The organism is Nocardioides sp. BE266, assembly GCF_031457855.1.
Taxonomy (GTDB): domain Bacteria; phylum Actinomycetota; class Actinomycetes; order Propionibacteriales; family Nocardioidaceae; genus Nocardioides.
In genome coordinates this window covers 1-45,586 of the sequence record NZ_JAURTI010000013.1, presented here as the reverse complement: position 1 = coordinate 45,586, position 45,586 = coordinate 1, and the positions used below count along the sequence as shown (strand labels likewise).

Genomic DNA, 45,586 nt, shown 5'->3' with positions numbered 1-45,586 from the left:
GCCGGACTGGCTCCACTTCTACAATCACCACCGGATCCACTCCGCAATCGGCGGCACGCCCATCAGCAGGAACAACAACCTGCCTGGACATCACACCTAGGGGTTCATCAGGCGGTCGATGCACGCGTTGAGGGCGGGCAGGTCGAGCTGGGAGATCCCGCTGGCGAGGCACTGGGCCTGCGCCTCGAGGTAGGTCAGCGGCTGCGTGATGGTCGTGGGGACCGGCACCGGCGGGAGCGTCGCGCTCGTCGTCGGGATGATGGTGGGCAGCGTCGTCGGGTTCTTGGTCGGCGTCGGGGTCGGCGACTGCGTGGGGGTCGGCGTCTGGGTCGGCGTCGGGGTCTGCGTGGTGGTGGGCGTCTGCGTGGGGTTCTGCGACGGCGTGGGCTTGGAGGTGGGCGTGTGGTCGGTCTTGCCGCCCTTCCCTCCCTTGCCGCCCTTGTCCGGGTTGCTGCTGCCCGTGGCCGTCTCGTCGGGGAGGATCAGGCCGGAGGTGCCGGTGGACGTCGGGACGGCGCTGAAGTCGCCGTCCATGTAGGCCTGCATGATCTCCAGCACCAGGTCGACGTAGTCGTTGGAGTGGTTGTAGCGGTATACCGCGGCGCGCTGGCCCTTCTCCGCGGACAGGTCGTCGTCGCCCGAGCAGAGGTAGACCGCGGTCGCGAGGGCCGCGTCGTCGATGTCCTGCGGGTTGCGGGTGCCGTCGCTGTCGCCGTCGACACCCACGACCGACCAGGTCGAGGGGATGAACTGCATCGGGCCCACCGCGCGGTCGTGGCGGGTGTCGTTGTCGTACTGCCCGCCGTCGGTGTCGGCGATGTCCTGGGTGTTGTTCTTGCCGTTGAGGGCGACGCCGTAGATGCCGGGGTGGGCCACGCCCTGGTCGTCGAGGGCGTTGCCGCCGAAGCGGCCGTGGTCGGACTCGACGCGGCCGATCGCGGCGATCAGCTCCCACGGGAGGTTGCAGCCCTTGTCGGCCTGGTTGATCACGGCCTCGGCGCGCTGGTAGGCGGCGAGGGCCGCCTGGGGGATGCTGCTGGCCGAGCCGGGGGTGAGGGCGGCGGCGCGGCTGACCGCGTCGCCCACGCTCGCGGGTGCCTCGATGGCGGCGGTGGGGAGCACGGTGCCGTCGGGGAGCGTGCCGGACCCGTCGGGGTCGGCGCTGGCGGACGAGCCCACGCCTGCCAGGCTCGCGGTCCACGCAGCTGAGAGGACGGCGAGCGGAATGATCGCGGTCGCCCGGTGAAGCCGGCCGGAACTCGACATGTCGTGCATCTCCCCTAGGTCATCTGCAGCCATGATGCCCCTCCGGGCACAGGCGAAACAGTCAACGAGTGAACACAGTCACAAGTTACGGTCGGGTCACTTAGTGGTTCGGAGCACATCCGCGGACCGGATTTCACGCCGGTTGGGGATGCCTTGCACGACTACGTGACAATGACCCGGTGACCCCCGCGACGACCACCTCCACCACCGCGGCCAGTGAGGCGCTCTTCGAGCGTGCGCGCGCCGTCACCCCGGGAGGCGTGAACTCGCCCGTCCGCGCGTTCAACGCGGTCGGCGGCACCCCCCGCTTCATCACCTCCGCGTCCGGCGCCTGGCTCACCGACGCCGACGGCAACGACTACGTCGACCTGATCTGCTCCTGGGGCCCGATGCTGCTCGGCCACGCGCACCCCGACGTGCAGGCGGCCGTCGCCGGTGCCGTCGCGCGCGGTACGTCGTACGGCACCCCGACCGAGCCCGAGGTCGAGCTCGCCGAGGAAATCGTCGCCCGCACGCCCGTGGAGCGGGTCCGCTTCGTCTCCTCGGGCACCGAGGCCACGATGTCGGCGATCCGGCTGGCACGCGGGGCGACTGGCCGCGACCTCGTCGTCAAGTTCGCCGGCTGCTACCACGGCCACGTCGACGCGCTGCTCGCCGAGGCAGGCTCCGGTGTCGCCACGCTCGCCGTGCCGGGCACCAGCGGCGTCCCGGCCAGCTCAGCGGGGGAGACGCTCGTCCTGCCCTACAACGACCGCGCGGCGGTCCTCGAGGCCTTCGAGGCCCACGGCCCGCGGATCGCGTGCCTGATCACCGAGGCCACGCCCGGCAACATGGGCATCGTCCCGCCGGCGCCCGGCTTCAACGCCTTCCTCGCCGAGACCTGCCGTGCGAACGGTGCGCTCTTCATCAGCGACGAGGTGATGACCGGCTTCCGCGCGACCGCGCAGGGCGGGTGGGGCCTCGACGGCGCCATCGAGGGCTGGACGCCCGACCTGATGACCTTCGGCAAGGTGATGGGCGGCGGCTTCCCCGCGGCGGCCTTCGGCGGCCGGTCCGAGCTGATGGCCCACCTCGCGCCCGAGGGCCGCGTCTACCAGGCCGGCACGCTGTCCGGGAACCCCGTCGCCACCACCGCCGGCCTCACCACGCTGCGGCTCGCGACGCCCGAGGTCTACGCCCACCTCGACGCCACGGCCCAGACGATCCGCACCGCCGCCTCCGAGGCGCTCACCGCGGCCGGCGTGCCGCACACGGTCCAGACCGCCGGCACGATGTTCTCGGTCTTCTTCCGCGACAGCCCGGTGCACGACTTCGCCGAAGCCAGCACGCAGGACACGTCGGCCTACGCGGCGTTCTTCCACTCGATGCTCGCGCAGGGCGTCTACCTGCCCCCGTCGGCGTACGAGGCGTGGTTCGTCTCCGCGGCGCACGACGAGCGGGCGGTGTCGACCGTCCTCGACGCGCTCCCCGCGGCCGCGCTCGCGGCCGCCACGGCAGGAGGTCACTGACATGGGTGTGCAGACGACGGTCCACCTGCTGCGCCACGGCGAGGTGCACAACCCCGAGGGCGTGCTCTACGGCCGCCGCGACGGCTTCCACCTCTCCGACCTCGGCAACCGGATGGCGCAGCGAATCGCGGAGAAGATCGGCGACCGCGACATCACCCACATGCGTACGTCGCCGCTGGAGCGCGCACAGGAGACCGGGGCGCCCCTCGCGTCGGTCCGCGGCCTCACGCCGGTCGTCGACCCGCGGGTGATCGAGTCGTCCAACGCCTTCGAGGGCCTCAGCTTCGGCGACGGCGCGATGACGATCATCAAGCGCCCGCACCTCTGGCGACACCTGTACAACCCGCTGAAGCCGTCGTGGGGCGAGCCCTACGACGAGATCGCCGGCCGGATGGTCGCCGCGATCCACGACGCACGTGACGCCGCGCGCGGCCACGAGGCCGTGATCGTGTCCCACCAGCTGCCGATCTGGACCACGCGGCTGTTCCTCGAGAAGCGCAGCTACCTCCACCACCCCAAGAACCGCCAGTGCACCCTCTGCTCGCTGACCAGCGTCGTCTTCGACGACGACCGGATGACGCAGGTGCGCTACTCCGAGCCCGCCGGCGACCTGATCCCGGTCGGCGACCGCTCCGCCCCGTTCTCGGCCGGTGGCGCTGCGCAGGAGGACCGGCCCTGAAGCTCCTCCGCTCCAACGTCTGGCCCGTCGTCGCCTGCGTGCTCGTGCTGACGGGCTGCACGAGCCTGTCCGGCACCGGCGACAAGGGCTACATCACCGGCACCGGTGTGCCGGTCGAGGTCGTCGCCAAGGACCGCGGGAACCCGGTCGAGCTCTCCGGCACCGACCTCGACGGCAAGCCCGTCGACCTGAAGGACCTGCGCGGCAAGCCGGTCGTGGTCAACGTCTGGTGGTCGCAGTGCCCGCCGTGCCGGGTCGAGCAGCCCGACCTCAACGACGCCTACGACGAGCTCGGCGACCAGGTCGCGTTCGTCGGCATCAACATCCGCGACTCCTCCGTCGACGCCGCGCGGTCCTACGTCCGCGGCTTCGAGGTGCCCTACACCTCGATCTACTCCGCCGACGGGTCCGCGCTGCTCCCGTTCGCCGGCACGCTCAACCCGCGCTCGATCCCGAGCACGGTGGTGCTCGACGACAAGGGCCGGATCGCGGCTTCCGTCAACGGGCGGGTGCCGACCACCCAGACGCTGGTCTCCCTGGCCGAGAAGGTCATCGATGAGTGAGTGGTTCCAGGAGACGGCCCTGTCGGGATCGCTGATCCTCGCGCTGCCGGTGGCCCTGCTCGCCGGGCTGATCTCCTTCTTCAGCCCCTGCGTCATCCCGCTGCTGCCGGGCTACCTGTCGTACGCCACCGGGCTCTCGGGTGCCGACCTGGCCGACGCGAGGCGCAGCCGGATGGTGACCGGTGCGGTGCTCTTCGTGCTCGGCTTCTCGGTGGTGTTCGTGCTGCTCGGCAGCCTCACCGGCGCGGCCGGCGCGTGGCTGTTCACGCACACCCGCCAGCTCAACGTGGTGCTCGGCGTGCTGACGATCCTGCTCGGCGTCGCCTTCCTCGGGTGGTTCGGCTTCCTCCAGCGCGACTGGCGCATCCACAAGGTGCCGGCCGTCGGGCTGGCGGCCGCGCCGCTGCTCGGCTTCCTCTTCGGCGTCGGCTGGACGCCCTGCGTCGGCCCGACCCTGGCCGCGATCAACGTGCTGTCGGTCAACGAGGCGACGGCCGCTCGCGGCGCCGTGCTGTCCGGCGTCTTCGCGCTCGGGCTCGGGCTGCCGTTCATCGCGGCGGCGCTGGCCTACCGCCGGATGCTGCGGGCCTTCGCGGTCATCCGCCGCCACCAGGTGCTCATCGTGCGCCTCGGCGGCGTGATGATGATCGTCGTCGGCATCCTGCTCGTCACCGGCTGGTGGGACCGCATCGTCCAGTGGCTCCAGCTGCAGGTCGTCCAGGGATTCACGGTGCCGCTGTGACCCAGCTCGACCGCCGTCCCGCCGACGACCGGCAGGCCACGCCGCTGCCCAACGACCTCAACGCGCGCGAGCTCGCGCGCTGGAGCTGGCGCCAGCTCACGTCCATGCGCACCGCGCTCGTGCTGCTGCTCCTGCTCGCGCTCGCCGCGATCCCGGGCTCGGTGATCCCGCAGGAGGACATCGACTCGCTCGCGGTCACCCAGTGGCGGGAGAACCACCCCAACCTGGCCCCGATCTGGGACCGGCTCGACCTGTTCTCGGTCTACGGCTCGGTGTGGTTCTCCGCGATCTACATCCTGCTGATGATCTCGCTCGTCGGCTGCATCCTGCCGCGCCTGTTCGTCTACGCCCGCGCCCTGCGCGCCAAGCCCCCGAAGGCGCCCCGCAACCTCTCGCGCCTGCCCGAGCACGCGTCGTACGAGACCGACGAGGACCCCGACGACGTGCTGGCCCGCGCCGCACGGACGTTGCGCAAGCGGCGCTACCGGGTGGTGCGCCTCGACGGTGGGGACTCGGTCGACGCCGAGCGCGGCCACCTCCGTGAGGCCGGCAACCTGGTCTTCCACCTCGCCGTCATCGTCGTGCTGGTCGGCGTCGCCGTCGGCAGCCTGTTCGGCTACAAGGGCGGCGTCATCATGTTCGTCGGCAAGGACTACGGCTTCTCGAACAACCTCACCCAGTACGACGACTTCGCGCCCGGCAGCCTCTTCGACCCGACGGTGATGGAGCCGTTCAGCTTCAGCATCGACAGCTTCGACGTCAACTGGATCACCGATCGCGAGAACCCGCGCTTCGGCATGGCCCGCAAGTTCGTCTCGCACCTCGACTACACGACCGAGCCCGGCGCGAAGACCCAGGAGTACGACCTCAAGGTCAACCACCCGCTGTCGGTCGGCGGCACCGAGGTGTTCCTGATCGGGCACGGCTACGCCCCGGTCATCACCATCCGCGACGGCGACGGCAACATCGCGCAGTCCGGTCCGCAGGTGTTCCTCCCGACCAATGCGCAGACCTTCGAGTCCTTCGGCGTGGTCAAGGCGGCCGACGCCAAGCCCACGCAGATCGGGCTGGAGGGCACCTTCTACCCGACGTTCTCGCTGGGCAAGGACGCCGACGGCAACCTGTCGATGCCGGCCTCCGCGTTCGGCAACGCGATCGACCCGCTCGTGTCGCTGTTCGCCTACACCGGCGACGTCGGCCTCGACGACGGCACCAGCTCGTCGGTCTACGTCCTGGACAAGACCAAGGCGAAGCAGGTGATGAAGGCCGACGGCCAGCCCTTCCGGATGGACCTGCGTCCCGGCGAGACCGTGAAGCTGCCCGACGGGCTCGGCACGGTGACCTTCGACGGCCTCCAGCGGTGGAACAAGATCCAGATCAGCCGCACCCCGGGCAAGCTCGTCGCGCTGACCGGCGTCGTCGTCGCGCTGCTCGGCCTGCTCGGCTCGCTCTTCGTGCGCCCGCGCCGGCTGTGGGTGCGCGCCCGCCGCCGCGACGACGGGACCACACTGGTCGAGGTCGCCCGCCTCGACCGCTCCTCCGGGGGCGACCCGGAGACCGGCCGCGACGAGCTCGATGCGATCGTGGCAGCACTGCGACAGGACCGAGAGGCAGCACCATGACCGACCTCCAGTGGGAGACCCTCAGCAACCAGGGCGTGGCCGCGGCGGGCGTGGTCTACTTCCTCGCCCTGCTGGCGTACGCCGTCCAGTGGGCGGCGCTGCGCGACGTCCCGGTCCGGCAGGCGGTCGCCGCAGGCGGCGGCGCCCCGGTCCTCGAGGTCGAGGACGAGCAGAAGGCCGACCGGGTCGCGATGACCGGGCGGCTCGGCGTGCTGCTCACCGCCATCGGTGCCCTCGCCCACTTCGTCGCGCTGGTCGGCCGGGGCATGGCTGCGGACCCGAACCGGGTGCCGTGGGGCAACATGTACGAGTTCACCCTGACCGGCACCTTCGTGGTGGTCGCCCTGTTCCTCGCCACCACCAACCGCTGGCGGCTCTCCTGGCTCGGCCCGATCGTGGTGGGCTTCGTCCTCTGCGTGCTGCTGGCCGACGTGCTGTGGCTCTACGAGCCGGTCGCGCCGCTCACCGAGGCGCTGGAGTCCTACTGGCTGGTGATCCACGTCGTCGCGGCGTGCATCGCGACGGGCGCCTTCACCCTCGGCGGTATCACCTCGATCCTCTACCTGCTCAAGGCCCGCTCGTCGAAGGAGACCGGCTACCTCGCCCGGCTGCCCGAGCTCGCCTCGCTCGACCGGATCGCCTACCGGATGCACGCCTTCGGCTTCCCGGTGTGGACCTTCGGGGTGCTGATCTCCGGGCCGATCTGGGCGCACCAGGCGTGGTCGTCGTACTGGAACTGGGACCCCAAGGAGGTGTGGGCGTTCATCACCTGGGTGGTCTACGCCGCCTACCTCCACGCCCGCGCGACCGCGGGCTGGCGCGGTCGCAACGCCGCGATCCTGGCGCTGGTCGGCGTCGCGACGCTGTGGTTCAACTTCATCGGGATCAACTTCTTCAGCACCACCAGCCAGCACTCCTACGCCGAGGGTGCCGGGCAGGAGCGCTCAGTCGTCCTCCGGGTCGCGGCGGCGCCGGTCGAGGCCGCGCAGGAAGTCCGGGTCGTCGTCGGGCCCGATCACGCGTGGGCGTGACGACCCGCCGTCGTCACCGTCGCCGATCCGCCTGAGGGCCACCCTCACCAGCACCCACACGACGAACGCGATGACGGCCACCACGAGCAGGACCTTCAGCATTCCTCCAATGTAGACCCGCCCACCTAGGCTGGTGTCGTGAAGGAGTTCGTGGTCTACACCCTCATGCGGATCGTGCTGTTCCTCGCCTCGTTGGCGCTGGTGATCGGCGTGATGGCGCTGGTCCTCGACGGCCAGGTCCACCTGTTCTGGGCGGTCGTCCTGGCGTTCCTGATCTCGGGCGTGGCGTCCTACTTCATCCTCGAGCGGCAGCGCGAGGCCTTCGCCCAGCGGGTGGAGACGCGCGCGGCCAGGGCCTCGGCCGCCTTCGAGGCGCGCAAGGCCCGCGAGGACGAGGACTGAGCCGACCCGCCATGGCGATCCCGGCCGTCTCCCGGTCGCAGGCGCTCGCGTGGCGGCTGCGCCGGCAGCACCTGGTCGCGGGTGCGGCCGACGCCGTGGAGGTCGTCCGCACGCTCGCTGCGGTCTCCGTGTTCGGCAGCGACCCCGACCTGTCCGTACGCCGCCGGCTCGCCGACCCGGGTGGGCCGGGGGAGGTGCAGCGGGCCCTGACCGACGGGCGGCTGCTGCGCACCTTCTCGTTCCGCGGCTCCGTGCAGGTGATGGCGCCCGAGACCGCCGGCTGCTACCTCGCCGTCCGCGCGGCCGGACGGCAGTGGGCGTTGAAGAGCTGGGTCGAGCACTACCGGCTCGCGGCCGACGACTGGCCCGACCTCCGCGAGGTCGTGCGGGACGTGGTCGCCGACGGTCCCGTGCCGCCGCAGGCCGTCGCCGCCGCCCTCGACGGGCACCCGCGCTTCGGCCACCTCGCCGCGGAGTTCTCCGAGCCCAACATCACCCTCATCAAGCCGCTGTGCTGGCAGGGCGACGTCGTCCTCGGCCCCGACCTCGGCGACCGGCTGATGCTGCAGAGCCCCGAGGCCACGCTGGGCTGGGCGGGTATCCCGCCGCTCGACGAGGCCGGTCCGCGCACCGTCCTCGACTACGTCGCCGGCTACGGTCCGACGACGCCCGAGCACCTGACGTACTGGCTCGGCGGCGGCCTCAGCGCCGGCCGCTCGCGCCTCACGCGGTGGTGGGCCGAGGTGCAGGACCGGCTGGCCGAGGTCGACGTCGAGGGCGAGCGGCGGTGGGTCCTCGCCGAGCACGTCGCCGAGCTCGTCGACGTACGGCCTGAGGGGCACGTGGCGCTGCTGCCCGGCAAGGACGACTGGGTGATGGGGCCGGGCACCAAGGACGTGTGGGTCGTGCCCGCCGGGCACCGCACCGCGATGACGCGCGGGGCGAACCCGGTGGTCGTCGACGGGGTCGTGCACGGCACGTGGACGGTCGACGAGGAGGCCGTGACCGTGACGTGCCCGCTCTCCGGCGACGCGGCCGACGCGGAGGTCGCCCGGCTGTCCACCCTGCTCGGCAGGACTCTGGCGCTCAGAACCCCGTGAGGTTGTACGCCGGCTCGCTGAGCTCGGCCATCGCGGCGAGGCGCGCCACGGCCTCGTCGGTGCCCTCGAGACGGCCCGCGTGGTGGAGGCGGGCGACCTCGACCGCACTGAGGTAGAGCGAGGCGAGCGTCTCCGCGCTCAGTCGTACGTCGGCGGGCGCGTCCGTGGGGGACACCTCGGCCGCGCCGTCGCGGGTGGTGACCTCGAACCGGCCGGCCGCGTGGCCCTGTGCGTCGTCGACCTCGAGGACGACGGTGCCGTCGGCGGCCCAGGGCCGGGCGACCAGGCAGCGCGGGACGTCGAGCAGCCGCAGCCAGAGGAACTCCTCGATCTCGGTCGTCTTCACGCGGTTCATGTCGGTGAGCGCCCAGACCAGGGGGTCGTCGGGGTGGAACAGGTTGAAGGTGACCTTCTTGATGCGGTCGGTGTGGGCGAGGAACGACCAGAACGCGAGCTGCGCCTCGGGCGTGAGGGCGACCATCTCGTCGATCTTGATCGAGTAGTCCTCGCCGTGCTTGAAGAGCACGAACCCGTCGACCTGGCCGCTCGCGTCGAGGTGGACCGCGGCCCGGATCTTCTTGTTGGCCCCGCCGCTGTTGAAGTCGAACGCACCGGTGTGCATGTCCTCGTAGGGCGAGGGCCACTCGACCGAACCCCGCTGCCGGGCGTGGAAGGTGTCGAAGACCGGCTTGACGTACTGCCACGCCTCGGCCGGCTCGACCAGCTCGACCCGGCCGGTGTCGGTGAACGAGCGGAGCGCGAAGCCGGGGGTCGTGTCGACCTCGACGCCGGTGCGCAAGGTGGCCGGGCCGAAGCCCCAGCGGCCGTAGATCGTGGCCTCCGAGGCGGTCAGCGCGGCCATCGGGACGCCTGCGGCCACGGCGTCCGTCAGGTCGTCCTCGATGAGCCGGCGGAGCAGCCCCTTCCGGCGGTGGGTGGCGCTCGTGGTGACGTCGGTGATCATCCGCAGCGGCAACAGCTCGCGGCCGGCGTTGAGGGTCTTGTCGAAGCTGGCATAGGTCGCCACCGGCATCGGGCCGGCGCCGAACTCGCCCTCCGGCAACCACGCCCCGCGGACGATGACGTGGTCGGCGCGGTAGTGACGTACCCAGCGGTCGATCAGCTCGTCCTCGGGCCGGTCCTCGCGGAAGCCGCGCAGCACCGAGCCGATCCAGCCGCGACGGCGCGCGACCGCGTCCTCCAAGTCGTCGCTGAAGTCGAGGATCGCGAAGTCGTAGTCCACCCGCTCCACGCTAGTGAGGTGGGCGGTGCGGGGCCACGGATTATCGACCGGGCAGGAAGGACCGGCGCGTGCCGTCGGGCTTGGGGTGCGCCCAGCGGTGGAGCGCGAACAGGCTGGGGCCGAAGATCACCAGGAAGAAGATCCCGCCGATGTGGTCGCCGACGTCGTCACCGCCCAGGAGGAGGGCGACGCCGATCAGGAGGAACGGCGCCGTGAAGAGGGCCACGACCCAGAAGACCACCTTGCGGGCGGTGCTCATGCCGGAGACCACGGCGGTCGGCAACGCGGGCAGCACGAGACCGGTCAGCACCTGGTCGAGGTCGCCGTAGGTGCGGGCCGCCAGCGCGCGCGTGGACCGGTCGGCGTGCTCGTCGGGCGTGAGGCGGCCGTCGGCGAAGGCCTCGTTGAGGAGGGTGACGACCGCGTCCCGCTCGGCGTCCGTCGCCAAGGTGTTGGCGCGCGGGTCGACGTACTGCTGGGACATGCCCCAAGGGTCGCACGCAGCCGGCATCTTCGCGTCCGGAACGCGCGAGTCAGGCCGGTCGGGTCGCTCAGGCCAGCAGCAGCGGCACCGCGACCAGGACCGACCAGACCAGCTCGGACGCGCCGGAGCCGGCGAGGACCGGGATCAGGGCGGGGCCGGTCGCCCCGGTGAGGACCGCCCGCGTGGGCGCGGCGGCGCGCGCCAGGAAGCCGAGCCCGACCAGCGCCCACCACGTCGTGGCGGCCGCGACCGCGACCACGGCCGCGGCCGCGACGAGGACGAGGAAGGCGTAGAGGTAGCGGGTGCGCTCGTCGCCCAGCCGGACCGCGAGCGTGCGCTTGCCGGCGATCGTGTCGGTGGGGATGTCGCGCAGGTTGTTGGCGACCAGGATCGCGCAGGCGAGGGCGCCGACGCCGATGCCGGCGTAGAGGGCGGCCCACTCCCAGGTCTGCGTCTGGACGTAGGTCGTGCCGATGACGGCGACCAGGCCGAAGAACACGAAGACCATCACCTCGCCGAGGCCGAGGTAGCCGTAGGGCTTCTCGCCGCCGGTGTAGAACCAGGCGGCGACCACGCAGACGGCGCCCACCCCGACCAGCCACCAGGCCGTGGTGGCGGCGAGGACCAGACCGGCCACCGCGGCGACGCCGAAGGCGGCGAAGGCGGCGGTCTTCACCGCCCGCGGCGTGGCCGCGCCGGAGCCGACCAGGCGCATCGGCCCGACCCGGTCGGCGTCGGTGCCGCGGATGCCGTCGGAGTAGTCGTTGGCGTAGTTGACGCCGACCTGCAGCGCCAGGCTGACCACGAGCGCGAGGGCGGCCTTCCACCACACGAGCCCGTCGACGTACGACGCCACGGCGGTGCCGGCGAGGACGGGGGCGACGGCGGCAGGGAGGGTGCGCGGTCGGGCGCCGGCGATCCAGTCAGCGGATGAGGTCACCCGATGGATTCTGGCAGCCCGTCCAGGGGCGACATGCCGCCGGGCTCGGCCGGCTGCTCGACGACCGGCGGACCGACCGGGGCGGTGTCGACGTCGTGCGCTGCCGCGTCGGCCAGCACGTCGGCCGGCACGTGCTCCTCGAGGAAGCGGCGCGCCATCGCCGTGGACGGGTGCAGGCCCGCTGCGGCGACGACGATCAGGCCGGCGATGACCAGCCAGCCGACCGAGCCCCAGTTCATCGCGAGGAAGGTGAAGGCGGCCGGCGCCCAGACCCGGCCGAGGGTGCCGGCGAGCTCGGCAGCACCCTGGTACTCGCCCCGGCGGCGCGGGTCCATCAGCTCGGCCTCGAAGGTCCAGCTCGCGGCCGAGAGGTAGAGCTCGGCGCCGGTCAGGGTCACGTGGCCGAGGAAGAAGAGCAGGATCGTCCAGATGCCGACCGTGTGGTGGGTCGAGAGCGTGATCACGCAGGAGATGACGAAGAAGACCGTCGAGAGACGGATCGCGCGCAGCGCGGTGGTGACGTCCTTGACGCCGCGGGCCGCGGCCATCGGCAGCACGATGCACATCACCGTGTTGGTGCCGAAGAGCAGCGACAGGATCACCCACGGGGCGTCGGTCTTGTCGACCAGCCACAGCGGGATGACGATGTTGAGGATCACCTGGTTGGTCCAGAGCACGCCGTGGAAGAAGCTCGAGACCAGCCAGCCGAGGTTCTTCATCGGGCCGGGGCCGGGGATCTGGACCTTCCGCTCCTCCGCCGTGCGCATGTCGTGCGACGCGTCGGGCAGGCGGGTGACGTTGAAGGCGTTGAACAGGAACACCACGCAGGTGAACAGCGGCATGATCATCAACAGCGTCAGCGACTCCGGCCCGAGCGCGATGATGCCGAGCAGCGAGCCGAGCGTGAAGCCGACGTTGAGCGCGGAGTACATGTAGGCGCGCGACTTCACCCGCTCGTGGGGTGGCAGCACGTCGATCGTGTACGCCCCGTGCGCGACGCCGCCGAGCGCGCCGACCACCTCCATGACCACCGCCATCGTGACGTAGCCCTGGAAGCTGTCGATGAACGGCCAGACGGCGAACATCGCGCCCTGGCCCGCCGAGCTGATCGCCCAGCAGCGCTTCGCGCCGAGACGGTCGACGACGCGACCCATCGGGTAGGCCGCGATGAACTGGGCGACGCCCGCGATCGTGAGGCCGAGGCCGACCTGGACGACGGAGAGGCCGACGACCTGGGTGAAGAACACCGCCGACCCGGCCATGAACGTGCCCTCGCCGAGTGCGAAGAGGAGCGACTGCGTCGCCAGCCGTCCCGCCAGCGGTGAGGGAGGAGTGGCCTGCTGCTTGAAGGTCGACACGATGCTCATCGGGAGACATTCTGAGCCGTCGGTACGACATCCGTCCCGCGATTTTCGAGGATCTCTTTACTTTGTGACCTCGCCCTCAGTGTCGGGTTTGAAGGTGGCGGCGCACGACATCGATTCGGGCCCTCGAGGTGTCGTACGCCGCCACCTTCGCGGCGGCCGCGCTAGGGCCGTTCGTCCTCGTCCGAGTCCCCACGCGCCATCCGGCGGGTGTCCCGCTCGATGCCGCGGGCCCGCCGCTTCTCGAACAGGAGGATGGCGACGACGACCCCGGCGACGACCACCAGGGTGGCGACGAGGCGGAAGACGTCCATCGCCCCACGATGCCACGGGTGCGCACGCTCAGGAGCGGTTGAGCTCCACGGCCTCGCGGACGAGCGCGACGAAGGCGGTGCGGTCGAGCGACTCGCCCTCGACGACGTCGACGGCCCGGCGGGTCCCGGCGTCGAGGCTGGCGTTGAAGATCCCGGTGGGGTCGTCGAGCGAGGCGCCCTTCGCGAAGGTCGCCTTCACCTTGTCCTTGTAGGTCTCGACGGTGCAGATCAGGCCGTCGGCGGAGAAGGTCGGGACGCCGTCGGGGTTGGAGGCCTTGCGCCACTTGGCCTCCTCGACGACCTCGGGGACGGCCTCCTCGACCATCGACCGGATGTCGTCGACGACCTGCGCGCGCCAGTCGTTGCTCATGGCGAGGCCCCTACGCGCCGGGGACGACGCGCATGTCGCGGTCGGCGCCACCGTCGAGCGCGCGGAGCGCCTCCTGGTAGGCCTCGCTGTCGTGCGCAGCGACGGCCGCCTCGACGGACGGGAACTCGATGACGACGGTGCGGGTCGCCTCGCCCTTCTCGAAGGTCGCCTCGGGCAGGCCGCGCACCAGGAAGCGGCCGCCCGCCCCGGTCAGCGCCGGCGCGGCGAGGACGGCGTACGCCGCGACCTTCTCGGGGTCGTGCACGGCCTTGTAGGTGGTGATCCAGTACGCAGTCATGCCGGCGAGCCTACGGCGCGGGTGGAGCCTCAGGCCGCCGAGCCGTGGCGCGCGAGATAGCGCTCGGCGGCGCGGGCCGAGGGGCCCATGGTCAGCGTCGCGACCACGCAGATCGACGCGATGGTCACCCAGCCGAGGGCGCCGTGCTCCATCGCGAGGAACGTGAAGAGGGCCGGTGCCCAGACGGAGCCGAGGGTGCCGCCGATGTGGGCGGCGCCCTGGTACTCCGCGCGCTGGTCGGCGTCGGTCAGCTCGGACATGAAGCCCCAGTGACCGGCGGACTGGAAAAGCTCCGCGCCCGTCACGGTGACGTGGCCGAGCCAGACCAGGAAGATCGTCAGCCAGCCGATCGTGTCGTGGGTGACCAGCACGATGGCGCAGGAGAGCACGAAGAACCCCGCAGAGATGTACGACGCCCGCAGCGACCGCGCGACGGAGTCGACCCCGCGCGCGGCGGCCACCTGCAGCAGCACCGCCATCACCGTGTTGGTGCCGAACAACCAGGCGAGCAGCACCCGCGGGGCGTCGGTCTCCTCGACCAGCCAGAGCGGGATCACGATGTTGAGCAGCACCTGGTTGGTGCCGAGCACCCCGTCGCCGGTCATCAGGGCGAGGAACGCGCGGTTCTTCAGGGCGGCGGGCTTGATCACCGCCTCCTCCGCGGCGACCGGCTCCCGGGCCGGCGGGTCGGGCAGCCGGGTGATCCAGAAGGTGTTGGCCATCAGGACCACGGCGGTGAGGATCGGCACGGCCCGCACCACGGCGTCGCTGTTGGTCGCCAGCGCCAGGCCCCCGATGAGCGCGCCGAGGGTGAAGCCGATGTTGAGCGCGGCCCGCATGAAGGCCTGCGACTGCACCCGCTCCTCGCGCGTGAAGATGTCGATCGTGTAGGCGCCGCGGCCGCTCCAGCCGGCCTGGCTGACCACCTCGAGCAGCACCATCATCACGAGGAAGGCCGCGAAGCCGTGGATGAGCGGCCAGACGAGGTAGAGCAGCGCGGTGCACCCGGCGCCGATCGCCCAGATCCGCTTCGTGCCGACCTTGTCGGCGAGCTTGCCTGCGGGCACGGCGAAGAAGAAGGACGCCACGCCGGCGACGGTGAGGCCGATGCCGACCTGCGCGGCGGACAGCCCGACGATCTGGGTGAAGAAGACCGCCGAGCCGGTGATGAAGGTGCCCTCGCCGATCGCGAAGAGGATCGACTGCACCGACAGCGACCGGGCGAGCGGGCTCGGCGGCAGCTGCCGCTGGAACCAGCTGGGCCGCGGCTCTGCGCGAGGCCCCGCCTGCTCGTCCGTCTCCTCCATCGCAGCCCATCGTGGCAGAACGGATAGCGTGGGTCGCGTGAGTTTCCTGCGGCCCTCCGACGAACCCGCGGTCGCGATCCGGCAGCTCGGGCAGTGGCTGGAGGCCGACGATCCGGCGCCCCTGCTGATCGAGACCTCGGGGTCCACCGGCAAGCCGAAGGGCGTGGTGCTGCAGCGTGACGCGGTGGTCGCCAGCGCCGAGGCCTCCGCACGCCGGCTGCAGGGCTCGGGCCGCTGGCTCCTCGCGCTGCCGTCGTCGTACGTCGCCGGGGTGCAGGTGGTCGTCCGCTCGCTCCTCGCCGGCCACGCGCCCGTCGTCGTCGACGGCCTCGCGATCGCGCGCGCCTCCGCGGGGCAGGGGACCGACACCTTCGTCTCGCTGGTGCCGACGCAGCTGCACCGGATCCTCGACGACCCCGTCCAGATCGCCGCCCTCGCGGGCATGCACACCGTCCTGGTCGGCGGCGGCGGGCTCGACGCCCGGCTGCGCGCCCGCGCCGAGCGGGAGGGCATCCGCGTCGTCGTCACCTACGGCTCGTCCGAGACCGCCGGCGGGTGCGTCTACGACGGCCGGGCGCTCGACGGCGTGCAGTTGGCGATCGACGACACCGGCCGGGTCCGCATCGGCGGGCCGACCCTGTTCAGCCACTACGACGCCGACCCCGGGCTCACCGCGGAGTGCCTCGTCGACGGCTGGTTCCTCACCTCCGACACCGGGGCCCTCGACGAGACCGGCCGGCTGCGGATCACCGGCCGCATCGACGACGTGGTGATCAGCGGAGGCGTGAAGATCGCCGTCCCCGCAGTGGCCGAGCGGCTGCGCGCGCACCCGCTCGTCGACGACGCCGAGGTGGTCGGCGTGCCCGACGCCGAGTGGGGGCAGCGGGTCGTGGCCGTCCTGGTCGGCACCGCGCCCGACCCCGAGCTGCGCGACTGGGTCGCGACGGTCCACCCGCGCTCGTGGGCGCCGAGCCGCTTCGTGTGGGTCGAGGAGCTGCCGCGGCTGCGCAACGGCAAGGTCGACCAGCAGGCCCTCCGGGCGGCGCTGTGATGCACGTCTTCTCGATCCCGCTCCGCACCCGGTTCCGCGGCATCACGGTGCGTGAGGGCGTGCTGCTGCGCGGCGACGCCGGCTGGGGCGAGTGGTCGCCCTTCCTGGAGTACGACGACGTGGTCGCCCGACCCTGGCTGGCCTGCGCCCGCGAGGCGGCCGACCTCGGCTGGCCCGAGCCGCTGCGCGACCGGGTGCCGGTCAACGTCACCGTGCCCGCGACGGATCCCCAGCGTGCCCACGACATCGTGCGCGCCGGCGGGTGCCGCACCGCCAAGGTCAAGGTCGCCGAGCGCGGGCAGACCCTCGCCGACGACGTCGCCCGCCTCGAGGCGGTGCGCGACGCGATCGGCCCCGACGGGCTGGTCCGGATCGACGCGAACGGTGCGTGGGACGTGGACGAAGCGGTCGCCGCCATCGCCACCCTCGACCGCGCCGCCGGCGGCCTGGAGTACGTCGAGCAGCCGGTGATGGACGTCGAGGACCTCGCCGTCGTACGACGCCGGGTCGACGTCCCGATCGCCGCCGACGAGTCGATCCGCCGGGCCGAGGACCCCTACCGCGTGCGAGACCTCGAGGCGGCCGACATCGCGGTTCTCAAGGTCCAGCCGCTCAGCGGGGTGCGCGCGTGCCTGCGCATCGCCGAGGACATCGGGCTGCCCGTGGTGGTGTCGAGCGCGGTCGAGTCGAGCGTCGGGATCGCCGCAGGCGTCGCCCTCGCCGCGGCCCTGCCCGAGCTGCCGCACGCCTGCGGGCTGGCCACCGTCCAGCTGCTCACCGACGACGTGGTCGCCGAGCCGATGCTGCCCGTCGACGGCATGCTTCCGGTGGTGCGCCCCGACGTCGACGAGGGCGCCCTCGCCCGGCTCACCGCCGCCCCGGGCCGGGTGGACCACTGGGCCCGCCGGTTCGAGGACGTACGGCAGGATCGCTCCTCGTGACCAACCCGTCGACCGAGCTCGCCCGCACCGCCGTCACGGCCCTCCGCGGCGCCGGCGTCCGCGAGGTCGTCGTCGCCCCCGGGTCGCGCAACGCACCGCTCTCCTTCGCGCTGTACGACGCCCAGCGACCGAGCACGCCGACCGAGCCGGGCCTCCGGCTGCACACCCGCATCGACGAGCGCACGGCCGCCTTCCTCGCGCTCGGCCTGGCGAAGGTCAGCGGGCGCGCCGCGGCCGTCACCTGCACGTCGGGCACGGCCGTGGCCAACCTGCTGCCCGCAGTCGTCGAGGCGGCCCACGCCGGGGTTCCGCTGGTCGTGGTGACCGCCGACCGGCCCGCCCGGCTGCGGGGGACCGGCGCCAACCAGACCACCGACCAGGACGGCATCTTCGGCACCTTCGCCCCGACGCTCGACGTCGCGGCCGCCGACCTCGACGAGCTGCTCGGTTTCCTGCGGACGCACGACGGGCGACGTCCGGTCCACCTCAACCTCCAGCTCGACGAGCCGCTCCTGCCCGACGACGGCGGCTGGGTCGTCGGCGAGGCGCCGACGTGGGCGGTGCCGGCCGTCGGTGAGGCGATGGAGCGCCTCGTCCTCGACCGCGGTCCGCGCACCGTGGTGGTCGCCGGGGACGACGCCGGGCCACCTGCCCGCGTGCTCGCGGAGAAGGCCGGCTGGCCGCTCCTGGCCGAGCCGTCCAGCGGCTGCCGCACCGGGGACGGCGTGGTCCGCACCTACCGCCTGCTCCTCGCCGGCGAGCTCGGCAGCCGCGTCGAGCGGGTGGTGGTCTTCGGCCACCCGACGCTGTCGCGGCCTGTCTCCCGCCTGCTGGCCCGCGACGACGTCGAGGTGGTCTCCGCACGGCCCCGGGGCATGTGGCCCGAGCGTCCGTTCACCGTCGCGCGCGAGGTCGACCAGGTCGACGTCAGCGGGCCGGACGACCCCGCCTGGGCCGAGGAGTGGCGCACGGCCGACCGGCGCGTCTCGCGCGACCTCGACGCCCTGCTCGCGGCCGAGCCCGACCTGACGCCGTACGAGGTGGCGGGGGCGGTGAGCCGGGCGCTGCCGCGGCGCGGGCTGCTGTTCGTCGGCGCCTCCAACCCGGTCCGCGACCTCGACCTCATGGTCGCCCAATACGAGGTGGGCGGGCGGCGCAAGGTGATCGCCAACCGCGGCCTGGCCGGCATCGACGGGACCATCAGCTCCGCCATCGGCGCCGCGCTCGGCCGGCCCCAGTCGTCGCGGGCGATCGCGCTGATGGGCGACGTGACCTTCCTGCACGACACCACCGGACTGGTGGTCGGCCCCCGCGAGGAGCGGCCCGACCTCACGATCGTGGTGGTCAACGACGACGGCGGCTCGATCTTCGCGACCCTCGAGCAAGGGGCGCCGGAGCACGCCGACCGCTTCGACACGCTCTTCGGCACCCCGCACGGCGTCGACCTCGCCAGCCTGTGCGCGGCGTTCCGGGTGCCGCACCTGCGGGTCACCAGCCTGCCGGAGCTCGAGCACGCGCTGTCGTCGCCCAACGGCGGCATCGAGGTCGTCGAGGCCCGGGTGCGCCGCGACAACCGCGGCGACCTCGACAAAAGAATCCGCGCGCTGGCCCCCTGAGGGGCCAACGCGCGGATCGTGGTGTCTAGCCGGTGCGGGTCAGGAGACCGGGGTCTCCCACACGCGCACCCAGTCGACGTACATGCTCTGCGGCAGCTTGGAGTCCTTCATCTCCAGCGCCTCGTAGTCCGAGGCGAGGAGGCTGAGGATGAGGTACTGCTGGGCCTTCGACACGCGGGCCGAGGTGCGCCAGGTCTCCTTGCCGTCGATGTACATCGCGATCGACTTGGGCGTCCACTGGACCGAGAACACGTGGTAGTTCTTCGACCAGCCGTCCTTCTTGTTCTTCAGGTAGGTGGTCGAGTTCTTGATCCAGGAACCGGTCTTGATCAGGCGCTGGCCCTTGTACCAGTGGATGAAGCTGGTGAGGCCGCCCTGCGGGTGCTTGTCACCGAAGTACTCGATGACGTCGATCTCGTGGCCGTCGCTGCCGGGGTGGTTCTCACCGACGGGCTGCAGCCAGAAGCTCGAGTGCTGGCCCTGCATCTTGTGCATCTTGATGCGGGCGGCAGCGACGCCGTAGCGGAAGGTGAAGGCGTCGCGGGTGCCGACGTGGCCGTTGAGGCGGTAGGAGATCTTCTTCTTCTCCTTGCGCGACTTCGCCAGGCACTTGCCCGAGCGCGTCTTGTCCTTGATCACGGACAGGCGCAGGGTTCCGCCGCCGACCTTGACGGCCGACGGGTCGCCCTTGGAGCAGTAGCGCTTGCTCGTGGGCTCGTAGTCCTGGCCGCGCATGCTCCAGTACGGCGACAGCGTGCTGCCGGAGAACTCGTCGGAGAAGGTCGGCGTGAGCCAACGGCTGGTGTCAGCCGTCGAGCTGGTGACCTTCTTGAGTCCCTTGTACTTCTCGGCGGTCACGCGGTAGGTGAGCGCCTGGCCCCCCTTGGAGACCACGGCGGAGAAGTAGGCGCGGCCGGACTTCTCCTGCTTGGCCTTGCCGACCTTCTTCCACGACGAGCCGTTGAGCTGCTCGAGGACGACCTTGCGGCCGACCTTCACGGGCTTGATGGTGGCGGTGACGGCGGCCTTGGCGCTGTTGGCGCTGGCGGGGCGGCGGCCCTGCTGGACGATCTGGGGCAGCACCTCCAGCGAGATCTTCTGGCCGGCCTTCTGGCGCACGGACGTCGACGCGGCCGGAGCCGTGGAGTCAGTGGCAGAACCGGACTCGGTCATCAGAAGCATTGACGCCGGCAGGAGCAGCGCGGCGACGCTGCCTGCGATCACGCGGCGTGCGGACATGAGAACTCTCTTTCGAGTCGGGTGCGGTTTGCTTTCCCCCAGGGCACTCCACCCGTCGGAGGCGGGCCCACCATAACCGCGCGCACCACGCGTCACGCATTCGACAGGCATTTTCGGCGGCATAGTCTGGTGACATGCGCATCACCAAGTTCGGCCATGCCTGCGTGCGGATCGAGGCGGACGGACGGGTCCTGGTGCTCGATCCGGGGGTGTTCACCGACGCGAGTGCGCTCGACGGGGCCGACGCCGTGCTGATCACCCACGAGCACGCCGACCACGTGCACCCCGACCACCTCCGCGGTGGCGACGCGCCGATCTGGACGATCGCGGCCGTGGAGCGCCGACTGCGCGAGGAGGCGCCCGAGGTGGCCGAGCGCGTCACCGTCGTGGGTCCCGGCGACCGGCTGGAGGTCGCGGGCGTCTCCGTCGAGGTCGTCGGCGAGAAGCACGCGGTGATCCACCCCGACTACGACCGATTCGACAACTCCGGCTACCTCCTCGAGGCCGGCGGCCGCAGCCTCTACCACCCCGGCGACTCGCTCACGGTGCCCCCGCGGGCCGTCGACGTGCTGTGCGCCCCGGTCAGCGCCCCGTGGCTGAAGGTCTCCGAGGCGGTCGACTTCGTCCGCGAGGTGGCCGCGCCCACCGCGCTCGCGATCCACGACCGCGTCTACAGCGACATCGGGCTCGACATGGTCGCCGCACACATGGCCAACCTGCTGCCCGACGGGGTCGGCTTCGAGCGCCGGCAGCCCGGCGAGGACCTCTGAACCACTCGGTGGTCGAGTAGCGAGCGTATCGAGACTCAGCCCGCCTCGAGCGCGTCGCGCACCGGCACGAACTTCGCCTGCGACTCGGCCAGCTCGGCCTCGGGGTCGGAGCTGGCGACGATGCCGCAGCCGGCGAAGAGGCGCACACCGCTCTCGGTGACCATCGCCGAGCGGAGCGCGATGCCCCACTCGCCGTCGCCCGAGGCGTCCATCCACCCGACGGGGCCGGCGTACCGGTCGCGGGGCATGCCCTCGATCTCGTCGATCAGTCGGGTGGCGGCGGGAGTCGGGGTGCCGCCCACGGCGGCCGAGGGGTGCAGCGACTCGGCCAGCTGGAGGGAGGTGGCGACGTCGTGGACGACGCCGTTGACGTCGGTGGCCAGGTGCATCACGTTGGGCAGGTGCAGCACGAACGGCGCCTCTGGGACGTTCATTGACGAGCAGTGCGGCTCGAGCGCGTCGGCGACCGAGCGGACGGCGTACTCGTGCTCCTCGAGGTCCTTCGACGACCGGGCGAGCGTGGCGGCGAGGGCGAGGTCGCGCTCGTCGTCGCCCGTACGACGGATCGTGCCCGCCAGCACGCGTGAGGTGACCAGGCCGCGCTCGCGCCGCACCAGCATCTCGGGCGTCGCGCCGAAGAGGCCATCGACGTGGAAGGTCCAGCACATCTCGTAGTGCTCGGCGAGGCGGCGCAGCGGCCAGCGGACGTCGAGCGGCTCGTCGGTGGTCGCGATGAGGTCGCGCGCCAGCACGACCTTCTCCAGGTCGCCGGCGGAGATCCGGGAGACGGCCTCGGCGACGACGGACATCCACTCCTCGCCGTTGCGGGCGCCGTCGGAGAAGGTGAGGCCGACCGGGGGCCGGGGAGCGGTCGCCGGCTCGAGCGCGGGCGCGTCGACCGAGACGGTGGTCAGCCACGTGCGGTCGCCGCGCCGGCCGACCACGACCTGCGGGATCACCAGCACCGAGTCGCCCGGCTCGTCGGCGAAGGCGAACGCCCCGAAGCTGACGAGGCCGGTGCCCGGCTCGCCGACGCGGTCGTCGACCTCGGCGCGGGCGACGGTCTCGGCCCACCACTTGACCGCGTCACTGAAGCGCGTCGGTCCCGACGTGTCGAGACGGGCCGCGACGCCCCAGCCGACGAGGCCCTCGCCGCGGCGCAGCCAGCTGACGGGCTGCTGCTCGGGCAGCAGGTCGAGGAGGGGGAGTTCGGCCAGGTCCACCGGGACGGTGCGCACGACGAGCGGCGGGGTGGAGGCGGACGCGGGGATCGTCACGAGGGGAGAGCGTACGCCGCGCGATCCAGCGCTCGTGAACAACATCGGCAATCCGCGAACAGGAGCGACGTGGATCACCTAGGTTGCGGCGGTACACGACATCCGGAGGAGCCCGCAAGTGTCTGTTCAGGAATCGCCTCTCGTGCGCCTGGAGCGTCACGCGCGCAACCGCGCCCTCGAGGTCGCGGTGGCCGAGCAGCAGGGCCAGGCGTGGGTGTCGCTGACGTGGAACGAGCTCTACCGCCGGGTCATCGACGGCGCCGCCGGGATGATCGAGGCGGGCGTGAACCCCGGCCAGGTCGTGGTGATCCGCGTTCCCACCGGCATCCGCCAGCTCGAGCTCGAGCTCGCCACGCGGGTGGCCGGGGCCGTGCCCCTCCTGCTCCCCGACCACATGGACCCGAGCGAGGTGGGCCGGCTCCTCGACGAGATCGAGGTCCGCCTCGTCATCGTCGACCACGAGAGCCGCCTGGCGCTCCTGCGCCGCGCGGGACTGATGGACGCCCAGCTCTTCGAGTGCGACGACCGCTCGTGGGAGCGCCTGCGCGGCATGGGGCTCGACCGCCGCAAGCGGCAGCCCGACATCCTGCGCTGGGTCGACACCGTGCGGGCCGGCGCTCCGTCCAGCGCCGTGCTCGGCCTGCCGCGCGAGAAGTCCCAGGCGTGGCTGTTCCGCCCCGAGTCGTCCGGCACGCTGTCCGACCTGGTCGCCGACGACGTCGTGCTGCTCACCGGCGAGGCCACCGACCGGTTCACCACCGTCGTGCGCGACGCCCACCTCACGTCGGGCTGCCAGCTCGTGTGGGTGGAGCGGCCCGAGCTGCTGGAGGCGGCGCTGGCCCTGTTCTCGCCCACGCACGTGCTGCTCGACCACGTCGCCGCCCGGGTCCTCGAGGACCTGATGGTCGCCGGCCGTGTCGACGGCAAGCCCTGGCACGAGACGCCGCAGGAGGTCCTGGAGGCCACCTCGGCCCGGGTCGCCGAGGCGCGGCTGACCTCCAAGACCAAGAAGCTGGCGGAGGCCGTCTCGGCGCTCGCGCCGTGGTGGGGCGGCCGCGTGCGCGTCCTCGTCCTCGACACCCGCGTGAACCGCACCATCAGCGGACTGGCGAAGACCTTCGGCTTCAAGATCGGGCGCATCGCGCACCACCCCGCGGTCAAGCTCGACCTGGCCCGCGAGCACTCGGTGGTCGCCGTCCCGACGGCACCCACCGTCGAGCTCCCGGACACGATGCTGCCACGTCGCGGGGGGCGCAACGGGCTTGACTCGGCCTTCAGCCTGTCCGGCTCCTAGCCACCCGCGGAACCCCCGATGTGACGGGCGTCCCACCCCTTGGGACGTACCACAGGAATCCACCAAGTCACATCAACAGGGCGGTAACAACCCGGACGCGAACCCGGGCTCGCGAAACGATTGAGCCCTCAACTGATTCCGGCCGCGAAAGGGGGTTCTCAGATGGCCTACATCCCAGTGACCCGCGCACAGGCGCTGCCCAGCAGCGCGGCCGGAGGCCCTGTCGGGCTGCCGTCGCAGTTTCGCGCCATCCAGGAGCACGCCCGCACCCGCGGCGACGACATCGCGTACGTCGTGCAGCCCGGTGCCGAGCGCGAGTACCGCACCTGGGCCCAGGTCGCCGAGTCCGTCGAGCGGGCCGGCGCCGGGCTGGTGCGCAGCGGGCTGCGCGCCGACCAGGTGGTCGTGTCGCTGCTCGCTGCCGGGCACCCGTGGCCCGAGCTCGACCTCGCGCTCCAGGCGATCGGCGCCGTCGTCGTGCAGGTCTCGCCGCACGCCACGAGCGAGGACCTGGCGCGCGAACTCGCGCACGTCGACGTACGCCTCGTGGTGGCAGGCGCGGAGGCGGACCTGCGTCGGCTCCAGGGGCTGACCTTCCGCTCGGCCGAGATGTTCGCCCTCGAGGGCGGACGCGGCTGGGAGCGCCTGCTGGCGCTGGGCGCCGAGCGGCTCACCATGGACCCCGGCGCGGTCTCCCGCGCCGACCAGGTCGTCGACCCGGCGCTGGCCGGCCCGCGGCTGCTGCGCGCGGGTGCGGAGCTGGCCCGCGTCGCCGACGAGGGGCTCGTCCTCGCGCCGGACGCCGTCGTGGTGCTGGTGGGCGACGTGGCCGACCCGACCGTCCAGCTGGTGCGCCAGGCCCACGTGGCCTCGGGCTGCACCCTGCGCCACCTCCCGGACGACACCGCCCTCGCCACCGAGATGCGCGACCTCGGCCCGACCGTGCTCGCGGTCTCGGCCGACGCGGCCGAGGGCCTGCAGGCGTTCCTGAACGGCTCGCCGGCGCCCTCGGTGCTGCGTCGTCGTTCCAGCCGCGCCAGGGGCAACGACCTCGCACTGCTCCACGCCTGGCTCGGCGGCCACCTCGAGCACGTCGTCGCGGGCGGGCTCGCGGAGCGGGTCGAGCGCGTCGTCGTCGAGCTCGGCGCCACGGTGCCGTCGTTCTCGGTCGACCTGCTCCCGGCGGACCTGCCGGTCCCGCCGCCGGTGCTGGTCGGCGACGCCTCGCTCCTGCCTCGTCGTTCACGGCAGGAGCCCGGGCGCGACTTCCAGTTCGACAACGACCGCCACCCGGTCGTGGAGGAGGCGGGCCCGTCGGCCTTCAACCTCCCCTCCCTCCCGCTCTTCGGCGGCGAGTCGTTCCTCGACAGGCTGCTGATGTCCCAGGCCCTCAAGGGCACCTCATGACGGAGCGACGCTCTCCGTTCAGCGTGCGCCGCCGCTCGCGGCGTACGCCCCAGAACCCTCCTGACCGCGGTGGTCAGGACGAACAACAAGAAGGAACTGACATGACGAACGTTGACGTGATCCTCAAGGAGGCCGTGGGCATCGACGGCGCCGTCGCCGCCCTGCTGGTGGACTACCAGTCGGGCATGGCGCTCGGCCAGGCCGGTGACGCCACCGCCCTGAACCTCGACGTCGCGGCCGCCGGCAACACCGACGTGGTGCGCTCGAAGATGCGCACCATGGAGAGCCTCGGCCTCGACGACCACATCGAGGACATCCTGATCACGCTGGGCAAGGCCTACCACCTGATCAACCTGCCCAAGGGTCACCCGGGCCTGTTCATCTACCTCGTGCTCGACAAGGGCCGCGCGAACCTTGCCATGGCCCGCCACAAGCTGGCCACGCTCTCCACCCAGCTCGAGATCTGAGCACCGTCGGCCCCGGTCAGGATCGGTAGACGATCACCTTGTCGCCGATCCTGACCTGGTCGAAGAGCCACTCGACGGTGGCGCGGTCACGCACGTTCACACAGCCGTGCGAGGCGCCGTTGTAGCCGTTGGCGGCGAAGTCGGGGGAGTAGTGCACGGCCTGCCCGCCGGAGAAGAACATCGCGAAGGGCATCGAGGTGTCGTAGAGGCTGGACACGTGGTCGCGCGACTTCCGGTAGACCGCGAAGGCGCCCTCGCGCGTCGGCAGCTCGTCGGAGCCGAAGCGGACCTCGACGGTCTTGAGCACCACGCCGTCGACCACCCAGCGCAGCGTGCGGGACGTCTTGTCCACGCACATCGCGCGGCCCGTCGTGCAGCGCGGGTCGAGCGCCGGCCCGGCCGGCACGATGTTGAACAGCTCGGCCCTCGTGGGCTCGCGGGTCATGTCCTTGAGCCGCGTGAGAGTACGACGGTCGACCTGGCCCGTCACCGGGATCTTCCGCTTCGCCTGGAAGCCCTCGACGGCCGTCACGGTCGCGCCGGCGAAGCGGCCGGTGACCTTGCCGTCGTACCAGCGGACCTGCTTGAGGCGGGCCTGCACCTGGCGCACCCACATGCCGCTGTCGCCGCGCTGCAGCAGCGGCCGCCCGGGCGTGTAGACGTTGTGGAGCGCCTCGGCCGTGGGCTCGGTCGTGAGACCGACGACCTTCTGCCACGTGCGCTGGTCGACCACGCCGTCGGCGGACCACCCGCGGCGGCGCTGGAACGTGGCCACCCCGGACTGCGTCTCCCGGTCGAAGCGGCTGGTGACCACCTCGGAGTGCAGGTCGAGCTGGTGGAGCCGGCTCTGCAGCTCACGGACCCGCCAGCCGGTGTCGCCGAGCCGGAGCGGTGAGAAGGCTGCGCGGGACGAGGTGTCCGCCGAGGCGGACCCCGCCGTGGCGACGCCCGTGAGCCCGGTCAGGGTGCAGAGCAGTGCGAGGACGAGCGCAAGGGTGCGGCGTGACATCGGGATCCTTCCCCCAGGAATCGGCGTGGTGATCCTATGGACGCACGACGACACCCCCGCGTTGCACGTTCCGGGCCGCGGACGCCTACGCTCGCCGCGTGGCCCGCGCTGACCTGGACAAGCAACCGACCGACGTACGTCGCATGTTCGACACCGTGGCCAAGCGCTACGACCTGACCAACGACCTCATGACGGCCGGCATCCAGCGCAGCTGGCGCCGGTCGATGGTGGCCGCCGTCGGTCCGCAGCGCGGCGACCTCGTGCTCGACCTCGCGGCCGGCACCGGCTGCTCGAGCGAGCCGTTCTTCGACCGCGGCGCGACCGCGGTGCCGTGCGACTTCTCCGTCGGGATGCTCCGGCAGGGGAAGAAGGACCGGCCCTCGCTGCCGTTCGTGGCCGGCGACGGCACGCGCCTGCCCTTCCTCGACGACACCTTCGACGCAGTGACGATCTCCTACGGGCTGCGCAACTTCGTCGACCCGGTCGCCGGGCTGAAGGAGATGCTCCGCGTGACCCGCCCCGGCGGGCGGCTGGTCGTGTGCGAGTTCAGCCGCCCGACCAACGGGGCACTCCGCACCGTCTACCTCGACGGCTTCATGCGCGCGCTGCCGAGGATCGCCTCGGTCACCGCGAGCGCGGCCGACGCCTACGTCTACCTCGCCGAGTCGATCCGGGCCTGGCCCGACCAGGCCGGCCTGGCCGAGGTGATGGTCGCCGCGGGCTGGCAGGCCCCGGAGTGGCGCAACCTCACCGGCGGCATCGTCGCCCTCCACCGCGCCACCGCCTGACCGACCCCGCACCGGAATTAGGGCACGTCGATATTGCCTAAATCCGCAGGTCAGCCCGGGTGTCAGTGGTCCTGACCCCGACGTGACGCACGCCGCACCGGAGTCCTAGACTGTGGCCCGCGCCACTCGTGAAGACATTCACAAGGTCACATTGTCTCCACCCGATTCGGGCGCAGGTCCACCGGAAGGGAAGCGATGGAGCTCTACACGCCGATCCTGGCGCTGGCACTCATTGCAACGGGCTTCGCGGTCTTCTCCGTGATCATGAGCGCGCTCGTGGGCCCGAAGCGCTACAACCGGGCGAAGCTCGACTCCTACGAGTGCGGCATCGAGCCGACGCCCCAGCCGGTCGGCGGTGGCCGGTTCCCGGTGAAGTACTTCATCACCGCGATGCTCTTCATCGTCTTCGACATCGAGATCATCTTCCTGTACCCGTGGGCCGTCCACTTCGACGCGATGCGCCTGTTCGGCCTCGTCGAGATGGTCCTCTTCATCGCAACTGTCTTTGTCGCGTACGCCTATGTGTGGCGCCGCGGCGGATTGGACTGGGACTGACATGGGTCTCGAGGAGAAGCTGCCTTCGGGCGTCCTGCTCACCACGGTCGAGGGCGTCGCCGGCTACATGCGCAAGGCCTCGTTCTGGCCCGCGACCTTCGGCCTGGCCTGCTGCGCCATCGAGATGATGACGACCGGCGCCCCGAAGTACGACCTCGCGCGCTTCGGCATGGAGGTCTTCCGCGCCAGCCCGCGCCAGGCCGACCTGATGATCGTGGCCGGCCGCGTGAGCCAGAAGATGGCCCCGGTCCTGCGCCAGATCTACGACCAGATGCCCGAGCCCAAGTGGGTCCTCGCGATGGGCGTCTGCGCCTCGTCGGGCGGCATGTTCAACAACTACGCCGTCGTGCAGGGCGTCGACCACGTCGTGCCCGTCGACATGTACCTCCCCGGCTGCCCGCCGCGCCCGGAGATGCTGATCGACGCGATCCTCAAGCTGCACGACCAGGTCCAGCACACCAAGCTCGGCGTCAACCGCACGAACGAGATCGCCGAGCTCGAGACCAACGCGCTCCGCGCCCTGCCCACCTCGGAGATGAAGGGCCTGCTGCGGTGAGCGACGACAAGACCGACGACAAGTCGGACAAGAACCAGTCCGCGCGTCCCGCCGAGGAGCGCAACCTCGAGTCAGCCAAGGCCGAGACCGGCACCGGCAGTGGTGTCGAGCAGCCGGCGCCCGAGCAGTCGCCCGAGAACGTCCCCGCCCCCACCGGCGAGGTGCGTGCGGTCGGCGAGCGCCGCGGCATGTTCGGCGTCAAGGGCTCCGGCGACACCTCCGGCTACGGCGGCCTCGTCAGCGCAAAGGTCTTCCCCGCCCCGTCGGCCAAGCCCTACGGCGGCTGGTTCGACGAGGTCTCCGACGCCCTCGAGGCCCGGCTCGGCTCGACCGACCTGACCGCTGCCCTCGAGAGCGTCGTGGTGCACCGCGGCGAGATCACCTTCCACGTACGCCGTGAGGACCTGCCGTTCGTCGCGCAGATGCTGCGCGACGACGAGGCGCTGCGCTTCGAGTTCTGCTCCGGCGTCAGCGGCGTCCACTACCCCGACGACGCCGGCCGCGAGCTGCACGCCGTCTACCACTTCACCTCGATGACCCACAACCGGCGCATCCGCGTCGAGGTCACCGCGCCCGACGCCGACCCGCACATCCCGAGCCTGGTGAGCATCTACCCGACGCTCGACTGGCACGAGCGCGAGACCTACGACATGTTCGGGCTGGTCTTCGACGGCCACCCGGCCCTCACCCGTGTCCTCATGCCCGACGACTGGCCGGGCCACCCGCAGCGCAAGGACTACCCGCTCGGCGGCATCCCCGTCGAGTACAAGGGCGGTTCCATCCCTCCGCCGGACCAGCGCAGGAGCTACAACTGACATGACGACCGAACAGGACTTCTACGCAGCGCCCGGCGACACCAGCCAGGGCCGCGTCTTCACCGTCACCGGCCAGGACTGGGACTCGGTCACCCAGAGCATCGGCGAGTCCGCCGAGGAGCGGGTCGTGGTCAACATGGGGCCGCAGCACCCGTCGACCCACGGCGTGCTCCGCCTGATCCTCGAGCTCGAGGGCGAGACGGTCACCGAGGCCCGCTGCGGCATCGGCTACCTCCACACCGGCATCGAGAAGAACATGGAGTACCGCTCCTGGGTGCAGGGCACGACCTTCTGCACCCGCATGGACTACCTCTCCCCGTTCTACAACGAGATGGCCTACGTCCTGGGCGTCGAGCGGCTGCTCGACATCGAGGACGACATCCCGGAGAAGGCGGAGGTGATGCGCGTCCTGCTGATGGAGCTCAACCGCATCTCCTCCCACTTGGTCTGCATCGCCACCGGCGGCATGGAGATCGGCGCCCTCACCGTGATGACGATCGGCTTCCGCGAGCGCGAGCTGGTGCTCGACCTGTTCGAGCTCATCACCGGCCTGCGGATGAACCACGCGTTCATCCGCCCCGGCGGTGTCGCCCAGGACCTGCCGCCCGGCGCCCTCGACGAGATCCGCGACTTCATCGCGCTGATGAAGAAGCGCCTCCCTGAATACGCAGCCCTCTGCAACGCGAACCCGATCTTCAAGGGTCGCCTCGAGGACGTCGGCCACCTCGACCTCGCCGGCTGCCTGGCGCTCGGCCTCACCGGCCCGGTGCTCCGCTCCACCGGCTACGCCTGGGACCTGCGCAAGACCCAGCCCTACAGCGGCTACGAGGACTACGACTTCGAGGTCCAGACCTGGGACACCTGCGACTCCTACGGCCGCTTCCGCATCCGCCTCAACGAGATGTGGGAGTCGCTGAAGATCGTCGAGCAGGCCGCCGACCGGCTCGCCGGCCTCGAGGGTGCGCCCGTGATGGTCGGTGACAAGAAGATCGCCTGGCCCAGCCAGCTCGCCATCGGCAGCGACGGCATGGGCAACAGCCTCGACCACATCCGCCACATCATGGGCGAGTCGATGGAGGCGCTGATCCACCACTTCAAGCTGGTGACCGAGGGCTTCCGCGTCCCGGCCGGCCAGGCCTACGTCCCGATCGAGTCGCCGCGCGGCGAGCTCGGCGCCCACGTCGTCTCCGACGGCGGTACGCGTCCCTTCCGCGCGCACTTCCGCGACCCGTCGTTCACCAACCTGCAGGCGACGAGCGTGATGAGCGAGGGCGGCATGGTCGCCGACGTCATCGTCGCGATCGCGTCCATCGACCCCGTGATGGGAGGCGTCGACCGATGAGCTTGGAGCAGAAGACCTGGGACGAGCTGCGCGAGATCGCGGCCCGCTACCCCGAGGCCCGCTCGGGCCTGCTGCCGATGCTGCACCTCGTGCAGGCGGCCGAGGGCCGGATCACCCCCGAGGGCATCGAGGCGTGCGCCGAGATCCTGGGGATCAGCGCGGCCGAGGTCAACGGCGTCGCGACGTTCTACACGATGTACAAGCGCAAGCCGGTCGGCGACTACCACGTCGGCGTCTGCACCAACACGCTCTGCGCGGTGATGGGCGGCGACCTGATCTTCGAGCGGCTCAAGGAGCACCTCGACGTCGGCAACGACGAGACGACCGAGGACGGCTCGATCACCCTCGAGCACGTCGAGTGCAACGCGGCCTGCGACTACGCCCCGGTGATGATGGTCAACTGGGAGTTCATGGACAACCAGACCCCCGAGTCCGCGGTCCAGGTCGTCGACGACCTCCGCGCCGGCAAGGAGGTCCACTCCACCCGTGGCCCCCGGTTGTGCACGTGGCGCGAGGCCGAGCGCGTGCTCGCCGGCTTCCCCGACGACCGCGCCGACGAGGGCCCGACGGCCGGACCGGCCTCGCTGGTCGGCCTGAAGATCGCGCGTGAGCAGGGCTGGACGGCTCCGGAGGGGGAGAAGAAGTGACCGACACGCTGACCCCGGTCCTGACCGACAACTGGGACGCCGATCGCGCCTGGACCCTCGCGTCCTACGAGGAGCGCGGGGGCTACGCCGCCCTCGACAAGGCCTTCGCGATGGCGCCCGACGACGTGATCAACGCCGTCAAGGAGTCCGGCCTGCGCGGCCGCGGCGGCGCCGGCTTCCCCACCGGCATGAAGTGGGGCTTCATCCCGCAGGACAACCCGCGCCCGAAGTACCTCGTCGTCAACGCCGACGAGTCCGAGCCGGGCACCTGCAAGGACATCCCGCTGATGATGGCCAGCCCGCACACGCTGGTCGAGGGCGTCATCGTGGCGTCGTACGCCATCCGGGCGAACACGGCGTTCATCTACGTCCGCGGCGAGGTCCTGCACGTGGTCCGCCGCCTGCAGCGCGCGGTCCAGGAGGCCTACCTGGCCGGCCACCTCGGCAAGAACATCCACGACTCGGGCTACGACCTCGACCTGGTCGTGCACGCCGGCGCCGGCGCCTACATCTGTGGCGAGGAGACCGCGCTGCTCGAAGGCCTCGAGGGCCGTCGCGGCCAGCCGCGCCTGCGCCCGCCTTTCCCGGCGGTCGCCGGCCTCTACGCCAGCCCGACGGTGATCAACAACGTCGAGTCGATCGCCTCGGTGCCGAGCATCATCGTCAACGGCGCCCCCTGGTTCGCCTCGATGGGCACCGAGAAGTCGCAGGGCTTCGGCATCTTCAGCCTCTCCGGCCACGTGACGAACCCCGGCCAGTACGAAGCCCCGCTGGGCATCACGCTGCGCCAGCTCATCGACCTCGCCGGCGGCATCCGCGAGGGCCACGAGCTGAAGTTCTGGACCCCCGGCGGCTCCAGCACCCCGCTGCTGACCCCCGAGCACCTCGACGTGCCGCTGGACTTCGAGTCCGTCGGCGCGGCCGGCTCGATGCTCGGCACGCGTGCGCTGCAGCTCTTCGACGAGACCACCTGCGTGGTGCGCGCGGTGCTGCGCTGGACCGAGTTCTACAAGCACGAGTCCTGCGGCAAGTGCACCCCGTGCCGCGAGGGCACGTGGTGGCTCACCCAGACCCTGGCGCGGCTGGAGAAGGGGCAGGGCAGCGAGGAGGACCTCGACCTGCTGCTCGACCAGTGCGACAACATCCTGGGCCGCTCGTTCTGCGCGCTCGGCGACGGTGCCACCAGCCCGATCTCCAGCTCGATCAAGCACTTCCGCGATGAATACCTCGCGCACCTGACCCACGGCGGCTGCCCGTTCGACCCGGCCGCCTCGACAGTCTTCGCCCCGGTGGGAGCCGACGCATGACGACAACCCCCGAGAAGACCGACCTGGTCACGCTCACCATCGACGGCGTCCAGGTCAGCGTCCCCAAGGACACGCTGGTCATCCGCGCCGCCGAGCAGGTCGGCGTACAGATCCCGCGCTTCTGCGACCACCCGCTGCTCGACCCGGTCGGCGCCTGCCGCCAGTGCCTCGTCGACATCCCCGACGCCGGCAACGGCCGGGGCTTCCCCAAGCCGCAGGCCTCGTGCACGCTGCCGGTCGCCGAGGGCATGGTCGTGAACACCCAGGCGACCAGCGAGGTGGCCGACAAGGCCCAGCAGGGCGTCATGGAGTTCCTGCTGATCAACCACCCGCTCGACTGCCCCGTCTGCGACAAGGGCGGCGAGTGCCCCCTGCAGAACCAGGCGATGAGCAACGGCCGCGGCGAGAGCCGCTTCGCCGGGTCGGGTGGCGTCAAGCGCACCTTCCCCAAGCCGATCAACATCTCCGCGCAGGTGCTCCTCGACCGCGAGCGCTGCGTGCTCTGCGCGCGCTGCACCCGCTTCTCCGAGCAGGTCGCGGGCGACCCGTTCATCGCCCTCGCCGAGCGCGGTGCGCTGCAGCAGGTCGCGATCTACGAGCGCGAGCCCTACGAGAGCTACTTCTCCGGCAACGCGATCCAGATCTGCCCGGTCGGCGCGCTGACCTCGGCCGACTACCGCTTCCGCTCGCGCCCCTTCGACCTCGTCTCGACGCCCGGTGTGGCCGAGCACGACGCCTGCGGCGCCGCGATCCGCGTCGACCACCGCCGCGGCAAGGTGATGCGTCGCCTCTCCGGCAACGACCCCGAGGTCAACGAGGAGTGGATCAGCGACAAGGACCGATTCGCGTTCCGCTACGCGCAGGTCGAGGACCGGATCACCTACCCGCAGATCCGCGAGACTCTGCCCGACGGTGAACGGGGTGAGCTCCGGCCGGCGTCGTGGCCCGAGGCCTTCGCCGTCGCGGCCCGCGGGCTGCGCGAGGCCGGCGCCGCTGCGGTGCTGACCGGTGGTCGGCTGACCGCCGAGGACGCCTACGCGTACGCCAAGTTCGCCCGGGTCGCGCTCGACACCAACGACATCGACTTCCGCGCCCGTCCGCACAGCGCCGAGGAGGCCAGCTTCCTGGCCTCGCACGTCGCGCTGTCGGGTGACGTGACCTACGCCGACCTCGAGGCCGCGCCTGTCGTGGTCCTCCTCGGCCTCGAGCCCGAGGACGAGGCGGCGACGATCTTCCTGCGCCTGCGCAAGGCCGCCCGACGCGGCCGGACGCAGGTCGTGTCGGTGGCGCCGTACTCCTCGCGCGGCCTGCGCAAGATGAAGGGCCGCCTGGTCCCGGCAGCGCCGGGCACCGAGGTCGAGGTCATCGGCTCGCTGAAGGACGCCGAGCACGGCGTCACCAAGGATGCGGTCATCCTCGTCGGCGAGCGCCTCGCCGGCACCCATGGCGCCCTGTCCGCCGCGGCCGAGCTGGCCGCGACCACCGGCGCCCGGCTGGCCTGGGTGCCGCGCCGTGCCGGTGACCGCGGTGCGGTCGAGGCCGGCGCCCTTCCGACCCTGCTTCCCGGCGGTCGTCCGGTGACCGAGGCCTCGGCCCGGGTCGACGTGGCCGCCGCCTGGGGTGTCGAGGCCCTGCCCGCCAAGGCCGGTCGTGACGGCAACGCCGTCGTCGCCGCCCTCGCCAAGAGTGACCTCGGCGCCGTCGTGGTCGGCGGCGTCGACCCCGACGACACCAGCGACCCTGCCGCCTTCCGCGCCGCCCTCGACGCGGCCGGCTTCGTGGTCAGCCTCGAGCTGCGCGAGAGCGACGTGACCCGGGTCGCCGACGTCGTGCTCCCGGTCGCCCCGGTGACCGACAAGGCCGGCACGTTCGTGACCTGGGACGGTCGTCCCCGCTCGTTCGAGGCGGTCTTCACCAACCCCTCGTCGCTGCCCGACCTGCGCATCCTCGCCGGCATCGCCGAGGAGCTCGGCCGCCCGCTCGGCTTCCGCACGGTGACCGAGGTGCGCGCCGAGATGGAGGCGCTCGGTCCGTGGGACGGCGCGCGTCCCGCGCTCGACGCCGGCAAGGCGCCGCGTGCGTCCAAGGCGAAGGCCAAGGCGGGCTCGATGGCCCTGGCCACCTGGAAGCAGCTGATCGACCTCGGCTCGATGCAGGACGGCGAGGCGCACCTGCGTGCCACCGCCCGCCGCCCGGTCGCCCGCCTGAGCCAGGCGTCGTACGACGCGGTGTTCGGGCTGGTCGACGGCGACGTCGAGGTGACCGTCACCGGTGACCGTGGCAGCGTCACGCTGCCCGTCGAGGTCGCCGACCTGCCCGACGACGTGGTCTGGGTCCCGGCCCGGTCCTTCGGTCGCGGCGTCCTGGCCGAGCTCGCCTCACCCGGCAGCCCGGTGACCGTGAAGGGAGCCTCTCGATGATCGGTCTTGGTTTCGACTCGCTCGCTGCGCTGTCGACTCAACCGGCGACGGTGCTGGCCGCCGACCTGCCCGACGCGAGCCTGTCCCAGTTCGGGCAGGACCCGTGGTGGGTGATCGCGCTCAAGGCGCTGTTCATCTTCGTGATCCTGGTCCTGCTGACGCTCTTCAACATCTGGTTCGAGCGTCGCGTCGTGGCCCGGATGCAGCACCGCGTCGGCCCCAACGTGCACGGCCCCTTCGGCCTGCTGCAGTCGCTGGCCGACGGCGTGAAGCTGGCGCTGAAGGAGGACATCATCCCCAAGGCGGCCGACAAGGTCGTCTTCCTGATCGCGCCGGTCATCGCGACCGTGCCCGCCTTCATCACGTGGGCGGTCATCCCGTTTGGTCCCGAGGTCAACTTCTTCGGCCACCGCACCCCGCTCCAGCTGACCGACATGCCGGTCGCCGTGCTCTTCGTGATGGCGATCGCCTCGATCGGCATCTACGGCATCGTGCTCGGCGGCTGGTCGTCCGGGTCGACGTACTCCCTGCTCGGCGGCCTGCGCTCGAGCGCGCAGATGATCTCCTACGAGGTCGCGATGGGCCTCGCGCTCGTCGCGGTCTTCCTCTACGCCGGCTCGATGTCGACCTCGGAGATCGTGGCCGCGCAGGACAAGCTGTGGTTCGGCCTGATCCTGCTGCCGTCGTTCGTGATCTACGTGATCTCGATGGTCGGCGAGACCAACCGTGCGCCCTTCGACCTCCCCGAGGCCGAGGGCGAGCTGGTCGGCGGCTTCCACACGGAATACTCCAGCCTGAAGTTCGCGCTGTTCTTCCTGGCTGAATACATCAACCTCGCCACCGTGTCGGCCATCGCCACCACGCTGTTCCTCGGCGGCTGGGCCGCACCGTGGGGCATCGAGAACGTCTGGGACGGCGCCAACAGCGGCTACTGGCCGCTCCTGTGGTTCTTCGGCAAGGTCTTCATCTTCGTCTTCCTGTTCGTCTGGCTGCGCGGCTCGCTGCCCCGCATGCGCTACGACCAGTTCATGGCCCTGGGCTGGAAGGTCCTGATCCCGGTCTCGCTGGCCTGGATCGTGGCCGTGGCGACCATCCGGGTGATCTCGCTCGAGGGCAACATCAACCGCACCTACCTCGTGGCTGCGATCGCCGTCCTGCTCGTCCTCACCGTCGCGCTGATGTTCGTCGGCGAGAAGAGCGACGACACCGAGGTCGAGGCGAGCGACGAGCCGCACGACGCGTTCGCCGGCGGCTTCCCCGTGCCGCCGATGCCCGCCGGTGGTGCCGTACGCGGTGCGGCCGCGCCGCTGACGTTCGCCGCCTCTTCCGGGGGCCACACCACCGTCACCGCTGCAGCGGAGGAGAACCCTGACCATGAGTGAGTCCTCGCAGTCCAAGGGGATCAAGGAGAGCCTCTGGGACCCGATCGCCGGGTTCGGCGTCACCTTCCGGACGATGTTCAAGAAGGTCGTCACCGAGCAGTACCCGTTCGAGAAGCTCCCCACGGCGCCCCGCTTCCACGGCCGGCACCAGCTCAACCGCTGGCCTGACGGCCTGGAGAAGTGCATCGGCTGCGAGCTGTGCGCGTGGGCCTGTCCCGCCGACGCGATCTACGTCGAGGGTGCCTCGAACAGCGACGCCCCCGACGCCGAGGGCAAGAGCCAGCGGTTCAGCCCCGGTGAGCGCTACGGCCGCGTCTACCAGATCAACTACCTGCGCTGCATCCTGTGCGGGCTCTGCATCGAGGCGTGCCCGACCCGCGCGCTGACGATGACGAACGAGTACGAGCTGGCCGACAACAACCGCGCCGACCTGATCTACGAGAAGTCCGACCTGCTGGCCCCGCTGCTGCCCGGCATGGAGCAGCCCCCGCACCCGATGCGCCTCGGCGACGACGAGGGCGACTACTACAGGGGGTCCACGCGATGAGCCACCCCACGAAGTTCTCGTCCTCCTCCGCTTCGCTCCCCCGTCCGACAACTTCGAGGGGACCCCGACCATGACCTTCTGGATCCTCGCCCCGATCATGGTGGCCGCCGCGCTGGGCATCCTGTTCGTCCGCAAGGCCGTGCACGCCGCGCTGCTGCTCGCCGTGGTGATGATCAGCCTGGCGTTCCTGTACGCCGTCCTGGACGCGCCGTTCCTCTTCGCGGTGCAGATCATCGTCTACACCGGCGCGATCTTGATGCTGTTCCTCTTCGTGATGATGCTGATCGGCGTCGACGCCGCCGACTCGGCCGTGGAGACGATCCGCGGCCAGCGGGCCATGGCCATCGTGCTCGGCCTGGTCTTCGGCACCGTCCTGGTCATCGGCCTCAGCCAGGTCACCCTGGGCACGGTCGTCGGCCTCGACTCGGCCAACGAGGGCGGCAACGTCCCGGCCATCGCCAACATCCTCTTCAGCAAGTACGTCTTCGCCTTCGAGGCGACCAGCGCCCTGCTGATCACCGCCGCCCTCGGCGCGATGGTGCTCGCCCACCGCGAGCGCCTCACGCCCAAGGCGTCGCAGGCCGACCTCGCCGCCCAGCGCATCCGCGACTTCGGCGACCACGGCAAGCACCCCGGCCCGCTTCCCTCGCCGGGTGTCTACGCCCGCCACAACGCGGTCGACACCCCGGCCCTGCTGCCCGACGGCACCGCCGCCGAGTCGTCGGTCTCCCGGGTGCTCGCGGCCCGCGGCACCGTCCGCTCGGCTCCCGCGCTCGCCGACGACATCGACGACGTACGCCGCCAGCTGGCCGGCCTCGACGGCCAGGGCGACCCGACCACGATGCCCGAGACCTCCGGCAAGTCCGGTGCCCCCGCGACCACGGAGGAGGACGTCAAGTGACGCAGTACGTAGTCCTGTCCGCGATCCTGTTCACGATCGGCTGCGTCGGTGTGCTCACCCGCCGCAACGCGATCGTGGTGTTCATGTGCGTCGAGCTCATGCTCAACGCCTGCAACCTGGCCTTCGTCGCGTTCGCGCGCCAGCACGGCAACCTCGACGGGCAGATCACCGCCTTCTTCGTGATGGTCGTGGCCGCTGCCGAGGTCGTGATCGGGCTCGCGATCATCATGACCATCTTCCGCACCCGACGCTCGGCCTCGGTCGACGACGCCAGCCTGCTGAAGTACTGAGGGAGAGCTCGTGAACCTGTTGTCCCACTCAGTCCTCCTCGCGGGGCTCCCGACGGCGGAGGGTGGTGCCCACGCCCCGGTGGTCGCGCCCGACACCGCGGCCGGCGGTGTCTTCGACCTGCTGTGGCTGGTCATCGGCCTGCCCCTGATCGGTGCGTTCCTGCTGCTGGCCGTCGCGCCGTTCCTGCCGACCTCGCTGCGCGAGACCGCCGACAAGAAGGGCCACCTCGTAGGGACCGCCGCCGCCGTCGCGTCGTTCGTGCTGAGCCTGGTGCTGTTCATCCAGCTGCTCGGTCGCGGCGAGGAGGAGCGCCAGGTCGGCCAGCACCTCTACACCTGGTTCGAGACCGGCTCGCTCAGCGTCGGCATGGACCTGCTCTACGACCAGCTCGCCGCGCTGTTCCTGCTGCTGATCACCGGTGTGGGCTCGCTGATCCACGTCTACGCGATCGGCTACATGGAGCACGACGCGCGCCGCCGCCGCTTCTTCGGCTACCTCAACCTCTTCGTCGCGGCGATGCTCACGCTGATCCTCTCGTCGAACTTCGTGGGCCTGTTCCTCGGCTGGGAGGGCGTCGGCCTGGCGTCGTACCTCCTCATCGGCTTCTGGCAGCACAAGCCCTCCGCGGCCGCCGCGGCCAAGAAGGCCTTCGTCATCAACCGTGTCGGTGACATCGGGCTCTCGCTGGCGATCGCGCTGATGTTCGCCACCTTCGGCACCACCGACTACGCAGGCGTCAGCGAGCACGCCGCCGACGCCTCGCAGGACACCCTCACCGCGATCGGCCTGCTGCTCCTGCTCGGCGCCTGCGGCAAGTCCGCCCAGGTGCCGCTCCAGGCCTGGCTCCTCGACGCGATGGAGGGCCCGACCCCGGTCTCGGCCCTGATCCACGCGGCGACCATGGTCACCGCCGGTGTCTACCTCGTGGTCCGCGCGAACTTCATCTTCGAGCTCGCGCCGATCGCCCAGACCGCCGTCGTGGTCGTCGCCACGGTCACGCTCCTGTGGGGAGCGATCCTCGGTTGCGCCAAGGACGACATCAAGAAGGCGCTGGCCGGATCGACGATGAGCCAGATCGGCTACATGATGCTCGCCGCCGGCCTCGGCCCGGTGGGCTACCCGTTCGCGATCTTCCACCTGCTCACGCACGGATTCTTCAAGGCCAACATGTTCCTCGGCGCCGGCTCGGTCATGCACGGCATGGACGACGACGTCGACATGCGCCACTACGGCCAGCTCAACAAGGCGATGCCGGTCACCTTCCTGACCTTCGCGATGGGCTACCTCGCGATCATCGGGTTCCCGGGCTTCTCCGGCTTCTGGTCCAAGGACAAGATCATCGAGTCGGCGCTGGCCGACAACCTCGTCGTCGGCCTGCTGGCCATTCTGGGCGCGGGCATCACCGCGTTCTACATGACCCGCCTGATGCTGATGACGTTCTTCACCGAGAAGCGGTGGGAGAAGGACGTCCACCCGCACGAGTCGCCCAAGGTGATGACCGTGCCGCTGGTCGTGCTGGCCGCGCTGTCCGTCCTCGGCGGCGTGCTGCTGCTCGGCGACTGGATCGTGAAGTGGCTCGAGCCGGTCACCGGCCACGCCGTGCACCACGAGCCGCCGCTGCCGGCGCTGGTGATCACCCTGATCATCGTGGGCGTCGTCGCCATCGGCGTCGCGACCGCGTGGTTCCTGGTCGGCAAGCGCGAGGTCCCGCGCGAGGCGCCGCAGGACGTGTCGTTCGCGACGCGTGCGGCCCGCGCCGACCTCTACGGCGACGCGATCAACGACGCGGTCGTGGTCCGTCCCGGCGTCGGTCTCGTCGGCGGCCTGACCGCCTTCGACCGTCACGGTGTCGACGGCACCGTCATGGGCGGCGCGGCCGCCTTCGGGGGCATCTCGTCCACGCTGCGACGCGTCCAGAACGGGTTTGTCCGCTCCTACGCCCTGTCCCTCCTCGGTGGCGCCCTGCTGGTCGTCCTCGCTCTCCTGGCGGTGAACCTCGGATGATGCTGACTGTCCTGATCCTGCTGCCGCTGGTCGGCGCGCTCGTGGTGGCCTGCGTGCCGCGCGCGCTGGCCCGGCCGGTCGGCCTCGGCTTCGCGCTCGCCACGCTGGTCTACGGGCTCGTCGTCGCCAGCCAGTACGACGCGTCCGCCGGCATGCAGATGACCGAGACGCACACCTGGATCGAGTCGATGGGCGTGCACTACGCCCTCGGCGTCGACGGGCTCGGCCTGCTGATGATCCTGCTCACCGTGGCGATCGTGCCGCCGGTGCTGCTCGCCTCCTGGAAGGAGAGCGAGTCGCCTGACGGCGGCGGCGCCCGGTCGTACTTCGCGTGGGTCCTGGCCCTCGAGGCGATGTCGCTGGCCGTCTACACCGCCACCGACGTGCTCCTGTTCTACGTCGTCTTCGAGGCCACCCTGATCCCGGCCTACTTCCTCATCGGCGGCTTCGGTCGCTCCGGGCGCGGCAAGGCCGCGACCAAGTTCCTGATCTACCAGCTCGCCGGCGGGCTCATCCTGCTCGCGTCGGTGGTCGGGCTCTACGTCGTCTCCTCCAACTCCGGGACGCCGACCTTCCTGATCAGCGACCTCGCTGCCCTCGACATCGACCCGATCACCCAGCGCTGGCTGTTCGTCGGCTTCTTCGCGGCCTTCGCTATCAAGGCGCCGATCTTCCCGGTGCACACCTGGCTGGCCGACACCAGCGAGAAGGCCACGCCCAGCACCTCGGTGCTGCTGGTCTGCGTGCTCGACAAGATCGGCACCTTCGGCATGCTGCGCTTCTGCCTCGGCCTGCTGCCCGACGCCTCGCAGTGGGCGACGCCGGTCGTGGTGACCCTCGCCCTCATCTCGATCGTCTACGGTGCGCTCATCGCCATCGGCCAGGACGACATCCTGCGCCTGATCGGCCTCACGTCGCTCTCGCACTTCGGCTTCATCGTGCTGGGCATCTTCGTGTTCAACCCCACGGGCGGCACCGGCGCGGTGCTCTACATGGTCAACCACGGCATCGCGACCGCGCTGATGTTCCTGGTCGCCGGATTCCTCATCAACCGCACCGGCACGACATCGATCCGCGAGATGGGCGGCGTCGAGAAGCACGCCCCGGTCCTCGCCGGCTCGTTCCTCATCGCCGGGCTCGCGGCCTGCGGCCTGCCGGGCCTGTCGCCGTTCGTCTCCGAGATCATGGTCATCGTCGCCGCCTTCGACCACCACTGGCTGGTCGGCTCGGTGTCGGTGCTGGCGATCGTGCTCGCCGCGATCTACGCGCTCTGGATGTACCAGCGCACGATGACCGGGCCCGACCGGGTGGGTGCCGTCCCGGTGCCCGACCTCGACCGGCGTGAGGTCGGCATCGTCGCCCCGCTGCTGCTCGCACTCGTGCTGTTCGGCTTCTTCCCGATGCCGATGCTCGACGTCATCAACCCGTTCGTCTACGACTCCCTCGCAGGGGTGGGCATCGGCCAGGAGGGTGGTCACCAGTGACCGATTTCGTGAAGCCCACTGTCGAGTACTTCGAGCTGTGGCCCCTGCTCGCCGTCTTCGGTGCTGCCTGCCTCGGTGTCGTCGTGGAGGCGTTCGCCCCGCGTGCAGCGCGCTACACCACCCAGGTGGTGCTCGCGCTCGTCGGCCTCGTCGCCGCCCTCGTCGGCGTGGTCCTCATCGCGCGTGACGTGAAGACGTACGACGACGGCGCCGCGCGCGGCATCCTCGCGGTCGGCGGCACGGTCGCCATCGACGGCCCGAGCCTGTTCATCTGGGGCCTGGTGCTGGCGCTGGCGATCGCGGGCGTCCTGCTCTTCGCCGAGCGCCACCTCGACGGCGGCGTCTCGGCCTTCGCCGGCCAGGCCGCCGCGGTGCCGGGCACCGACGCGGAGACCGCCTCGATCGCGGCCAACCGGGAGCACACCGAGGTCTACCCGCTGACGCTGTTCGCGGTCTTCGGCATGATGCTCTTCCCGGCCGCCAACGACCTGCTCACCATGTTCGTCGGCCTCGAGGTCCTCTCCCTTCCGCTCTACCTCCTCAGCGGCCTGGCGCGTCGGCGTCGCCTGCTGAGCCAGGAGGCCGCGCTCAAGTACTTCCTGCTCGGCGCCTTCTCCTCGGGCTTCTTCCTCTACGGTGCGGCGCTGCTCTACGGCTTCGCCGGCTCGATGGACTTCGCCGCGATCAACGAGGCCGTGCGCAACGACGTCGGCAACTCCACCCTGCTGCTGATCGGCACCGGCCTGCTGTCGGTCGGCCTGCTGTTCAAGGTCGGCGCCGTCCCGTTCCAGGCCTGGACCCCCGACGTCTACCAGGGCGCCCCGACGCCGGTGACCGCCTTCATGGCGGCCGGCACCAAGGTGGCCGCGTTCGGCGCGCTCATGCGCCTGTTCTACGTCGCGCTCGGCGCCGACCGCTGGTCGTGGCAGCCGATGCTCTGGATCATCGCGGTGCTCTCGATGTTCATCGGCGCGATCCTGGCGATCACCCAGAGCGACATCAAGCGACTGCTCGCCTACTCCTCGGTCGCGCACACCGGCTTCATCCTCACCGGCGTCCTCGGCCTCCAGGCCTCGGGCGACCTGGCCAGCGGCGAGATCACCTCGCTCCAGGCGGTCCTCTTCTACCTGACCACCTACGGCTTCGCCACGATCGGTGCCTTCGCCGTGGTCAGCCTGGTCCGTGACAGCGGTGGCGAGACGACCGCGATCGACCGGTGGGCCGGCCTGGGCAAGGAGTCGCCCGTCGTGGCGGCGGTCTTCGCCTTCTTCCTGCTGGCCCTGGCCGGCATCCCGCTGACGGCCGGCTTCGTCGGCAAGCTCGCGGTGTTCTCCGTGGCCCTGGCTGCCGGCGCGTGGCCCGTGGTCGTCGCCGCCATCATGGCGAGCATCCTGGCCGTGTTCCTCTACGTCCGGGTCATCAAGGTCATGTACTTCGACGAGCCCGTCGGTGACGGTCCGAGCGTGGCCTACCCGTCCGTGCTCACCGCGATCACCATCGCCGTCGGCGCCGCGGTCACCCTCGTCCTCGGCATCGTGCCGGGGCCGGTGCTCGACCTGGCGGCGGTTGCTGGAGAATTCATCAGGTGACCGACTCGCCCCTCGCCCTGCCAGTCGTCGACGCCGAGCTCGAGGCCCGGCTCGTCGACCGGCTGGCACGCATCGACGAGCTGCTCGAGGGGCACTGCCGGAGCCGCATCCCCTACGTCACGCAGGCCGCGACGCACCTCATGATGGCGGGCGGCAAGCGCTTCCGCCCGCTGCTGGTGCTGCTGGCCGCGGAGACCGGCACGCACCCCGAGGCCGAGGAGGTCCACAGCGCAGCGTGCGTCGTGGAGCTGACCCACGTGGCCTCGCTCTACCACGACGACGTGATGGACGAGGCCGACCTGCGGCGCGGCGCCGACACGGCCAACGCCCGCTGGGACAACCACGTCGCGATCCTCACCGGCGACTTCCTCTTCGGGCGCTCGTCGGAGCTCACCGCCGACCTCGGCCCCGACGCCGTACGGATCCAGGCGCAGACGTTCACCCGCCTCGTCGAGGGCCAGATCCTCGAGACCGTCACCCCGGGGCCGGGGGAGGACCCGCTCGAGCACTACCTCGAGGTCGTCGCCGGCAAGACCGGCTCGCTGATCGCGACCTCGGCTCGCTACGGCGCGATGTTCGGCGGCGCCCGCCCCGAGGTCGTCGAGGCGCTCAGCGCCTACGGCGAGATCGTCGGCTCGGCCTTCCAGCTCTCCGACGACATCCTCGACATCGCCTCCGAGTCCGATACCTCGGGCAAGACCCCGGGCACCGACCTGCGCGAGGGCGTGCCCACGCTGCCAGTGCTGATGGCCCAGGCCTCGACCGACCCGGCCGACGCCCGCCTGCAGGAGCTGCTCGGCCAGCCGCTCACCGACGACGCCCTCCACGCCGAGGCGCTCGACCTGCTCCGCCGCCACCCGGCGATGGACCGGGCCCGCGAGTACGTCCTCGGCCAGGCCACCCAGGCCAAGAAGCTCCTCGAGGCCCTCGACCCCGGCCCGGTGCGTACCGCACTCGAGTCCTTCGCCGACGTCGTGGCCAGCCGCACGGCCTGACCTTTCCGTCGAGCGGTGGCCCACCCACATTTCCGGGCGCTCGAATGTTGGTGGATCACCGCTCCACCGCGTGTCGTACGCCGCCGCGCCCACGAGCGGTGGCCGACCCACATTTCGGGCCCCCGGAATGTAGGTGGGCCACCGCTCAGGCGGCGGTGGTCGCGTGGGCGACCAGGCGCAGCTGGCGGCGGCGGTGGTTGACCGCCTCGACGGTGAAGATCGCGAGCGCGACCCAGACGAGGGCGAACCCGATCCATCGGCTGGCGGGCATCGGCTCGTCGAAGACGAGCAGGCCGAGGGCGAACTGGATCGTCGGCGCGAGGTACTGCAGCAGCCCGAGGGAGACCATCGAGACCCGGATCGCGGCGGCACCGAAGAGCATCAGCGGCACCGCGGTGATGATGCCGGTCGTGGTGAAGAGGAGCGCGTGGCCGACGCCGTGCGAGCCGAAGTTCGAGTCGCCGGTGGACATCAGCCAGGCCACGTACGCCGCGGCGAAGGGCGCGATGAGCAGCGTCTCCAGCGTGATGCTCTCGACCGCGCCGACGCCGGCCTGCTTCTTGGCCAGGCCGTAGGTGCCGAACGAGAAGGCGAGCAGGAGCGCGATCCAGGGCGGGCGGCCGTAGTCGATCGTGATCACCGCGACCGCGACGAAGGCGATGCCCATCGCGATCCACTGCAGGCGGCGCAGCCGCTCGCCGAGGACCAGCACCCCCATCAGCACGGTGACGAGGGGGTTGATGAAGTAGCCCAGCGACGTCTCCACGACCCGGCCGTTGTTCACGCCCCAGATGTAGCCGCCCCAGTTGACCGTGATCACCACGGCAGCCCCGGCGATGATCAGCACCGTGCGCCGGTCACGCAGCATCGCCCGGAAGGGCTCGACGCGCCGCGCGAGCACGAGGATGGCGACCATCGTCACCACCGACCAGAGGATGCGGTGGGCCAGCAGCTCGATCGCGCCGGCCGGCTCGAGCACCGTCCAGTAGAGCGGGAAGACGCCCCACAGCGTGTAGGCCAGCGCGCCGGCGATCAGTCCGCGTCGGCTGTCTGGCACTCCGGAAGTCTAGGGCTCGGCTGTCGCCTACGATGGGTCCGGTCCCGGGCCTGAGACCCGGGACGCACGGTCAGATCGCTCAACACTTCTCGAGGGGGAGTTCCACATGCGGATGTTCCGCGCCGTCCTGGCAGCACTCGTCGCTGCTCTTCTCGTCACCGGTGCGCTCAGCGTGGGCGCCAACGCGTCCTCGTCGCCCAAGCGCATCATCGAGGAAGAGTCGCCCCGGGACCACCAGGTCAGCTACAACGCCTTCAAGCTCAAGGGCGTCGTCACCGAGCCGCAGCTCGACGGCACCGTCCTGCCCTACGCCAACCAGAAGGTGAAGATCCTCAAGAAGGCGTGCGGCTCGTGCAAGTGGAAGACCGTCAAGAAGGTGAAGACCAACGACCGCGGCATCTTCAAGACCCGCATCTTCGCGCCCGAGAAGGGCCGCTGGAAGTGGCGCTCGAAGGTCGACCACTCCAACGGCTACGGCAACACCAAGGGCACCATCTGGACGCTCTACTTCGACTGATATGTAGGGCCCCGCTGTCAATGGGCAGGGTGAGGCGCCGCCGGACCGGCGTGGTCTGACGGCGCCTCTCTTGGTCTGGTGCGGT

Annotated in this window: 46 protein-coding genes; 32 read left to right on the top strand and 14 right to left on the bottom strand. The window is 71.1% G+C overall.

Annotated elements, in window-relative coordinates; all coding sequences use genetic code 11:
- Positions 1 to 96 precede the first annotated feature (96 nt).
- Positions 97 to 1,266 carry a lytic murein transglycosylase gene (locus J2X46_RS23595; RefSeq protein ID WP_310254926.1) on the bottom strand — a complete coding sequence of 390 codons (1,170 nt, stop codon included), beginning with the start codon at positions 1,264 to 1,266 and terminating at the stop codon, positions 97 to 99.
- Positions 1,267 to 1,445: 179 nt separating this feature from the next.
- On the opposite strand from J2X46_RS23595, the gene hemL reads away from it, so the two are divergent.
- Genes hemL through ccsB form a run of 6 tightly spaced genes read left to right on the top strand, consistent with a single transcriptional unit; the run spans position 1,446 to position 7,411 of the window.
- Positions 1,446 to 2,774, top strand: a complete 1,329-nt coding sequence (gene hemL / locus J2X46_RS23590) for a glutamate-1-semialdehyde 2,1-aminomutase (protein WP_310254924.1) — start codon at positions 1,446 to 1,448, stop codon at positions 2,772 to 2,774.
- Position 2,775: 1 nt separating this feature from the next.
- Complete coding sequence (locus J2X46_RS23585; RefSeq protein ID WP_310254922.1) at positions 2,776 to 3,453, top strand: histidine phosphatase family protein; 678 nt, start codon at positions 2,776 to 2,778, stop codon at positions 3,451 to 3,453.
- 38 nt (positions 3,454 to 3,491) lie between these two features.
- Positions 3,492 to 4,016 (top strand): TlpA disulfide reductase family protein, encoded by a 525-nt coding sequence (locus J2X46_RS23580; protein ID WP_310254919.1) that lies wholly within the window; start codon positions 3,492 to 3,494, stop codon positions 4,014 to 4,016.
- Entirely contained in the window at positions 4,009 to 4,758 is a 750-nt protein-coding gene (locus tag J2X46_RS23575; RefSeq protein ID WP_310254917.1) for a cytochrome c biogenesis protein CcdA, read from the top strand. The genes J2X46_RS23580 and J2X46_RS23575 overlap by 8 nt, the downstream gene beginning before the upstream one ends.
- The gene (locus J2X46_RS23570) at positions 4,755 to 6,380 is read left to right on the top strand and encodes a cytochrome c biogenesis protein ResB (RefSeq protein WP_310254915.1); all 1,626 of its coding nucleotides are present in this window, start codon (positions 4,755 to 4,757) and stop codon (positions 6,378 to 6,380) included. Before J2X46_RS23575 ends, J2X46_RS23570 begins: the two co-directional genes overlap by 4 nt.
- Positions 6,377 to 7,411, top strand: coding sequence for a c-type cytochrome biogenesis protein CcsB (gene ccsB, locus J2X46_RS23565; protein WP_310254913.1), 1,035 nt, complete (start codon positions 6,377 to 6,379; stop codon positions 7,409 to 7,411). Before J2X46_RS23570 ends, ccsB begins: the two co-directional genes overlap by 4 nt.
- Here the strand turns inward: ccsB and J2X46_RS23560 are convergent.
- Positions 7,325 to 7,513 (bottom strand): hypothetical protein, encoded by a 189-nt coding sequence (locus tag J2X46_RS23560; RefSeq protein WP_310254911.1) that lies wholly within the window; start codon positions 7,511 to 7,513, stop codon positions 7,325 to 7,327. The genes ccsB and J2X46_RS23560 overlap by 87 nt on opposite strands.
- Positions 7,514 to 7,549: 36 nt before the next feature.
- Between J2X46_RS23560 and J2X46_RS23555 the strand changes: the two genes are divergently transcribed.
- Together J2X46_RS23555 and J2X46_RS23550 are read left to right on the top strand one after the other, a co-directional pair.
- On the top strand, positions 7,550 to 7,813 hold the full coding sequence (locus tag J2X46_RS23555) for a DUF4229 domain-containing protein (RefSeq protein ID WP_310254909.1): 264 nt from the start codon (positions 7,550 to 7,552) through the stop codon (positions 7,811 to 7,813).
- 11 nt (positions 7,814 to 7,824) lie between these two features.
- The gene (locus J2X46_RS23550; RefSeq protein WP_310254908.1) at positions 7,825 to 8,913 is read left to right on the top strand and encodes a DNA glycosylase AlkZ-like family protein; all 1,089 of its coding nucleotides are present in this window, start codon (positions 7,825 to 7,827) and stop codon (positions 8,911 to 8,913) included.
- Here J2X46_RS23550 and J2X46_RS23545 read toward each other — a convergent pair.
- The 8 genes from J2X46_RS23545 to J2X46_RS23510 form a co-directional block, all read right to left on the bottom strand.
- Positions 8,900 to 10,156: a GNAT family N-acetyltransferase gene (locus tag J2X46_RS23545; protein ID WP_310254906.1), complete on the bottom strand. Its 1,257-nt coding sequence runs from the start codon at positions 10,154 to 10,156 to the stop codon at positions 8,900 to 8,902. The genes J2X46_RS23550 and J2X46_RS23545 overlap by 14 nt on opposite strands.
- Before the next feature lie 40 nt (positions 10,157 to 10,196).
- Positions 10,197 to 10,640, bottom strand: coding sequence for a DUF1707 domain-containing protein (locus J2X46_RS23540; protein WP_310254905.1), 444 nt, complete (start codon positions 10,638 to 10,640; stop codon positions 10,197 to 10,199).
- 67 nt (positions 10,641 to 10,707) lie between these two features.
- On the bottom strand, positions 10,708 to 11,580 hold the full coding sequence (locus tag J2X46_RS23535; RefSeq protein WP_310254904.1) for a 1,4-dihydroxy-2-naphthoate polyprenyltransferase: 873 nt from the start codon (positions 11,578 to 11,580) through the stop codon (positions 10,708 to 10,710).
- Entirely contained in the window at positions 11,577 to 12,947 is a 1,371-nt protein-coding gene (locus J2X46_RS23530; protein ID WP_310254902.1) for an MFS transporter, read from the bottom strand. Before J2X46_RS23530 ends, J2X46_RS23535 begins: the two co-directional genes overlap by 4 nt.
- 161 nt (positions 12,948 to 13,108) lie before the next feature.
- On the bottom strand, positions 13,109 to 13,258 hold the full coding sequence (locus J2X46_RS23525) for a hypothetical protein (protein ID WP_310254901.1): 150 nt from the start codon (positions 13,256 to 13,258) through the stop codon (positions 13,109 to 13,111).
- 28 nt (positions 13,259 to 13,286) lie between these two features.
- Complete coding sequence (locus J2X46_RS23520; RefSeq protein WP_310254899.1) at positions 13,287 to 13,628, bottom strand: DUF1801 domain-containing protein; 342 nt, start codon at positions 13,626 to 13,628, stop codon at positions 13,287 to 13,289.
- Between the two features lie 10 nt (positions 13,629 to 13,638).
- The gene (locus tag J2X46_RS23515) at positions 13,639 to 13,926 is read right to left on the bottom strand and encodes a DUF1330 domain-containing protein (RefSeq protein ID WP_310254896.1); all 288 of its coding nucleotides are present in this window, start codon (positions 13,924 to 13,926) and stop codon (positions 13,639 to 13,641) included.
- Between the two features lie 29 nt (positions 13,927 to 13,955).
- On the bottom strand, positions 13,956 to 15,233 hold the full coding sequence (locus J2X46_RS23510) for an MFS transporter (protein ID WP_310254894.1): 1,278 nt from the start codon (positions 15,231 to 15,233) through the stop codon (positions 13,956 to 13,958).
- Between the two features lie 37 nt (positions 15,234 to 15,270).
- On the opposite strand from J2X46_RS23510, the gene J2X46_RS23505 reads away from it, so the two are divergent.
- Genes J2X46_RS23505 through menD form a run of 3 tightly spaced genes read left to right on the top strand, consistent with a single transcriptional unit; the run spans position 15,271 to position 18,841 of the window.
- Positions 15,271 to 16,284 (top strand): AMP-binding protein, encoded by a 1,014-nt coding sequence (locus J2X46_RS23505; protein WP_310254893.1) that lies wholly within the window; start codon positions 15,271 to 15,273, stop codon positions 16,282 to 16,284.
- Positions 16,284 to 17,225, top strand: coding sequence for an o-succinylbenzoate synthase (locus tag J2X46_RS23500; RefSeq protein ID WP_310254892.1), 942 nt, complete (start codon positions 16,284 to 16,286; stop codon positions 17,223 to 17,225). The genes J2X46_RS23505 and J2X46_RS23500 overlap by 1 nt, the downstream gene beginning before the upstream one ends.
- A complete protein-coding gene (gene menD, locus J2X46_RS23495) occupies positions 17,222 to 18,841 on the top strand; it encodes a 2-succinyl-5-enolpyruvyl-6-hydroxy-3-cyclohexene-1-carboxylic-acid synthase (RefSeq protein ID WP_310254890.1) in 1,620 nt (539 codons plus the stop codon). Before J2X46_RS23500 ends, menD begins: the two co-directional genes overlap by 4 nt.
- A gap of 39 nt (positions 18,842 to 18,880) precedes the next feature.
- Here the strand turns inward: menD and J2X46_RS23490 are convergent, their stop codons facing one another.
- Positions 18,881 to 20,080: a glycoside hydrolase family 16 protein gene (locus J2X46_RS23490; RefSeq protein WP_310254889.1), complete on the bottom strand. Its 1,200-nt coding sequence runs from the start codon at positions 20,078 to 20,080 to the stop codon at positions 18,881 to 18,883.
- 134 nt (positions 20,081 to 20,214) lie between these two features.
- On the opposite strand from J2X46_RS23490, the gene J2X46_RS23485 reads away from it, so the two are divergent.
- Positions 20,215 to 20,850, top strand: a complete 636-nt coding sequence (locus tag J2X46_RS23485) for an MBL fold metallo-hydrolase (RefSeq protein WP_310254888.1) — start codon at positions 20,215 to 20,217, stop codon at positions 20,848 to 20,850.
- Between the two features lie 35 nt (positions 20,851 to 20,885).
- On the opposite strand, the gene J2X46_RS23480 is transcribed toward J2X46_RS23485, so the two are convergent.
- Positions 20,886 to 22,127, bottom strand: a complete 1,242-nt coding sequence (locus J2X46_RS23480) for an isochorismate synthase (RefSeq protein ID WP_310254886.1) — start codon at positions 22,125 to 22,127, stop codon at positions 20,886 to 20,888.
- A gap of 142 nt (positions 22,128 to 22,269) precedes the next feature.
- Here J2X46_RS23480 and J2X46_RS23475 point away from each other — a divergent pair, with 142 nt between their 5' ends.
- The 3 genes from J2X46_RS23475 to J2X46_RS23465 all read left to right on the top strand — a co-directional run bounded on the left by J2X46_RS23475 (position 22,270) and on the right by J2X46_RS23465 (position 25,295).
- Positions 22,270 to 23,421, top strand: coding sequence for an AMP-binding protein (locus tag J2X46_RS23475; RefSeq protein ID WP_310254883.1), 1,152 nt, complete (start codon positions 22,270 to 22,272; stop codon positions 23,419 to 23,421).
- 162 nt (positions 23,422 to 23,583) lie between these two features.
- Positions 23,584 to 24,828 carry an AMP-binding protein gene (locus J2X46_RS23470; protein WP_310254881.1) on the top strand — a complete coding sequence of 415 codons (1,245 nt, stop codon included), beginning with the start codon at positions 23,584 to 23,586 and terminating at the stop codon, positions 24,826 to 24,828.
- A 101-nt stretch (positions 24,829 to 24,929) separates the two neighbouring features.
- The gene (locus J2X46_RS23465) at positions 24,930 to 25,295 is read left to right on the top strand and encodes a hypothetical protein (protein ID WP_310254879.1); all 366 of its coding nucleotides are present in this window, start codon (positions 24,930 to 24,932) and stop codon (positions 25,293 to 25,295) included.
- A gap of 16 nt (positions 25,296 to 25,311) precedes the next feature.
- Here the strand turns inward: J2X46_RS23465 and J2X46_RS23460 are convergent, their stop codons facing one another.
- Entirely contained in the window at positions 25,312 to 26,304 is a 993-nt protein-coding gene (locus tag J2X46_RS23460) for a L,D-transpeptidase family protein (protein ID WP_310254877.1), read from the bottom strand.
- 98 nt (positions 26,305 to 26,402) lie between these two features.
- On the opposite strand from J2X46_RS23460, the gene J2X46_RS23455 reads away from it, so the two are divergent.
- The 16 genes from J2X46_RS23455 (at position 26,403) to J2X46_RS23380 (ending at position 43,927) form a co-directional block, all read left to right on the top strand.
- On the top strand, positions 26,403 to 27,092 hold the full coding sequence (locus J2X46_RS23455) for a demethylmenaquinone methyltransferase (RefSeq protein ID WP_310254875.1): 690 nt from the start codon (positions 26,403 to 26,405) through the stop codon (positions 27,090 to 27,092).
- 195 nt (positions 27,093 to 27,287) lie between these two features.
- Positions 27,288 to 27,647 carry an NADH-quinone oxidoreductase subunit A gene (locus J2X46_RS23450; protein WP_310254873.1) on the top strand — a complete coding sequence of 120 codons (360 nt, stop codon included), beginning with the start codon at positions 27,288 to 27,290 and terminating at the stop codon, positions 27,645 to 27,647.
- Position 27,648: 1 nt separating this feature from the next.
- Positions 27,649 to 28,203, top strand: coding sequence for an NADH-quinone oxidoreductase subunit B family protein (locus tag J2X46_RS23445; protein WP_310254872.1), 555 nt, complete (start codon positions 27,649 to 27,651; stop codon positions 28,201 to 28,203).
- Positions 28,200 to 29,018, top strand: a complete 819-nt coding sequence (locus J2X46_RS23440; RefSeq protein ID WP_310254871.1) for an NADH-quinone oxidoreductase subunit C — start codon at positions 28,200 to 28,202, stop codon at positions 29,016 to 29,018. The genes J2X46_RS23445 and J2X46_RS23440 overlap by 4 nt, the downstream gene beginning before the upstream one ends.
- 1 nt (position 29,019) lies before the next feature.
- Entirely contained in the window at positions 29,020 to 30,360 is a 1,341-nt protein-coding gene (locus J2X46_RS23435; protein ID WP_310254870.1) for an NADH-quinone oxidoreductase subunit D, read from the top strand.
- Positions 30,357 to 31,007, top strand: a complete 651-nt coding sequence (gene nuoE, locus J2X46_RS23430; protein ID WP_310254869.1) for an NADH-quinone oxidoreductase subunit NuoE — start codon at positions 30,357 to 30,359, stop codon at positions 31,005 to 31,007. Before J2X46_RS23435 ends, nuoE begins: the two co-directional genes overlap by 4 nt.
- The gene (gene nuoF / locus J2X46_RS23425; RefSeq protein ID WP_310254867.1) at positions 31,004 to 32,314 is read left to right on the top strand and encodes an NADH-quinone oxidoreductase subunit NuoF; all 1,311 of its coding nucleotides are present in this window, start codon (positions 31,004 to 31,006) and stop codon (positions 32,312 to 32,314) included. Before nuoE ends, nuoF begins: the two co-directional genes overlap by 4 nt.
- Positions 32,311 to 34,734 (top strand): NADH-quinone oxidoreductase subunit G, encoded by a 2,424-nt coding sequence (locus J2X46_RS23420; RefSeq protein ID WP_310254865.1) that lies wholly within the window; start codon positions 32,311 to 32,313, stop codon positions 34,732 to 34,734. The genes nuoF and J2X46_RS23420 overlap by 4 nt, the downstream gene beginning before the upstream one ends.
- Complete coding sequence (nuoH, locus tag J2X46_RS23415) at positions 34,731 to 36,116, top strand: NADH-quinone oxidoreductase subunit NuoH (RefSeq protein WP_310254864.1); 1,386 nt, start codon at positions 34,731 to 34,733, stop codon at positions 36,114 to 36,116. The genes J2X46_RS23420 and nuoH overlap by 4 nt, the downstream gene beginning before the upstream one ends.
- On the top strand, positions 36,109 to 36,663 hold the full coding sequence (gene nuoI, locus J2X46_RS23410) for an NADH-quinone oxidoreductase subunit NuoI (RefSeq protein WP_310254862.1): 555 nt from the start codon (positions 36,109 to 36,111) through the stop codon (positions 36,661 to 36,663). The genes nuoH and nuoI overlap by 8 nt, the downstream gene beginning before the upstream one ends.
- Before the next feature lie 70 nt (positions 36,664 to 36,733).
- Positions 36,734 to 37,564 carry an NADH-quinone oxidoreductase subunit J gene (locus J2X46_RS23405; protein ID WP_310254860.1) on the top strand — a complete coding sequence of 277 codons (831 nt, stop codon included), beginning with the start codon at positions 36,734 to 36,736 and terminating at the stop codon, positions 37,562 to 37,564.
- Positions 37,561 to 37,854, top strand: coding sequence for an NADH-quinone oxidoreductase subunit NuoK (nuoK, locus tag J2X46_RS23400; RefSeq protein ID WP_056907095.1), 294 nt, complete (start codon positions 37,561 to 37,563; stop codon positions 37,852 to 37,854). Before J2X46_RS23405 ends, nuoK begins: the two co-directional genes overlap by 4 nt.
- Before the next feature lie 79 nt (positions 37,855 to 37,933).
- Complete coding sequence (gene nuoL, locus J2X46_RS23395; RefSeq protein WP_310254928.1) at positions 37,934 to 39,859, top strand: NADH-quinone oxidoreductase subunit L; 1,926 nt, start codon at positions 37,934 to 37,936, stop codon at positions 39,857 to 39,859.
- Positions 39,859 to 41,343: an NADH-quinone oxidoreductase subunit M gene (locus J2X46_RS23390; protein WP_310254856.1), complete on the top strand. Its 1,485-nt coding sequence runs from the start codon at positions 39,859 to 39,861 to the stop codon at positions 41,341 to 41,343. Before nuoL ends, J2X46_RS23390 begins: the two co-directional genes overlap by 1 nt.
- Positions 41,340 to 42,932: an NADH-quinone oxidoreductase subunit NuoN gene (gene nuoN / locus J2X46_RS23385; RefSeq protein WP_310254854.1), complete on the top strand. Its 1,593-nt coding sequence runs from the start codon at positions 41,340 to 41,342 to the stop codon at positions 42,930 to 42,932. Before J2X46_RS23390 ends, nuoN begins: the two co-directional genes overlap by 4 nt.
- Complete coding sequence (locus J2X46_RS23380) at positions 42,929 to 43,927, top strand: polyprenyl synthetase family protein (protein WP_310254853.1); 999 nt, start codon at positions 42,929 to 42,931, stop codon at positions 43,925 to 43,927. Before nuoN ends, J2X46_RS23380 begins: the two co-directional genes overlap by 4 nt.
- A gap of 145 nt (positions 43,928 to 44,072) precedes the next feature.
- Here J2X46_RS23380 and rarD read toward each other — a convergent pair whose 3' ends face one another.
- A complete protein-coding gene (gene rarD, locus J2X46_RS23375) occupies positions 44,073 to 44,984 on the bottom strand; it encodes an EamA family transporter RarD (protein ID WP_310254851.1) in 912 nt (303 codons plus the stop codon).
- Positions 44,985 to 45,090: 106 nt separating this feature from the next.
- Here rarD and J2X46_RS23370 point away from each other — a divergent pair, with 106 nt between their 5' ends.
- Positions 45,091 to 45,501, top strand: coding sequence for a hypothetical protein (locus J2X46_RS23370; protein ID WP_310254849.1), 411 nt, complete (start codon positions 45,091 to 45,093; stop codon positions 45,499 to 45,501).
- Positions 45,502 to 45,586: the final 85 nt, after the last annotated feature.

Bases quoted from the DNA above. Each gene is read 5' to 3' on its own strand.
- J2X46_RS23490 (WP_310254889.1), bottom strand. From the start codon at position 20,080: ATGTCCGCACGCCGCGTGATCGCAGGCAGCGTCGCCGCGCTGCTCCTG.
- J2X46_RS23370 (WP_310254849.1), top strand. From the start codon at position 45,091: ATGCGGATGTTCCGCGCCGTCCTGGCAGCACTCGTCGCTGCTCTTCTC.
- J2X46_RS23420 (WP_310254865.1), top strand. From the start codon at position 32,311: ATGACGACAACCCCCGAGAAGACCGACCTGGTCACGCTCACCATCGAC.
- nuoI (WP_310254862.1), top strand. From the start codon at position 36,109: ATGAGTGAGTCCTCGCAGTCCAAGGGGATCAAGGAGAGCCTCTGGGAC.
- J2X46_RS23510 (WP_310254894.1), bottom strand. From the start codon at position 15,233: ATGGAGGAGACGGACGAGCAGGCGGGGCCTCGCGCAGAGCCGCGGCCC.
- J2X46_RS23540 (WP_310254905.1), bottom strand. From the start codon at position 10,640: ATGTCCCAGCAGTACGTCGACCCGCGCGCCAACACCTTGGCGACGGAC.
- J2X46_RS23525 (WP_310254901.1), bottom strand. From the start codon at position 13,258: ATGGACGTCTTCCGCCTCGTCGCCACCCTGGTGGTCGTCGCCGGGGTC.
- J2X46_RS23405 (WP_310254860.1), top strand. From the start codon at position 36,734: ATGACCTTCTGGATCCTCGCCCCGATCATGGTGGCCGCCGCGCTGGGC.
- J2X46_RS23500 (WP_310254892.1), top strand. From the start codon at position 16,284: ATGCACGTCTTCTCGATCCCGCTCCGCACCCGGTTCCGCGGCATCACG.
- J2X46_RS23390 (WP_310254856.1), top strand. From the start codon at position 39,859: ATGCTGACTGTCCTGATCCTGCTGCCGCTGGTCGGCGCGCTCGTGGTG.
- J2X46_RS23530 (WP_310254902.1), bottom strand. From the start codon at position 12,947: ATGAGCATCGTGTCGACCTTCAAGCAGCAGGCCACTCCTCCCTCACCG.
- J2X46_RS23585 (WP_310254922.1), top strand. From the start codon at position 2,776: ATGGGTGTGCAGACGACGGTCCACCTGCTGCGCCACGGCGAGGTGCAC.
- J2X46_RS23560 (WP_310254911.1), bottom strand. From the start codon at position 7,513: ATGCTGAAGGTCCTGCTCGTGGTGGCCGTCATCGCGTTCGTCGTGTGG.
- nuoE (WP_310254869.1), top strand. From the start codon at position 30,357: ATGAGCTTGGAGCAGAAGACCTGGGACGAGCTGCGCGAGATCGCGGCC.
- J2X46_RS23460 (WP_310254877.1), bottom strand. From the start codon at position 26,304: ATGTCACGCCGCACCCTTGCGCTCGTCCTCGCACTGCTCTGCACCCTG.
- J2X46_RS23595 (WP_310254926.1), bottom strand. From the start codon at position 1,266: ATGTCGAGTTCCGGCCGGCTTCACCGGGCGACCGCGATCATTCCGCTC.
- J2X46_RS23435 (WP_310254870.1), top strand. From the start codon at position 29,020: ATGACGACCGAACAGGACTTCTACGCAGCGCCCGGCGACACCAGCCAG.
- J2X46_RS23465 (WP_310254879.1), top strand. From the start codon at position 24,930: ATGACGAACGTTGACGTGATCCTCAAGGAGGCCGTGGGCATCGACGGC.
- J2X46_RS23470 (WP_310254881.1), top strand. From the start codon at position 23,584: ATGGCCTACATCCCAGTGACCCGCGCACAGGCGCTGCCCAGCAGCGCG.
- J2X46_RS23575 (WP_310254917.1), top strand. From the start codon at position 4,009: ATGAGTGAGTGGTTCCAGGAGACGGCCCTGTCGGGATCGCTGATCCTC.
- J2X46_RS23445 (WP_310254872.1), top strand. From the start codon at position 27,649: ATGGGTCTCGAGGAGAAGCTGCCTTCGGGCGTCCTGCTCACCACGGTC.
- J2X46_RS23485 (WP_310254888.1), top strand. From the start codon at position 20,215: ATGCGCATCACCAAGTTCGGCCATGCCTGCGTGCGGATCGAGGCGGAC.
- ccsB (WP_310254913.1), top strand. From the start codon at position 6,377: ATGACCGACCTCCAGTGGGAGACCCTCAGCAACCAGGGCGTGGCCGCG.
- J2X46_RS23450 (WP_310254873.1), top strand. From the start codon at position 27,288: ATGGAGCTCTACACGCCGATCCTGGCGCTGGCACTCATTGCAACGGGC.
- J2X46_RS23515 (WP_310254896.1), bottom strand. From the start codon at position 13,926: ATGACTGCGTACTGGATCACCACCTACAAGGCCGTGCACGACCCCGAG.
- J2X46_RS23520 (WP_310254899.1), bottom strand. From the start codon at position 13,628: ATGAGCAACGACTGGCGCGCGCAGGTCGTCGACGACATCCGGTCGATG.
- nuoH (WP_310254864.1), top strand. From the start codon at position 34,731: ATGATCGGTCTTGGTTTCGACTCGCTCGCTGCGCTGTCGACTCAACCG.
- J2X46_RS23550 (WP_310254908.1), top strand. From the start codon at position 7,825: ATGGCGATCCCGGCCGTCTCCCGGTCGCAGGCGCTCGCGTGGCGGCTG.